The 57,671-nt window shown below is 45.3% G+C and carries 43 protein-coding genes and 5 pseudogenes (1 of these 48 running past the window's edge); 26 read left to right on the plus strand and 22 right to left on the minus strand.

Features of this window, described 5'->3' with window-relative positions; translation table 11 throughout:
- Positions 1-72: 72 nt before the first annotated feature.
- Positions 73-781, plus strand: a pseudogene (locus tag ACLGGO_RS11890) (transposase); the annotation flags it as partial.
- Positions 782-1,011: 230 nt separating this feature from the next.
- A pseudogene (locus ACLGGO_RS11895) lies at positions 1,012-1,281 on the plus strand (hypothetical protein); the annotation flags it as partial.
- A 506-nt stretch (positions 1,282-1,787) separates the two neighbouring features.
- Here ACLGGO_RS11895 and ACLGGO_RS11900 read toward each other — a convergent pair.
- Together ACLGGO_RS11900 and ACLGGO_RS11905 are read right to left on the minus strand one after the other, a co-directional pair.
- Positions 1,788-2,549 carry a hypothetical protein gene (locus ACLGGO_RS11900; protein ID WP_446419467.1) on the minus strand — a complete coding sequence of 254 codons (762 nt, stop codon included), beginning with the start codon at positions 2,547-2,549 and terminating at the stop codon, positions 1,788-1,790.
- Positions 2,512-3,285 (minus strand): hypothetical protein, encoded by a 774-nt coding sequence (locus ACLGGO_RS11905; protein ID WP_446419468.1) that lies wholly within the window; start codon positions 3,283-3,285, stop codon positions 2,512-2,514. Before ACLGGO_RS11905 ends, ACLGGO_RS11900 begins: the two co-directional genes overlap by 38 nt.
- Before the next feature lie 532 nt (positions 3,286-3,817).
- Between ACLGGO_RS11905 and ACLGGO_RS11910 the strand changes: the two genes are divergently transcribed.
- Positions 3,818-5,536, plus strand: coding sequence for a CHASE2 domain-containing protein (locus ACLGGO_RS11910; RefSeq protein ID WP_446419469.1), 1,719 nt, complete (start codon positions 3,818-3,820; stop codon positions 5,534-5,536).
- A gap of 238 nt (positions 5,537-5,774) precedes the next feature.
- On the opposite strand, the gene ACLGGO_RS11915 is transcribed toward ACLGGO_RS11910, so the two are convergent.
- The 8 genes from ACLGGO_RS11915 to ACLGGO_RS11950 all read right to left on the minus strand — a co-directional run bounded on the left by ACLGGO_RS11915 (position 5,775) and on the right by ACLGGO_RS11950 (position 15,123).
- Positions 5,775-8,405 (minus strand): CHAT domain-containing protein, encoded by a 2,631-nt coding sequence (locus tag ACLGGO_RS11915; protein WP_446419470.1) that lies wholly within the window; start codon positions 8,403-8,405, stop codon positions 5,775-5,777.
- Between the two features lie 90 nt (positions 8,406-8,495).
- A complete protein-coding gene (locus ACLGGO_RS11920) occupies positions 8,496-10,388 on the minus strand; it encodes a ShlB/FhaC/HecB family hemolysin secretion/activation protein (protein ID WP_446419471.1) in 1,893 nt (630 codons plus the stop codon).
- 195 nt (positions 10,389-10,583) lie between these two features.
- Positions 10,584-13,100, minus strand: a complete 2,517-nt coding sequence (locus ACLGGO_RS11925; RefSeq protein ID WP_446419472.1) for a two-partner secretion domain-containing protein — start codon at positions 13,098-13,100, stop codon at positions 10,584-10,586.
- 15 nt (positions 13,101-13,115) lie between these two features.
- Positions 13,116-13,526, minus strand: a complete 411-nt coding sequence (locus ACLGGO_RS11930) for a Nif11-like leader peptide family RiPP precursor (RefSeq protein ID WP_446419473.1) — start codon at positions 13,524-13,526, stop codon at positions 13,116-13,118.
- Positions 13,527-13,554: 28 nt separating this feature from the next.
- On the minus strand, positions 13,555-13,752 hold the full coding sequence (locus tag ACLGGO_RS11935; RefSeq protein WP_446419474.1) for a hypothetical protein: 198 nt from the start codon (positions 13,750-13,752) through the stop codon (positions 13,555-13,557).
- Positions 13,753-13,804: 52 nt separating this feature from the next.
- Entirely contained in the window at positions 13,805-14,200 is a 396-nt protein-coding gene (locus ACLGGO_RS11940; RefSeq protein ID WP_446419475.1) for a Nif11-like leader peptide family RiPP precursor, read from the minus strand.
- Positions 14,201-14,468: 268 nt separating this feature from the next.
- Positions 14,469-14,657 carry a hypothetical protein gene (locus tag ACLGGO_RS11945; RefSeq protein WP_446419476.1) on the minus strand — a complete coding sequence of 63 codons (189 nt, stop codon included), beginning with the start codon at positions 14,655-14,657 and terminating at the stop codon, positions 14,469-14,471.
- 52 nt (positions 14,658-14,709) lie between these two features.
- On the minus strand, positions 14,710-15,123 hold the full coding sequence (locus ACLGGO_RS11950) for a Nif11-like leader peptide family natural product precursor (protein WP_446419477.1): 414 nt from the start codon (positions 15,121-15,123) through the stop codon (positions 14,710-14,712).
- 453 nt (positions 15,124-15,576) lie between these two features.
- On the opposite strand from ACLGGO_RS11950, the pseudogene ACLGGO_RS11955 reads away from it, so the two are divergent.
- Positions 15,577-16,005, plus strand: a pseudogene (locus ACLGGO_RS11955) (helix-turn-helix domain-containing protein); the annotation flags it as partial.
- 58 nt (positions 16,006-16,063) lie between these two features.
- Here ACLGGO_RS11955 and ACLGGO_RS11960 read toward each other — a convergent pair.
- Positions 16,064-16,915, minus strand: coding sequence for a DUF928 domain-containing protein (locus tag ACLGGO_RS11960; protein ID WP_446419478.1), 852 nt, complete (start codon positions 16,913-16,915; stop codon positions 16,064-16,066).
- Positions 16,916-17,308: 393 nt separating this feature from the next.
- Between ACLGGO_RS11960 and ACLGGO_RS11965 the strand changes: the two genes are divergently transcribed.
- From ACLGGO_RS11965 to ACLGGO_RS12005, 9 genes and pseudogenes are all read left to right on the plus strand, one after another.
- Complete coding sequence (locus ACLGGO_RS11965) at positions 17,309-18,106, plus strand: MinD/ParA family ATP-binding protein (protein WP_446419479.1); 798 nt, start codon at positions 17,309-17,311, stop codon at positions 18,104-18,106.
- 156 nt (positions 18,107-18,262) lie between these two features.
- Positions 18,263-21,580 carry a type 2 lanthipeptide synthetase LanM family protein gene (locus tag ACLGGO_RS11970; RefSeq protein ID WP_446419480.1) on the plus strand — a complete coding sequence of 1,106 codons (3,318 nt, stop codon included), beginning with the start codon at positions 18,263-18,265 and terminating at the stop codon, positions 21,578-21,580.
- Between the two features lie 504 nt (positions 21,581-22,084).
- Entirely contained in the window at positions 22,085-22,621 is a 537-nt protein-coding gene (locus ACLGGO_RS11975) for an NHLP leader peptide family RiPP precursor (protein ID WP_446419481.1), read from the plus strand.
- 150 nt (positions 22,622-22,771) lie between these two features.
- On the plus strand, positions 22,772-26,053 hold the full coding sequence (locus ACLGGO_RS11980) for a type 2 lanthipeptide synthetase LanM family protein (protein ID WP_446419482.1): 3,282 nt from the start codon (positions 22,772-22,774) through the stop codon (positions 26,051-26,053).
- 67 nt (positions 26,054-26,120) lie between these two features.
- Positions 26,121-27,392: a tryptophan 7-halogenase gene (locus ACLGGO_RS11985; RefSeq protein WP_446419483.1), complete on the plus strand. Its 1,272-nt coding sequence runs from the start codon at positions 26,121-26,123 to the stop codon at positions 27,390-27,392.
- Positions 27,393-27,748: 356 nt separating this feature from the next.
- Positions 27,749-28,882, plus strand: a complete 1,134-nt coding sequence (locus ACLGGO_RS11990) for an MBL fold metallo-hydrolase (protein WP_446419484.1) — start codon at positions 27,749-27,751, stop codon at positions 28,880-28,882.
- Between the two features lie 461 nt (positions 28,883-29,343).
- Positions 29,344-29,883 (plus strand): annotated as a pseudogene (locus ACLGGO_RS11995) (ISL3 family transposase).
- A gap of 435 nt (positions 29,884-30,318) precedes the next feature.
- On the plus strand, positions 30,319-30,537 hold the full coding sequence (locus ACLGGO_RS12000) for a DUF433 domain-containing protein (RefSeq protein WP_446348401.1): 219 nt from the start codon (positions 30,319-30,321) through the stop codon (positions 30,535-30,537).
- A 1-nt stretch (position 30,538) separates the two neighbouring features.
- Positions 30,539-30,859, plus strand: coding sequence for a DUF5615 family PIN-like protein (locus tag ACLGGO_RS12005; protein WP_446419485.1), 321 nt, complete (start codon positions 30,539-30,541; stop codon positions 30,857-30,859).
- 134 nt (positions 30,860-30,993) lie between these two features.
- On the opposite strand, the gene ACLGGO_RS12010 is transcribed toward ACLGGO_RS12005, so the two are convergent.
- Positions 30,994-31,134 carry a hypothetical protein gene (locus tag ACLGGO_RS12010; protein ID WP_446419486.1) on the minus strand — a complete coding sequence of 47 codons (141 nt, stop codon included), beginning with the start codon at positions 31,132-31,134 and terminating at the stop codon, positions 30,994-30,996.
- A 169-nt stretch (positions 31,135-31,303) separates the two neighbouring features.
- Between ACLGGO_RS12010 and ACLGGO_RS12015 the strand changes: the two genes are divergently transcribed.
- From ACLGGO_RS12015 to ACLGGO_RS12050, 8 genes are all read left to right on the plus strand, one after another.
- Positions 31,304-32,590, plus strand: coding sequence for a PAS domain-containing protein (locus ACLGGO_RS12015; RefSeq protein ID WP_446419487.1), 1,287 nt, complete (start codon positions 31,304-31,306; stop codon positions 32,588-32,590).
- 32 nt (positions 32,591-32,622) lie between these two features.
- A complete protein-coding gene (locus ACLGGO_RS12020; RefSeq protein ID WP_446419488.1) occupies positions 32,623-32,946 on the plus strand; it encodes an NHLP leader peptide family RiPP precursor in 324 nt (107 codons plus the stop codon).
- Between the two features lie 14 nt (positions 32,947-32,960).
- A complete protein-coding gene (locus ACLGGO_RS12025) occupies positions 32,961-33,182 on the plus strand; it encodes an NHLP leader peptide family RiPP precursor (protein ID WP_446419489.1) in 222 nt (73 codons plus the stop codon).
- 22 nt (positions 33,183-33,204) lie between these two features.
- On the plus strand, positions 33,205-34,380 hold the full coding sequence (locus tag ACLGGO_RS12030; protein WP_446419490.1) for a DUF7005 family protein: 1,176 nt from the start codon (positions 33,205-33,207) through the stop codon (positions 34,378-34,380).
- 601 nt (positions 34,381-34,981) lie between these two features.
- Positions 34,982-36,082, plus strand: coding sequence for a cyclic nucleotide-binding domain-containing protein (locus ACLGGO_RS12035; protein ID WP_446419491.1), 1,101 nt, complete (start codon positions 34,982-34,984; stop codon positions 36,080-36,082).
- A gap of 85 nt (positions 36,083-36,167) precedes the next feature.
- Positions 36,168-37,865 carry an NHLP bacteriocin system secretion protein gene (locus ACLGGO_RS12040; RefSeq protein WP_446419492.1) on the plus strand — a complete coding sequence of 566 codons (1,698 nt, stop codon included), beginning with the start codon at positions 36,168-36,170 and terminating at the stop codon, positions 37,863-37,865.
- 53 nt (positions 37,866-37,918) lie between these two features.
- Positions 37,919-40,171, plus strand: a complete 2,253-nt coding sequence (locus ACLGGO_RS12045; protein WP_446419493.1) for an NHLP family bacteriocin export ABC transporter peptidase/permease/ATPase subunit — start codon at positions 37,919-37,921, stop codon at positions 40,169-40,171.
- 139 nt (positions 40,172-40,310) lie between these two features.
- Positions 40,311-43,238 carry an NHLP bacteriocin export ABC transporter permease/ATPase subunit gene (locus ACLGGO_RS12050; protein ID WP_446419494.1) on the plus strand — a complete coding sequence of 976 codons (2,928 nt, stop codon included), beginning with the start codon at positions 40,311-40,313 and terminating at the stop codon, positions 43,236-43,238.
- On the opposite strand, the gene ACLGGO_RS12055 is transcribed toward ACLGGO_RS12050, so the two are convergent.
- Both ACLGGO_RS12055 and ACLGGO_RS12060 read right to left on the minus strand, forming a co-directional pair.
- A complete protein-coding gene (locus ACLGGO_RS12055; RefSeq protein ID WP_446419495.1) occupies positions 43,235-43,501 on the minus strand; it encodes a hypothetical protein in 267 nt (88 codons plus the stop codon). The two genes, ACLGGO_RS12050 and ACLGGO_RS12055, sit on opposite strands and share 4 nt — an antisense overlap.
- A gap of 5 nt (positions 43,502-43,506) precedes the next feature.
- A complete protein-coding gene (locus tag ACLGGO_RS12060) occupies positions 43,507-44,472 on the minus strand; it encodes a tyrosine-type recombinase/integrase (protein ID WP_446353978.1) in 966 nt (321 codons plus the stop codon).
- Positions 44,473-44,694: 222 nt separating this feature from the next.
- Here ACLGGO_RS12060 and ACLGGO_RS12065 point away from each other — a divergent pair.
- Positions 44,695-45,043, plus strand: a pseudogene (locus ACLGGO_RS12065) (zinc ribbon domain-containing protein); the annotation flags it as partial.
- A 57-nt stretch (positions 45,044-45,100) separates the two neighbouring features.
- Entirely contained in the window at positions 45,101-45,748 is a 648-nt protein-coding gene (locus ACLGGO_RS12070) for a type I restriction endonuclease subunit R (protein ID WP_446419496.1), read from the plus strand.
- A gap of 332 nt (positions 45,749-46,080) precedes the next feature.
- On the opposite strand, the gene ACLGGO_RS12075 is transcribed toward ACLGGO_RS12070, so the two are convergent.
- Positions 46,081-47,298 (minus strand): RNA-guided endonuclease InsQ/TnpB family protein, encoded by a 1,218-nt coding sequence (locus tag ACLGGO_RS12075; protein ID WP_446368586.1) that lies wholly within the window; start codon positions 47,296-47,298, stop codon positions 46,081-46,083.
- An 89-nt stretch (positions 47,299-47,387) separates the two neighbouring features.
- Positions 47,388-50,732, minus strand: a complete 3,345-nt coding sequence (locus tag ACLGGO_RS12080; protein ID WP_446419497.1) for a DUF3987 domain-containing protein — start codon at positions 50,730-50,732, stop codon at positions 47,388-47,390.
- A gap of 590 nt (positions 50,733-51,322) precedes the next feature.
- Here ACLGGO_RS12080 and ACLGGO_RS12085 point away from each other — a divergent pair.
- The 3 genes from ACLGGO_RS12085 (at position 51,323) to ACLGGO_RS12095 (ending at position 52,340) form a co-directional block, all read left to right on the plus strand.
- A complete protein-coding gene (locus ACLGGO_RS12085) occupies positions 51,323-51,646 on the plus strand; it encodes a helix-turn-helix domain-containing protein (RefSeq protein ID WP_446359820.1) in 324 nt (107 codons plus the stop codon).
- Between the two features lie 26 nt (positions 51,647-51,672).
- Positions 51,673-52,071, plus strand: a complete 399-nt coding sequence (locus ACLGGO_RS12090) for a hypothetical protein (RefSeq protein WP_446419498.1) — start codon at positions 51,673-51,675, stop codon at positions 52,069-52,071.
- 95 nt (positions 52,072-52,166) lie between these two features.
- Positions 52,167-52,340, plus strand: a complete 174-nt coding sequence (locus tag ACLGGO_RS12095) for a hypothetical protein (RefSeq protein ID WP_446419499.1) — start codon at positions 52,167-52,169, stop codon at positions 52,338-52,340.
- A 14-nt stretch (positions 52,341-52,354) separates the two neighbouring features.
- Here ACLGGO_RS12095 and ACLGGO_RS12100 read toward each other — a convergent pair whose 3' ends face one another.
- The 6 genes from ACLGGO_RS12100 to ACLGGO_RS12125 form a co-directional block, all read right to left on the minus strand.
- Positions 52,355-53,176, minus strand: coding sequence for a hypothetical protein (locus ACLGGO_RS12100; protein WP_446419500.1), 822 nt, complete (start codon positions 53,174-53,176; stop codon positions 52,355-52,357).
- Positions 53,177-53,199: 23 nt separating this feature from the next.
- Positions 53,200-54,639, minus strand: a complete 1,440-nt coding sequence (locus ACLGGO_RS12105; RefSeq protein ID WP_446419501.1) for a hypothetical protein — start codon at positions 54,637-54,639, stop codon at positions 53,200-53,202.
- The gene (locus ACLGGO_RS12110; RefSeq protein ID WP_446419502.1) at positions 54,563-55,390 is read right to left on the minus strand and encodes a hypothetical protein; all 828 of its coding nucleotides are present in this window, start codon (positions 55,388-55,390) and stop codon (positions 54,563-54,565) included. The genes ACLGGO_RS12105 and ACLGGO_RS12110 overlap by 77 nt, the downstream gene beginning before the upstream one ends.
- Position 55,391: 1 nt before the next feature.
- On the minus strand, positions 55,392-56,522 hold the full coding sequence (locus tag ACLGGO_RS12115) for a hypothetical protein (RefSeq protein WP_446419503.1): 1,131 nt from the start codon (positions 56,520-56,522) through the stop codon (positions 55,392-55,394).
- 100 nt (positions 56,523-56,622) lie between these two features.
- A complete protein-coding gene (locus ACLGGO_RS12120) occupies positions 56,623-57,528 on the minus strand; it encodes a hypothetical protein (protein WP_446419504.1) in 906 nt (301 codons plus the stop codon).
- Positions 57,529-57,533: 5 nt separating this feature from the next.
- Positions 57,534-57,671: the 3' end of a hypothetical protein gene (locus tag ACLGGO_RS12125; RefSeq protein WP_446419505.1), read on the minus strand. It continues 3,090 nt past the right edge of the window; 138 of the gene's 3,228 nt are visible here — the last part of the coding sequence; its start codon lies off the right edge, out of view — the gene reads right to left on this strand; the stop codon is at positions 57,534-57,536.

Raw genomic sequence — 57,671 nt, forward strand, 5'->3', positions numbered from 1 at the left:
TCTTGGGTAAGACTCTGGCTCCACCCCTAATAATCAAGGCAACCTTTTCACTCACAAGGGTGAACCTGAATCCTTACGTCTTATCAAACCCCTCCTCAACAAATCATTTTAGACATGGACGTCACCGATGACCAAGTTCATGGTGGTCAGGAAAGAGCATTTTTTAATACTTATTATAAAGGAGTTTGCTATGCTCCCTTGTATATTTATTGAATTAATGGATAGCGTTTTTTCTAAAGATGAAGACTTAGAAGATGTGAGAAAGTTAGTCCCCAACGCAACTTGGTTTCGCTCTATTTATTATCAAACTGAAAGGTCATGGAGTCGTCAAAGAAGAGTGGTTACTAAGGTTTCTTATGGCAGTAAAGGGTTAGAGCTTCGTCATGTGGTTACATCTTTACCTACTTCTCAAATTACACCTTCTCAACTTTATACTAAAAAATATTGTCCGAGAGGGGAGATGGAGAATCGGATTAAAGAACAGCAATTGGACTTATTTGCTGACCGAACTTCTACCCAAACCTTTCAAAGTAATCAACTCCGCCTGTGGCTATCTTCAATGGCGTATGTGTTAATGCAAGCATTTCGTTATCACGGTTTGAGAAAAACTTCTTTGTCCAAAGCAACTGTCGGAACAATTCGCCTCAATCTCCTTAAGTTAGGAGCGAGAATTATTGTTAGTGTGAGAAAAATTGTTATTGCCATATCCAGTTCTTGTCCCTATCAAGAGATTTTAGCGATCGCGCACTCAAGAATTCAAGCCATTCCCAATACGAGTTAAGTTTTTAGCTCTCGAAGATAACAATCATAGTTGTGAAAATGACTGAAGCTTTTTTCAGTCTATTTTGTCCTATAAATTTGCCAAGACTAACGCTCATTTTATCGAATGCGTCGGGTAAGGGTTAGCAATTTCAGGTTAATCTTGTTGGAGAATATGGAATTTTTCTATTCTGTGCATGAAAACTTCTACTTTTCCCCTTCAAATTAGCTTCTCAAATTAGTTTGTGAGAAATGCGGGTGGAGAACTTCGCCCTCCAGTGTGGGATTACCTTGCCCCAAGCGCAATTGGTGTATCAAACCTACGGCGAACTCAAACGCGATCGCGCCAAGCGCACTGCCGAAGGCAATCGCAGTAACGTTATTCTCTACCCCACATCCTACGGCGCACAGCATACAGACATCGACTGGCTAATTCGCCCTGACGGTATCCTCGACCCCACTCGCTGGTTTATTATCATTCCCAATATGTTCGGGAATGGACTGTCGAGTTCACCAAGCAACAGTAAGGCTAATTTTATTGGGTAATTTTAATCAAAGACATAGCCTTACCCCCCAATCAATAAGGGATAGAAAACGCCTATATCATACACGATCTTATACCTACGGATATGGATACGCCAGCTTTCTGAAGGGGAAATTGTTCGCGAATGTTTAACGCGAACATTATCCTCAACCCCCTCAACTTTTTTCCTAATCTTGTCCAGCCTTAGGCTGGTAGCCGTCAGACTTATATTCAGAAACTAAGTAGTCTTCATAAACCAAAAAAGACCAACAGCAACACTTATCGTAAGCATTTAGGTAGCCCATTGGTGAGACGGGCGTATTTGTTCGCGTCAACATGTAGCTAACATTATCCGCAACTCCCCTCCGCTTTTTTCCTAATCTTGTCCCGCCTTAGGTTGGTAGCCATTCTGGTTATGTTTGAGGAAACTATTAACAATGAGAAGTTATTACTAATTGAGGCAAAAATAGCTATATAACTTATCTGTGCTGTTTCCTCGACTTATTCAGCAAGCCCTAACTAATCCTGGTGGATCAATAGCTTCCAGATCCAGATTGGTGAAGGCTCTGTAGGCAGTGCCACAATCATCAACTATAACTCGGAAATGATGAGTAAATCGAGTCCAGTGAGTCTTGCTTTTATTTATCCCACGCCAAGTATGCTCGAATCCTGTACTCCCTTGCTGTTTAATTTTTTGATGTAAGTCGTATAGATCTTCAGGATACCAAAAGTCGGTCATCTTGCGCTGAACAATTTCTTCTGGGGTAGCATCCCATACTGTTGCTGCCATAGCTGGGGTAACTAAGAGTTGACGTTCGTCTCTTAGCCGAACTAACCCACCTTTGATGTTTGGTGTTTCGATAAACCGTGAGATTACATCAACGAGTGGGCGGGATAACTGGCATGTACCTATCCAGATTGATGGTGTCGCAATTAGGGGTTTATTCATGTTTTTTACGTTGTCTTTTTGGCTAATACTTATTAAATCTTTTTCGGCTAAAGATCTGGGAATGGAAAAGTGTTGGCAGCCACTTTTGTACCAAAAGATTTTGAGTTCATTATAGTCCCAAAGTTCCAATAAAGACGCAAGATTTTGGTAAAAGCTTCGGAGGATAACAGCCTTTTCTTTACTAGATATCCAAACATTGACCACATCCTCCTGAAAGTAAACTTGGCAGTCTTGGTCACAGACAGGCAATTCTTTTTTAAAGAGTTCGCTTGCACGAGACTCAACTATCACCTTCGCATCCCTGAGCAACTGACTCATCTAACTGTTCCTCTGTGTAATTATCTCCAAATGTTTGATTTTTAATTGCTATTAGCTCTATCGTTTTCCACAAAGTTCCATCAGGTTTATGGAGTACAGAACCCAGAGCAATTAATTCTTCCTCGTTAGCTTCCTCTCCAGCAAGGATTGCCTGTAAGCGTGTTGTCGATATAGCAGCAGCCGACGCTAACTGTTGGACATTGCAGTTTCGTCTAGTCAGTTCCTTTTGGACGAGAACACCAATTGTTACCGTCTCCGCCATATCCATAGTTCGTTCAGGTTGTTTGGACTCCTGAAAAATTTTTTCCTCCATCAGTCTTCCAGCTTTTGAGACAATTCTGACTAAGTCGGATAGCTCTAAGCTGTTCATCCACATCAACACTTGATCGACTGTTGTGACTGTTTCATCTGTAGATTTTGATAGACTGACTTGACTAACTGTTAGAGGTAATCGCAAGTATTCTTCTAGGCTTATTCCTCCATTTAGATAGATTTGTAGCTGCTCTGCTGTTGTACCTACATAAGCCGCTAATTTCTGTGTACTCTCTAGTCCTAAATTTCCTGATTCTCTTTCCCAAGCCCCCCAAGCTGAATAGGAGACGCCAACCTTGGGCGCAAACTGGCGTAAAGGTTCATCATCTCTTAGCTTTAAGCACAGCCTGGATAGGCGGTCTTTTCCTTCTACTGTGAGCAAAATTTTGACAAGTGTATAAATGTTATATTCAAACAGTACCATGCCTGATCCTGTGCGGTCAGACCCAGTTATGTGGTTGATTTATACACTTGTGTGTAATTTCTGCACAAAAATTATAGCATCAAGTCATGGAAGAGCGAAAAGAAATTTCCCAAAAACTCCTAAGCTGTGGTGCCTGAAAACAGAGCATCCCGCATTTCTCTCCAGTTTTGCCATCTGAGTCGTCGAAACCTTGACCTGGAGTAGGTTTCGAGCCCCCTTGACCGACTCGTAATTTTGACAGAGTGTTGAAAGCCTTATTCTACGGTCAATCTAGGTTGTATGGGACTTTGGGTAATTGTGGTGAGGAATCCGGGTAAGAAAAATCCAGGTAAAAAATGCAACTTGTAGGCGCGACAGCTTATCACTAACCTTATTGACTAATTTTTGATGGGTAGAAGAATACTCTTAAAATTGCTATTAAACAATTTTAAAAACAACTTGCCCCTCAAAATTAATACAACTAATCATTCGTTAATATAGACCATAATTCTATATGCTTTAATCGAGTTAATTGCGTTAACTTACCACGACCATGATTTCTAAATTCTCTCAAACGGTTGGCTCGCTACTAAGGACATTAAACTATCGACAATCAGCCGTATTGGACTTTGGTCGATCCGTTGTTCTTACCAGCGCAGTTATTGCCACACTGGTTATTGGGATTCGACAGATAGGAATCCTAGAGGCAGTGGAGCTAGGAGCGTTCGACCAGATGATGCGGTGGCGTCCAGATGAGCGCCCAGACGAGCGCTTACTAGTCGTCGCCATCACCGAAAAAGATATACAGGAAATTCAGCAAGCGACGCTGTCTGACCAAACCTTGAATCGACTCTTAGGGAAACTTCAAGAGTATCAACCCTTAGCCATAGGTTTGGATATTTTTAGAGATGTTCCTGTCGAAACAGGTCGCGCCGACTTAATCAAACGTTTTCAGCACAGCGATAACATCATTGCGGTATGCAAATCGGGGAGTGCTGAAAATCCTGGAGTTCCACCCCCACCCGGAATTCCAAAAGACCGAGTAGGATTTTCCGATCAAGTCATAGACACCGATGGAATTATCCGCCGCAGTCTGTTGTTCATCAGCTCTGCTCCCTCCAACACACCAGCCGATTCATCTGACGCTAACACAGATAGTCGATGTGATGATTCATCGGGTCACCTGTTATCCTTAGGTTTTCAGCTAGCACTTCGTTACTTACAAACGCTCTTAATCCAGCCAGAATTCACAACCGCCGATGAACTAAAGTTGGGTTCAACGGTATTTAGTCCCATCAAAGAGAATGATGGCGGCTACCAAAAGGCGGATGTAGGGGGGTATCAAATCCTGCTCAACTACCGCTCTTCTGAAACCGTTGCTAAGCAAGTGACGCTGACACAGGTACTTGAAGGTAAACTTGACCCCAATTGGATAAATGATCGCATTGTCTTAGTCGGTTATACTGCCCCAAGTAAAAAGGATGATTTTGCCACACCCTACAGTGCTGGTCAACAGGAAACATTTAAAATGCCAGGGGTTATTGTTCATGCCCAAATCGTGAGTCAAATTCTCAGCGCCGTTCTGGATGATCGACCCCTGTTTAGGTTTTGGACTGAGTGGGGTGAAATGTTTTGGATCGCCGGATGGTCTCTAGTCGGAGGAACGTTGGCTTGGCGCATTCGTCATCCAGTAGGCTTTTGCTTCGCTGGAATAGTAGCAATTGGGGGATTATTTGGGATTAGCGTTGTACTTTTCACCCAAGCTGTGTGGATACCGATCGCCGCGCCGACAATAGGTTTGATCGCTACAGCCGGGTGTGTAATCGTAGTCGATAGATTTGAGAAGGGAGGATACGCCAATAAAATTTACCAGGGTGTTCAGAAACTTTTTAAGATTGAAATTGATCAGGAAGAAAAAGCTCGTCAGTTAGCTGAATACGAGCGAATGATTAACCGAGTTCAACAATGGCAGGAGCAAGCGCAGGAGCTGGAGGTTCAGGAATCCTTACCGACTTCAGACCAGGGTTTGCAGCCGTTTAGTGACGTTGATGATGGGGAGGCATTTAACCAATCACCGGATAGTTTAGAGAACGACTACTTTGAGCAGTTGCAACAAAAAGCAAAAGCGCTGGAGAATCAGGAGAGTACCCAGCAGCTAATCCTAGAAATTACAGAGCAAGACGTGACGATACTTGAACGATACTGCCAGAAAACAGAGCGCAATAGAAATGATGTTTTGCGGGAGTTAATTCACTCACTTCAAGACGAGTAATCCTTTGGGGCGGGTTTAGTCATATCTCCCACCAAACAAGGGTTTTGGCTGAATTCCGGACAGTTATGCGATCGCACTTTTTCTGGTTTCAGTGCGTAATAGTTTTTCCCACGTCTAGTTTTGGCTGAATCCCGGACAGTCATGCGATCGCACTCTTTATGGTTTCAGTGCGTAATAGTTTTTCCCACGTCTAGTTTTGGCTGAATCCCTTGTCAGGTAAGCTTTTGTGTCCACCTACTTATAGCCAATTACCCACGAGCACAAATGGCGCCCAGTAATAGGGATGAGCGAACTTCTGATCCTGCAAAATCCTGAGTTGAGCAAGGCGCAGGGATTCAGCTTTTGTGGCTTGATGTTTGGCTAATTCCTCGTAAAATGTAGTCATTAGCAAGGCTGTGGCTTCGTCACTGACCACCCAAAGCGAGGCTAAGGTGCTGCGTGTCCCGGCTCGAACCGCAACTCCTGCTAACCCTAGAGCCGCCCTTTCATCCCCTTTGGCAGTTGTGCAAGCACTAAGGACGAGTAATTCAATCGGCTTAGTCCGAGTTCCCTGTTGAGTTCGCAGCAGATCATCTAAATCCTTTATGCTAATCTGGCTATCCCAGGACAGGATAAAGGTGTCATCAGCACTAGAACTAAACTGACCATGAGTGGCTAAGTGAACAATGGGGAAAGAAAAAGTCTCGATCGCCTGCTGAAAGTTTACCTTGGTGAATGAATCATTCAGTACGACTTGGCTCTCCATCTCAGTCTCGATCTGCTCTAATTCAAACAGAACGTTTGGTAGAGGTTGGAACCCTAAACGAGCTTCACTTAATCCAAAGGCGAGAACTTTTAGCGTTTCCTGGGTTAAAGGTTGAGGGTCTACTAATTGCAGACTCGGCGCGATCGCGACGCTATACGTCTCAATCAGGTAGCGCTCGCCATCATGTAGGGCTGAAAGTGGCAGGTTCCGGATCGCTCCGTCGGGAACAAAAACTAAGGTTTTCACGCCACTGGCGGCTAGTTCGGCTTCAACGGGGCGGATTAACCAGTTGTACAGTTTTTGTGCAGGGCTTAATATGTTTTTTGAAGACAACTGGAGACGGCGGATCGTCGCCGCATTCAGCAAACTCTGTATAGTCTGCTCGATTTGCTCTTTTGGCAAGAACGTGGTGTATTGACGCAGGGGTTTCCCCGGTAGTGTGACAATGACTTCCAAGCGATCGCTTAAAATAATCGGATAAAAAACGGCGGCTGTCTGGTCAAGTTGGTCGATTTGAATCGGTTTTGCATTTAGGCAAGCATCCCGAAAGAAGTTGTCTAACTCTGCCAATTGTAAGGATTCAATAACTTCCCGTGCTTTAATCAAGTTGGCTTGCTCTGGTGCTGCGCCCGGTTGCAACAGTAGTCCGACTAGCTCCCGGTACACCGGTTCTACACTCTCTCGAAACGAAAATTGAACGTCTGAGCTAACGGCGACTAAATCACTGCGTAAAGACTGGAGGGTGTTAACCGCTTGAGAGTAAGCGGCGATCGCGCCTTCTCGATTTCCGGTGGCTTGGAGCAGCCTTCCCAGTTGCCATTGCCAGCGATAGGCAATATCAGATGCATTAATCCCTTGTGCCAAAAGCAGAGCGTTCTCAGTCAATTCTTGGGCATAGTTCCACTGTTTATTCTGCTCGTACAGCCCACCCAAATTTCCCAACGCATAAGCCAATGTTCGTTTATCGTTTAAACGCTGAGCCTGTTGAACGGCGGTGGCTAAAAGTTGAGCAATTTCCCCATGACTTGCAGCGAAAACTTCTCCCTCTCGCTGTTGAGCCATCTTCATCAGACTCTGAGCCAGATTAATTCGAGCATTAACGGCTGTCCGAGACAGGGGTAACTGAGTCAGATTGGCACGAATTTGAGGTACTAATTCCAGAGCCTTTGACTCCTGTTTCTGATCAACTAAAAGACTCAGTTGATTAACTTGTGCTTGAATCTGAAGAGCAGGTGAGGGAGATGCGGCGGCGGCGCGTTGATAGAAATCCAAAGCCGCTTTGAATTGTTGCTGTAATCGAGCGGTATTCCCTAAACTTAGGAGTGTCGAAGCCGCAGACTCAGGTGCTGGTATTTTTTGGGCAATAGATAAACTTTGTTTCAAGACGTTATCGGCTTGCTCTAAATCACCGACTGCTTGCAACGCATTACCTAAACTCTGAAGTCCTTGAGCTTTGAGCCGAGTATCTGGCTGTTGTTGGAAGCTCGCATTAACCTGCTCTAAGGTACGAAGGGCTTCACGATAGAGCCCCAGGCGTCGTTGAGCTTGGGTTTGATTAATCTGGCTTCGGGTTGCGCCACTGATATCCCCGATTTGGTTATAGATATCGGCAGCATTTTGCCAGGTTGCTAGGGCTTGTTCTGGATCACCACGGGAGAGTTGCAATTTTCCCTGTACTTCTAATGTTTCGGCTAAGAGTTTTGTTTGGTCTCCACTCTTTGATCGCCCTTTAAGGTGATCAAGACTGTCTGTAATTGCCTCAGTAGCGGCGTCCCATTCTCCGGTTTGCTGGTAAATCAAGGAGAGATTCCTTAAAATCCTGGCTTGACCGAGTTGATCGCCTTGGGCGGTATAATCGGCATTAAGTTGTTTCAATAGGGCGATGGCTTGGGAGAATTGTCCTGTTTTATAGAGTTGCTCCGCTTGTTGTTCTAAAGCATTTTTGTTTAATTCGGCGATTGGATGCCCTTGGGATACGGAACTAGAGGCGATAATTTCTGCACTTGGAGTCTGTGGGGCGGTGTGGAAATACGACAGCGACATGGCTGGCGCCCTTCCCAGCCAGATAACGCCAATAAACGATAATAGTCCTAAGGTAAGGATTGACAAATTTTTAAGTTTCATAACAGTTATCAGTTATCAGTTATCAGTTATCAGTTATCAGTTATCAGTTATCAGTGACGATTTCCAGCTTTTAGGTTAATGTCCACCGACTTAAAATACTTTGTATTCCAACCGGAAAGATAAGCCATTTTCTTGCCAGGTATCTTTACTTCCAGGTAGGTCAATTAAAGGGATACCCCAATCGAATCGGGCGGTCAATTTATCTCCGGTTCTCCATAACAAACCCAATCCCGCAGCCGCCAGGGTGTTGGGGTTTGGATTGGCTCTACCGGAACTATTCCAAGTCGTGCCAATTTCCACAAAGGGAGTCACTTGGAGAATACTGTTCCACTCAGGGATACGAGCGATGGGGATGCGGACTTCGGCGGAGGTGAATAAACCATTATCTGAGAGTAAAGCGTCCTGACGATAACCTCGAACACTATCTATTCCGCCCAAGCCAAATTGTTCGATGGGAACTAAGGCGTCATTGGATAGTTGTATATCTGACCTGAATAAAAGGATAGTGTCGGGTGCTAAAAGGCGCAAATACTGTGCCTGACCCCGCCAACTGAAAAATTGACTATCCGGCGATTTTTCATTTATAGTGGCATTTAAAGCACCAATCCCCAGGCTGAATTGCGATCGCAAGGCGAAGACTTCTGTACTTCCCCGATTGATCCATTCCTGAAAAAACTCAATGGCTGAAATTCTGGTTTCACCTTGCTCGTTTGCTCCCGGAGATAAGCGGAACCCTTCGCCCAGCAGTGAGGTGTCGCTCTCACGTCTAACCGCCGACAGCCCTAAGGCAAATTCTTGGGTAGGAGTGTCAATTAGGGGCTGACGGTAGGTAATCTGATAGTCGCGGGCGTTTGACTCGATATCGACTTGGTTGAAGGGTGCTTCGATGACGTGGCTGCTTGAGCGACGGTAGGAGAGTTTGAACGTACTGTTTCTGGCGTTAATTGGGATGGTGTAGCTAGCTTCATCGAGGGAGTTGCTGCCGTCGGTGTTGGTATAGCCAAGGATGAGGGAGTCGCCGAATCCGAAAAGATTGCCTTGCTCAAGTGTAACGTGACGCCGCACTGTGCCAACGCTGGGAGAGCGTCCGTTATCGACCCTGAGAATGGCTGAAAAGGAGGGAGCTTCTTCAACGGCAACTCTTAATACACTAGTACCCGTCTTTGACCCAGCGGCTAACTCAGCCGACACATTTTCAACTAGGGGGTTGAGTTGAAGCAGTTGCAGGGTTTCTACCAACTGATTGACTTGTAAGGGGGTTGGGGTAGCTCTGGCAAGACGCGATCGCACATAATTAGAGTTGAGTCGTCTTGTTCCGGTCACCTCAATCCTCTCCACTTCCCCTTCAATCACTTCGATGGTGACAACGCCATTGTTTAGCGCTTGCGGGGGAATAAAGGCGCCACTGGTAATATAGCCCCGTTGAATGTAAAGCTCGGCGATCGCATCTTGAACTTGCATCAGTTGAGCAAACGCGATCGGGCGTTGGCTAAACGGGGCAGTCACCGCCGCGAGTTCCTCTGGACTGAAGACAGTACTGCCAATGACTTCAAATCTCTCAACCGTAATTGTACCGGGAATATTATCTGGCAAAAGTGGGGGGGCGATCGTTGGAGGAGAAGCTGGCGGTTGCAGCAACTCGTCTGGGGAGGGTAGCAGTTCAGGTTCCGGTAACGCCGGGGGCTGGGGTTCTACGGGGTTAATCCCAGGAGTCGGTGAGCCCTGGGAACGAAACTCAACACCCTTGGTTGGTTTGAAGGTTTTGTGCCAACCTGACAGGCTGTCACTAAGGTTCTGGTGCTGCACCCTTACCAGAGCATCCCCTACCTGATTGGCAGTCAGTGATATCTCGGGTTGTAACGTCGTATCCGCGACTTCTCCCATGTTGGCGCTAACGGGTGACGCCACTGGGCTTAAAGCAAGAATGATAGCTATAGAAGAATAACGCATCTGGAAAACCCATTTATCCTGCTTACTTCTCACGGCATTTGGCTGATTAAAGTTTTACCCTTCACGCAAGCTAACGCGGACATGGCGAATGAATTAACTCTCTATCTTTCCCAAATGGGGCGCGACTATAGGGGCGGGTTTTACTCATCCGTGTCAACTTAAGCCACCATCCTAATTTTCAGCTAGGGTGTACCAGCTCCCCCAGCTCCCCCAGCTCCCCCAGCTTCCTCAGCTCCCTCTAGATGGAACACAACCGGGGTGAGTCAAGGCAGGCTTCTGCGGTGTAACAGTAGGCGCGGCGTCAGTCAGGATAACTGTTCCATCAGCCGTAACAAACCAGCCTTGTATTTGCCGAATCACCCGATTTTTAGGTTGTCCACTGTCGATTGATGGCGGATGACTCACCCCTCCAGACGACACCTCAGTACTCGGTCGAGACCACTCCACCACCACAACTTCATCAGTCAGCGGGTCATTAGGACTGGTGGGTAAACCCCCGCGTCCACTGATGACAAAGGAACTGCCGGCAAGTTTCGGTGTACAGAGATTTTGTGCAACTAAGCCTTCGACATCAACGACGGTTGTTGATAATTCGACTAATCCAGAACTAGGATCAACATCAGGTGTGTTAATTTCCACGATGCCGCTGAATTCGGCGCCCAAGTTTGAACTGGCAGTGATGTCGCTTTCTCTTGTAAGTTGGGGACGGAACTGAGTGCCGAAGATGCCTTGTGCATTGACGATGACGCGCCCACCTTGACTATTAGTGGCATTAGCCGTAATGTCGCTATTGTCGAGGGCGACTAAGGTATCGGTGTTCAGGGTGATATTACCACCTGCGCTAAGTCCGGTGGCGTTAGTGGTGATTGCACTCCGTCGGCGCATCTGGATGTCTTGGGAATCCAGGGTAACATTTCCCTTGTCTCCTCCGGCGGCATCGGCTGTAATCACCCCTTGATTTTCGAGTCGGATTGTGGCAGCCTCTATCTCAAGGTTGCCCGCAGGACCCGTTCCCGGCGGCGCCAGGTTGCGGCTTTGGAAGTTACTGACACTGAGTAATGCCCCATCCCGGACAATTAACCTAGGAGTAGTAATCCTCAAATCGCCCCCTGCTCCATCACCGACAATCGCCGAGGCAAACAAGCCGCTGACAGAATTGGCTGACGTACCTATTATTTCCACCGACTCCTCGGCGTTCACACTCAAGTTTCCCCCAGAACCTTGACTAATCGTCGCACTGGCGGCTTGGGCGCCATCCCGGATAATCAACCGTCCTGTATTAATCGTCAAGTTACCCGCATTTCCACTCCCTCGAGTCGCCGTCGATAAACTCGTGGGAAAGCCATTTGGGTTTGTGCCAGTTAGCTCCACAGAGCGCGAAGCGTTTATAGTCAAATTTCCCCCACGACCCGCACCAGAGGTTTCACTATTGACTGTTGCCCCATCCCGGATAATGAATTGCTCGGTGTTAATGGTTAAATTCCCCGCATCTCCAGTGGCGGCAAAACTACTGCTGCTAAATAAACCACTGGAAAACAGGTCAGGAATTGAGACTCCAATCAGTTCTACGGACTGCGAAGCATTCACGCTGAGAATACCCGCACTGCCGGAACCAGCCGTACCGGATGAGACTTGCGCCCCATCCCGCAGCCGCAACCGCTCTGTGGTCAGGGTCACGCCACCGCCCTTTCCAGCCGTTGTTGTACCAGAAAACAAGAAGCTAGGAAGACCATTGAGAGGATTTGTCCCACTCAACTCGATTAACTCTGAGGCAGTAATGGTTACGTTCTCGCCGTTTCCGATTCCCAGGTTGGTTGCCACGAGTCCTGAACCGTCGGTGAGGGTGACGCGCCGTCCTTGTACCTGAATCCTTCCAGGTGTCGGACCACTGGTATTAATGGCAGCCCCCTGGGACAGCAGGATATCTTGGAAATTTGCCACGCCTTGATAGTTCAATGCCCAGCCCGGGTTTGTTGGGGTAAGGGTTACTAGCCCCTCCTGTACACTTCCCAACTCCAGACTTCCGCCTTGTGCAGTTAGATTTCCGCCAGAAAGGGCTATCTCACCGCCCACTAATGCTAAGGTTTGATTCGCCTGTACTTCAAGACCTTTTCCATCTACCCCAATGAAGACAAAGGTTTGGGGATCAATGATGACTTGGTTGCCCAACCCCTGCACTTGAATCCTTCCCGGATTGGCTCCATATTGTAACCCCAAGGGAACATTAATCGTTAGTAAGGGTAGGGTCTGGGGGTTGGTGGTACTAAATTCTAGACCATCGCCAAATTGGATGCTATTCGCCGTACTGCCAATAAATGAACCTCTGAGGTCGAGTTGAGAGCCTGCACCAAAGATAATCCCATTGGGGTTAATTAAAAACAGGTCAGCGTTGCCTAAAACTCCCAAGGTTCCCAGGATATTAGAAGCATTTGCCCCAGTGACTCGCGTGAGAATCCGCTCAATTCCTGTGGGATTGGAGAAATAAACTCCCCTGCCTTCCCCGACATTAAATTGTCCAAAACTGTGGAACAGGTTAGCATCTCTGGTTGCTCCGCCATCAATTTGGTCACTCGTTACACCATTGATATCGACATTAGGAGTAACGACTGAGCTTTCGTTGCCGAGAGTGGAATCGGGGATGAGCTGTGCTGAGGTAGTATCTGTGATTAGCAGCGCTCCACCAAGGATGAAAAAACTGCTCCACAATAAAGGAGAACAATTCCAAAAAAAGCTATCGGTTTTCATGACTAACCGCTTTATTTATATGAACACGGGCGACGGTTTCTCAAAAGGTTTCTTCTCCGGCGGCGCCTTCCACTCCCAGGGGGGTCCTGGTGGTTTGGGTGGCTTAAAGCCACATCCACCAGCGACTAGCTCTAGCTCTTGTTCGCTGAGTTCATCGTCATCCAATTCATCCGAGTTACGTTGTGCTTGCTCTTGGTCATAATGATGTAGCCTTTCTAAATCCGCTACTGTCAATTCGTACCCTTGACGGACAGCGATTTCGACGAAGCTTTCTGGGCTAATCGCCGCTTTGAGTTGCTTAAAAAGCCTCTGATCCGAGTTGGCAGCCATAAACAGTTCATCTATGACTTGCTGCGCTTTTTGTAGTTGTAATTCTTCCGCTGATACGTCTAATGCTTTAAATGACTGGATATTTAATTTTGACATAAAAACCTCCTAGGTATCGAGTAACTGCTTAGTTAGGATTCATCCAAAAAGCTCTGTCATTAGGGCAATTAGGATCATCTAGCCAGCTGGGTCCTGATTTTGGTGGCTTAAAGCCATTACCACCAGCGACTAGCTCTAACTCTTGTTCACTGAGTTCATCATCCTCATCACTGTTAAAGGTTAATAAGTATTCGGCTTTGAGTGCTTGGATCTCTGGCTGTAACATAAGTCTTTTCTGGTTATGGGGGTAAATTCCTCAAGCTATGCCACTGTTAAGCTCACCAAGGCCCTTTAGCAGGGCGATTAAAACCACTCGGAACCGGAACAGGAGGCGGAGTAGGAACTGTTAACCCTAAAGCACGACCACCAGCGACTAGCTCTAGCTCTTGTTCGCTGAGTTCATCATCATCCAACTCATCCGAGTTACTTTGTTCCGCCTTTTGGTCATAATGATGTAGCCTTTCTAAGTCCGCTACTGTCAATTCGTACCCTTGACGGACAGCGATTTCGACCAAGTTTTCTGGGCTAATCGCCGCTTCAAGTTGCTTTTGGAGCTTCTCATCCGAGTTGGCAGTCATAAACAGTTCATCTATGACTTGCTGCGCTTTTTGTAGTTGTAATTCTTCCGCTGATACGTCTTCAGCTTTAAATGACTGAATATTTAATTGTGACATAAAAACCTCCGGTAGCATGTCAGTTTTGCACAACATATTCTCGTAGGTTGGGTAGAGCGTAAGCGTTACCAAACTCCAGGGAGAGCATGTTGGGTTACTCTACCCTTCGGGAACGCCAAAGCCGAACGAGAAGGCTGACGCTCCTTACGTCGCTATCGCTTTGCGTCACGCCTACGTTCCAAGAGCCCAACCTACAAAGGTGACATGCTCTGGATATTTAAATGTGACATAAAAACCTCCTAGGTATCGGGCAACTGCTTAGTTATGATTAATCCATGCCAGCTCTGTCATTAGAGCGATTAGGATCATCTAGCCAGCTGGGTCCTGATTTTGGTGGATCAAAGCCATTACCACCAGCGATTAGCTCTAACTCTTGTTCACTGAGTTCATCATCCTCATCACTGTTAAAGGTTGATAAGTTTTCAGCTTTGAGTGCTGGGATCTCTGGCTGTAACATAAGTATCTTCTGGTTATGGGGGTAAATTCCTCAAGCTATGCCACTGTAAAGCTTACCAAGGCGACCAAGGAACAGGAGACCCTTGAGGTTTAGGATGGGGATTAAAACCATTCGGAACCGGAACAGGAGGCGGAGCTGCGAACCCTGAAGCACCACCACCAGCGACTAGCTCTAGCTCTTGTTCGCTGAGTTCATCGTCATCCAACTCATCCGAGTTACTTTGTTCCGCCTTTTGGTCATAATCATGTAGCATTTCTAAGTCCGCTACTGTCAATTCGTACCCTTGACTGGCAGCAATTTCGACCAAGCTTTCTGGGCTAATCGCCGCTTCAAGTTGCTTTTTGAGCTTCTCATCCGAGTTAGCAGCCATAAACAGTTCATCTATGACTTGCTGCGCTTTTTGTAACCGTAATTCCTCGGCTGATACGTCTAATGCTTTAAATGACTGAATATTTAACTGTGACATAAAAACATCCTAGGTATCGAGGGTGAATCTGGCTGTGAGAGTTAACCAACTTGCATTTATACCGCTTTACTCCTGTCGCCTTTGCCACAATAAGCGTCGCCTTTAAGCGAACCCTCGTCTGGCGGGAATAGCGAAACCACTAGAAGACAACTCCATTCGCTGATTTTCGGGTAAGGCTGTCTAAATACATTACATAACTATCTACTATACAGTTGTCTTGTAAGATTATACACATTTGTGTTTAAAATATATACAAATACAATTGTGCAAATTAGTTTTGATGACTAATTGCAGTCATTAGTGTTTTCAAGTCAGGAATAAAAGAGTAATTTTCAAAATTGATTTTGATGGCTGAATAGAAAGATAAGCCAGCGCTGTAGTCTTCGACTGCACCATCAAACTTCAATCCTCAAACCGCCGTTTTATCTATAGAGTAGGTGTCAATTAGCCGTGATGAATCAAAAGCACCGAGTCCAATTAAGCCAAACGGAAAAGCAAGAGCTAATCAAACTGACAAAAAAAGGCAAAATATCAGCCCGAAAGCTACGCCGCGCCCAAATCTTACTCCTAACGGATGCTGGACATAAAGACGAAGAAATCGCCACTATGCTGCACTTGGGGGTAGCAACAGTAGAGCGCACCCGTAGGAAATTTGTGGAGGGGGGTTTAGACTTTGCTTTAAACGAACGCCCTCGTCCAGGGGCAGTTAAGAAATTAGACAGAAAAGCCGAAGAGTTCTTAATCGCTACCGCTTCCAGTAACCCGCCACCTGGAAATGACTGTTGGACAACGCAATTGCTCGCTGAAAAGTTAGTACAACTTCAGTTGGTGGAGAGCATCAGCGCTGAAACGGTGCGCCTCCTGCTAAAAAAGAGAGCGTTAAACGGTGACTCTAAGAACAAGGACTAATGGCAAAAATAAGCCGAGTTGGCCATCAAAATTAATTGGGTGTAACACTAGAAGAAATCAGAGGTTTTTGGGAAATTGTATCCAGTCCAACAGACTCTAACAGTTCTGCCCAATCCGACGCGATCGCAGTATCATTGGGAGCAGAACGACGTAGCTGAGCGAGGCTATTGAGGCAGTCATACCAAATCCCAGCTTCCGCATAAATGGCGGCGCGATCGCGGGGTGACGCATTTTCCAACTCAGCCACCAAGTTTGGGCTAGGTTCAACCCGTTCTATCTGTCCCTCAACATAAGGCTCATTGGTCATATCTTGACAAATCACAAAGAAATGCCAAGTATACATCTTTCCCACCTCTAACGCTGGCAAAGTTCCGTTATCTGGGAGTGGGACGCTAACAATTCCGGAATGACCCGGAAGCGTAACAGTTGTTTCATAGATTATCTCATCCTTGTCAGCCTCTTTCAGGTAAAACTCGGCTTGCTTGGCAGTATTTTCAGGGAGATACACCAAAATCGTGGGATGCTCTGCCACAGTTCGCACTGGCTCTGTTGGAGGCAGCAAAGCGACCATCTGTTCATCGCTAGAGTTGCCACAGCTATTTGGTACTACCGCTGCTTCTGTGCCTCCTCGCACTGCCGCTGATTCGCGGCGACGAGGTTTTCCTGTAGTGGGAAACCGTATTGATTGAGCGTGGAGAGTCGGAGACTTCTCTACCTGATTCTCAGGAAAGTGGGTTGGAGGAGTGCTGATTTTCCAGGGAGCAAGCTCCTCTTGATTGAGCGATCGCCCCTGAGCCAGCATGGGGAAACTACTCGTGGTCAATAGCTCTACAAATAACGCCACGAGTGCCATGCGATGTAAAGAAAACTTATTACTTAGCATTTTTCTGTCAGACCTCTTACACGGTTAATTTTTGTTGCATCGCTGTAGTGTTTGTGACCCTTTTAGTTGCTTTTTGGGCAAAAGGTCTTGTTGTGGGCGTGCAACATTCAACTCAGGGTCGGTAGCCACTGGCTATAGTCCAACCGCCCTGAAAATTTATTCTTGTCACATACTGAAAAAACTTGCTCATCTTTATTATATTATTAACACATATACGCCTAAGTGTGCGATGATTATTAGAGGAATACCAGAGTAAAAAAATCCAATAATTTTCCATATTGATTCTGATGGGTTAGTTAGTTTGATCAGGCTTTAATAGCAATAAGATTATAGTTTCGCCACCCATCAAAACTTCAGCAATAGACCCCAAAAGCAGAGGGTTAAAGGAGCGTTATGTCGAAAATTGTCTCTGTTCATTCATTTCGAGGTGGAACTGGGAAGTCGAACACCACTGCCAATGTCGCGGTTACCATAGCCAGCCAGGGACTACGGGTGGGGATTATCGATACGGATATCCAGTCGCCAGGGATTCACGTTCTTTTTGGCATAGACCAAACCAAGCTAAACCGAACTCTGAATGATTACCTGTGGAATCGCTGCGGAGTTGAAGAGGCGGCTTATGATGTCAGTCCTCCTGAGGTGAGCAAGAATCAGGGCAAGTTATTTCTGATTCCATCCAGCATGAATGTCGGTGAAATTAGCCGTATCCTGCGGGAGGGATACAACGTAGCCTTGCTCAATAATGGGTTTAAAAAGCTAGTTAGCTCTTTAGAGTTAGACTACTTATTTATTGATACTCATCCTGGAATTAACGAAGAAACCCTACTGTCCCTGACGATCTCCAACATCCTGCTGATCATTTTGCGTCCAGATCGTCAAGACTTTCAAGGGACGGCTGTAACTGTCGATGTGGCTCGTAAGTTGAACGTCGCTAAGCTACTTCTAGTAGTTAACAGAGTACCGCAGAAGTTCGAGCTCAACTCAGTCCGGCAACAAGTAGAAACAACCTATAAGGCAACAGTAGCAGGAGTCTTGCCTAACTGTGAAGAAATGATGGAGTTGCAGAGCAGTGACTTGTTCTGCCTGCGTTACCCAGACCATTATATTTCTAAAGAAATACGCGGAATTGTGGATCATATTTATGAGAAACCTAAGAGTGTGGGGGGACTCAAAAAATTGTTTGGTCGATGAGACGCGATCGCCTTTCCAAACACAGAAGCAAAAATCTATCAATCAAAAGTGAAAAATTCATCAATTCATTCTCGCCTAGCTCGGTTATTATTAGTTGGTACGATGAATTTGGTTCAACAAAATATTTCCCCAGGATGGACGAATGAACAATAACCAATGACCAATTTACAACCCGAACTGGTCAAAATTGTCGAGCAGGCTTGCAGCCTTACAGAGCGTTTAGTCACTGGTGAAATATCCAGTAATCCTTCTGATTCGGATACTTGTGTTAATTCCAGACTTGAAAAGTGGTGTCAAACTGCTGCACAAGGAGACCTAGAAAAATTTCAGAAGCGGCTTGCTTGGGATAACATAAATCTCAGCACGGTTAGCCGTCTTCTGGGTCATGTTTCCCTCAGCGGTACTCAGAATTTACCGGACTGGGTAGAAACCTTCCAAGTCGGCATTGAAGCAGCCGCATCAATTTCAATAGAAACTCTAGAAACGGGAGAAATCTATAGTTTTCTAAACTCCCAGAATCCGATTCCCTTTGAAGAAACTTTTCTACCCTTTATTAAAGTTGCCAGAGATAAATTAATTGCCCTAACTGGCGATAGTTACCCTAACTTGACAGCAGCAGCTTGTGCCAACCTTGAGCGGAGTCTTTTAGTCTCACTATCCAGTCTGTGTTCATCCTCAATGGAATTGAAATTCTCAGCATTTCGGGCGAAGCGACAATCCGCTCTATCTCGATTACTGGGACAATTACAAAATAGTTATACCAACACTCATTATCGAGCATTTATCCAACAGATGCTCAAAAATGGGGGACTACTGGCATTTTTTCAAGACTACCCTGTCTTGGCTCGATTAGTGGCAACGGTAACAGACTTTTGGGTGGATGCCACAGGGGAATTTATCCAGCGATTAACAGCAGACTGGTCAGACATTCAGCAAACGTTCCAGCCAGACATTGAATTAGGTCAGGTCGATAGCATCAACCCCTGTAAAAGTGATCCTCACAATCAGGGAAGATCTGTGATCGAGGTGGGCTTTGCATCGGGTTTGAAGCTGATATACAAACCTAAAGACTTAGGCTTGGATGTGGCTTATTTTAACGTCCTGAACTGGTGTAATCAGCATTTTATCGAGTCGCCAGGTTTCGCGTCTCTACAACCGTTTAAATTACTCAAAGTCCTAAATCGCGCCACTTATGGTTGGGTGGAGTTTGTCGAGTATTTGCCTTGTCAAAACCAAGCAGAAATCAAATGCTATTACCAGCGGGCTGGTCAATTGCTATGTTTGCTGTATGTTTTGGGGGCAAATGACTGCCACCAGGAAAACTTAATTGCCTGCGGTGAACACCCCGTTTTGGTGGATTTGGAAACGTTGATGCACCACCCATTCCGGGAAATTGCAGGTCAAGCCAGGAAAGAGGGAGCAGAGGCTTTATCCCTGGCGCAGCGGCGATTGATGGATTCCGTGATGCGGACGGGTTTATTGCCCCATTGGCATCTGGGGTCAGATCGACGAACAGCTTATGACCTAAGTGGCTTGGGAGGATTTGGCAATCAGGAAACATCCTATCAGATGCCGAAGTGGGAGAACATTAACACCGATGGCATGGTTTTGATTCATGAAACTGCCAAAATGTCAAGTCAAACCAATGCACCCTCGCTGGAAGGGGTTATACAAGCCCCAAACGAGTATGTTAACGAACTCGTGGATGGCTTTGAGCATAATTATCGGTTTTTGGTCGTACACCGGGAGGAACTCCTGGCAACGGATAGCCCCCTGGCAGCTTTATCCCATCAGCGAGTGCGTTGTCTATTTCGTCCTACCCAGGTTTATGCGTCTGTACTGCAAAAATCGCTGCATCCTCAATATCTGCGGGATGGTGTAGATCACAGCATTGAACTGGAGGTTCTGTGCAGACCTTTTCTGGGGACCGATTTAAAGCATCCTTGGTGGAGGATTCTCAAGGCAGAACTACAGACGCTGGAACAGTTAGACATCCCTTATTTTGCCGCTGATTCAGATAGCGATGCCTTGCCAGTTGTGAAGAGTGAAATGATTGTGCAATGCTTCGCACAACCCAGTTATACCCAGATGATTGCTAATATCCAGCGCCTCAATCAGGAGGATTTAGCTCAACAAGTTGCCATCATCCGGAGTTCTTTATATTTATTGGTCGTTGGTGAACCAGGTGCCGCCTCTGATATAAAAGTGCCTGCAACCTCTGTTCTGGATGATGACATTTCCCCCATTTCTCAGGAAGAATCGGTGCAGCAGGCAATACACATCGCCCAAGATTTGCAGCGACGAGCCATTCAAGCTGATGATGGTAGTGCTACCTGGATTGGACTCGGTTTCTTACCCCAGGTAAATCGTTTTCAACTCCAGCCAATCGGGAATAGTTTATATGACGGTTGCTCTGGAATAGCCTTATTCTTAGGCGCATTGACGAAAATAACTGGCGACAATGAGTGGCGTGATTTGTGTCTGGGAGCTTTACAACCCCTCCGCAGGATTTTGCCGGATTCTGACCCTGAGTCGCGGCAAAAACTTACCCGACTGGGTATTGGGGGTGCCGCCGGATTAGGGTCTATTGTTTACTCACTGGTGCGAATCAGTCAGTTTCTAGAGGATAGAACTCTGTTGGCAGATGCCAAACAAGCCGCTTGTTTAATCACACGCGATCGCATTGCGGCTGATCAGCAATTTGACCTTGTGGCTGGAGCGGCGGGAGCGATTCTCGGCTTACTCACGTTGTATCAGGTAACGGCTGATTCGGGTATTCTAGGTCAAGCCACCCGCTGTGGTGAGCATCTGCTCAATCATCGGGTGATCAGCGAAACGGGTTGCAAAACTTGGGCAACTGGAGCTGAAAAGCCATTAACAGGATTTTCCCACGGCGCTGCGGGTATTGCCTATGCCTTACTGCGCTTGTACGAAGTGACTCAAGAGGTCGTTTTTCGGGAAGCCGCTGAGGATGCGATCGCTTACGAACGCCATCTCTTTTCTCCCACTGAGGGAAATTGGCTCGACTTGCGGTCTTATGCCCTGATTGATGGCAAGCCAACCTATATGACTAGCTGGTGTCATGGCGCTCCTGGCATTGGTTTAGCGCGTTTGGGGAGTTTGGCTAGTTTGGATACAGCAGACATCCGAGCAGAGATTGCGATCGCCTTAGATACTACCCTACAGTTTAGCTGGCAAACTATAGACCACCCCTGCTGTGGAAATTGTGGTCGGATGGAGGTGCTGCTAGTCGCGGCACAAAAATTATTGCGCCCCGATTTAGTAGAAACCGTTAAAAAGCAAGCTAACTGGATGGCGAGACGGGCAAAACAAGGGGGAGGGTTTCATCTATTTCCCCAGTTTCCTCAAGACGTTTACAATCCTGGCTTCTTTCAAGGCACTGCTGGAATTGGTTACGAATTATTACGGTTAGCGTATCCAGATTTACTTCCTTCAGTGTTGCTGTGGGAGTAGTAATACTTAGTGGGACTTAGACATTTCCTAGCCCCTAAAGGGACTGAAAACCCTTCTGGGTAAGGAAAAGAGGTCAATGCCCTAAAAACGTCTGAAACCCTTATAACTACTAGATTTGTACCCATTTGAGCTAAAAGTCTTTCCCTATCTAGGTTTAAGTCCATTTTTGACTCAGTTTTTGTCTAAGTCCCGTTAGTAGTAGGTGAAGATAGCACCCAGATGACTCTCAAATCATATCCTATTCTTTAGGATATTTATATTGAACTCCTTAGTTTCCTATACTCAACTAACCAAAGCAAAAAAATAGTCAATAATCAGCAAAAAAATAGTCAATCTTAGCCTATTTACATCGTTTAAACTTTACAAAGATAGCCAGAAGATGGGCATATAAATCAGCAGATAGACAATACATCGTCTTAATCGTAGATTGACGATTCTACTATTGATAACCCCCATAAATGGCGACTTGTACCTAGGTTGTAACAAAAGAAAGGAGTTACTACTATGACCGACGAAGATAATAAAATCGAACAGGTTATCATCCAGGCATTGGATGATGAGGGGTTTAAACAAGAGCTAATAAGCAACCCCAATACTGTGATTGAGCAAGAAACAGGGGAAAAGCTTCCAGAAGGGGTTGAAATTCGGGTTGTGCAAGAAACCTCCAACACCCGCTACTTACTGTTGCCCTCACATAGTGACATAACGCCAGAAAAATTAGAACAACTGCGACAAGGAGCGGCTGGTGATTTTTCCTCATTGATAGTCCGAGCCATCGAGGATGAGGCGTTCAAGCAGGAGCTGATTAGCGACCCTAATGGTGTGATTGAGCGAGAATTAGGAATACAACTTCCCTCAGGCGCTCAGCTCCGGGTGCTGGCTCAAGATGCTAACGTTGAATACTTGGTGCTGCCCCCGCAGCCTGCTCCTGACAGTGAACTGTCCGAGGAAGAATTAGAGGCTGTTGCCGGTGGTGGCTGGTGCGGTAGAACCTTCAAGGTTACTACTTTGTCAATCGCCATCTGTATTGGTAAGTGTTAGTGCCGTTTGTTTGAGTTAACCTTAGCAAAGGCATAGTTGGTACACACAAGACAACTATGCTTTTGCCTATGCCCAATTATCCAATTCCAACTGTTAGAACAAAAGACTAGGCAATTGGGCATTTTGAGCATCATTTATATGAAGTAAAAGATGGAATTTCCCAGAGAAGCTCTGATTGAGATTGCCTGTAAAGCCAGTACTATTACTGAACGTTTTGGAACTCAGTTTCTTTCCAATGAGGCACATACAGATGATGCAATTGTCAATTCTAGGATTGAGAAGTGGTGTCAGGGTGTGGCTCAGGGGAAGTGGGAACATTTTGAGAAGCGTCTAGAATGGGACGGGCTAGATTTAAGTATGGTACGCCGCGTACTAGGCTCCGTAGGCATAGCGGATGAAGGCTACCTACCAGCATGGGTAAAAACTTTAAAGGAAGCTATGCAGACCAGCGCTTCTATTTGGGAAAGTTGTGAAAAGGATGAGCTAGGGAAATATCGTTTCTTAGACCCCCAAGAGCCAGTTCCCTTTGAAGAAATATTTTTGCAATTCGTTGAGTTAGCAAGGCGAAGATTAATCGTCCAAGCAGGAGCCAGTTACCATCTGCTTTCGGAATCAGCCCACGCTGCTCTGGAGCGCAGCCTTTTAAGGCATTTATCTAGCCTTGGTTCGCAGACAATAGGATTGAAGTTCTCAATTTTTCGTACCTTTCAACAGCCATCCTTAGCTCACCTACTGAAGCCACTTCAAGGTGACTCTAGTAAGGAGCAGTATAGGCTGTTTATTAGGGGGATGCTCAATGGAAAGCTACTATCATTTCTGCAAGAATACAGTGTACTGGCTCGGTTATTATCGGTAACCACTGACTTGTGGGTGGATGCTACTGAGGAATTTCTTCAGCGATTAGCATCCAATTGGGGCAACATTCAACAAACCTTTCAGGGTGAAACAGAATTAGGTCAGGTTGTTAATGTTCAATCAGATATCTCCGATCCTCATAATAACGGACGATCGGCGATTTCAGTTACATTTGATTCTGGTCTGAAACTAATATACAAACCCAAAGACTTAGGTTTAGAGCAGGTTTATTTCAAGTTACTGGCTTGGTTCAATGACCACGGCACACCTTTGCCGTTCAAGTTACTTAAAGTCCTCAATTACTCAACTCATGGGTGGGTTGAGTTTGTAGAACATTTACCCTGTCAAGACGAAGGAGAAGTGAAGCGATATTACCATCGGGCTGGTATGCTGCTGTTTGTCGTATATGCCCTTAAGGGAAGCGACTGCCATGCTGAAAATATTATCGCTTGTGGCGAACACCCAGTGCTGGTGGATATGGAGACACTGGTGAATCCTCAAGTTCGGGAAGTGGAAAACCTGATGGATAGGGCAGAAGCGCAAGTCAGTGCCAATCAGCAGCTTGGGGATTCGGTTCTTGGGACTGGCTTCTTGCCGCGATGGGAGTTTGGGCAAGACAAACAAGTAGCTTATGATGTCAGTGGGTTGGGGGGATTTGGTGAACAAAATACCCCTTTTCGCTCACCGAAGTGGAAGAATGTCAACACGGACAACATGGTGCTAGAACGTGAGGATGGGAAACTGCAACTGTTTGCTAATGTACCCTCACTAAATGGCATCAATATATCACCAAGCAATTATGTTGACGAACTGGTGGATGGTTTTCAGCAAATGTATCAGTTCCTGCTGAAACACCGAGAAGCACTCCTGGCTCCAGGTGGGTCAGTGACAGCGCTAGCACATCAGCGAGTGCGATTTATTTTTCGTAATACAAATGTCTACAGTTTTTTTCTTTATAAAACACTTCATCCAAAATTTCTCCGGGATGGTGCTGATCGAAGTATTGAACTTGATGTTCTCAGCAGAGCGCTATTAAGAGCCGATTCAAAACCATTTTTATGGTCAATTTTGCAGTTAGAACAGCAAGCCCTTGCTCAACTAGATATTCCCTATTTCACTGCTTGCTCAGATAGTGACGCTTTGACAGTCGCTCCCAATCAAACGATTGAAAATTGTTTTACAAAACCAAGTTACGATCAGGTCATTTCTCATATAAACAAGCTTAGTGATGAAGATTTAAAGCAACAGGTAAGCTTCATTCGGGCTTCATTGTACTCGCGTGTTATTGGTGAACCTCGCAGTTCATTCCTGCTTAAGAACGTCGAGCTGAATCTCACTGCGATCACTGCCTTAACACAGGAAGCAATAGTGCAGCACGCAGTTGTGATCGCCACCGAACTTCAGCAACGAGCGATTTGCTCGGCTGACGGCAGTGCGACTTGGATTACACTCGCATATGTTCCTCAAGCAGAGAAATTCCAACTCCAGCCAATGGATTATGGCTTGTACGAAGGTAATTGCGGAGTTGCCTTGTTCTTAGCCGCCCTGGAAAGATCCACTGGTGGCTGTGGATTTCGCTCACTTGCCTTAGGAGCCTTGCAACCCCTCCGCAAGCATTTACAGAACCCTGAGAACTGTCAAAAATTGATCAAAGAAATTGGTATTGGCGGAGCTATGGGTTTAGGCTCAATCATTTATTCTCTGGTTCGGAGCAGTCAGTTTCTAGACGAACCAAAACTGTTGAAGGATGCTAGAAAAGTAGCATCCCTGATTACCCCTAAACACATTGCTACAGATCAAAAATTTGATATTTCATCTGGAGCAGCCGGTGCGATTCTGGGATTGTTAACTTTGTACAATAGCTCGGCTGATTCAACTGTTCTAGAACGGGCGATCGCCTGTGGTCAGCATTTACTCGCTCATCGGGTTGCTAGCGACTCAGGCAACAGAGCTTGGACAACCCTTGATAAAAGATTATTGACCGGATTTTCCCACGGTGCCGCAGGAATTGCCTACGCTTTACTACGGCTGTATGAAATTACTCACGAGCCAGTTTTTCGGGAGGCAGCGGAGGAAGCGATCGCCTACGAGCGCAGTGTCTTTTCTCCCCAAGCCGGAAACTGGCCAGACTTTAGACCAATTGGAATGCGTGATGGCAAGCCTACCTTTATGACCAGTTGGTGTCATGGCGCTCCTGGTATTGGTCTTGCTCGTTTGGGTAGTTTGGCAATTCTCGATACTGATGAAATTCGACAAGAGATTGAAATAGCTTTAAAAACCACGCAACAGTATGAGCTGAAAGGGATAGACCACCTTTGTTGCGGTACCTTTGGCAGAATCGAAGTTTTACTAACAGCAGTCCACCAGTTATCAAAGATAGAGTTGCTGAAAATTGCCCAAAAGCAGGCATCATGGGTTGTCACCAGGTCAAAACAAGCTGGTTCTTTTTATCTCCTGCCTGGTTTTCCCAAAAATATTTACATTCCCAATTTCTTTCAGGGAACCGCTGGGATTGGCTATGAGCTGTTGAGGTTGGCTTATCCAGACTTACTTCCCTCGATCCTGCTATGGCAGTAGCACGATTGGTAATCGGCTAGAGCAACGAAGTCTTCACTCTTTTAACAAGCTAGAAGTTTTTATCAAGATGATGATACGAGATAGAAAAAAAGTAAAAGTTGCAGTAATAGGTGGAGGGACAGCAGGCTGCATGGCTGCTGCACACATTACAAAATATTTTCCTAATTTTGAATTGTATCACATATATGCTTCTAGCATTCCTACTATTGGGGTAGGTGAAGGAACTCAATCCAACTTCCCAGAATGGCTAGAGAAAATTACTGAATTTAACTTTTCTAAATTACAGCAAAGATGCAATGTAACGCGCAAATTTGGCATACAGTTTGAAAACTGGGGAATAAATCATAAACAATTTATGCATAATTTTTATCCTCCTAAAGAAGCATACGGCTATCATATTTCAGCAGCTAAACTTGCTGATTTACTGAAAGAGTATATAGCGGCTAATTATATTGATAAGAAAATAATTGCTCTAAAAAGCAATGGAGATTCAGTTAATATCACTTTCCAAGACAATACTCATTTAGAAGTTGATTTAGCCTTTGATGCAAGTGGTTTTCCAAGAACATTGGATGAGAACGTCCATATAAGTCTATCATTAATTCCGACCAATGCAGCACTGATACGTCAAGGACCAGTTGTTGAATTTAATTCAGCAACTAGAAGCATTGCTAGACCTCATGGTTGGATTTTTGTTATTCCACTCACTACCCATACCTCTTATGGGTACATTTACAACAGTTCAATTAGCTCAAAAAGTGAAATTGATAATGACTTATATAAATTTTTAACAGAAGAAAAAGTAGCCACTAATGGTAAAGAAAGACAGCTAACCTTTCCTAATTTTGCCTCTCGCACTTTTTTCGATGGCTCTCTATTTAAGATTAGTAATGCTGCCTCCTTCTTAGAACCCTTAGAAGCAACAGCAATAAATATTGCGATGGCACAAATTCACTATGCTTCGCGTTATCCCCTTAAGCATTTATCGGAAATAGGTAGTAAGAGAAGATTTAATAAAGATCAACTTAAAGCATTTAATGATAATTTGTTTAATTTAATCTTAAAAATAGCATTATTTATAGGTTGGCATTATGCAAATGGTTCTTGTTTTGATACGGATTTTTGGCAGTTTTCAAAATCTAATTTTTATCGTGAGATTGAAAAACGAGAAAACAAAGACCTCAAATGCAAATTTGAAAAGTATTTGCAGGCTGGAGCCGAGTTTAACGATTGGCAGGTTTTCACTGACAGCAGCTCCCTAATAAGTAGTTTTGGAGGGTTTCCTGTAGCTAGTTTTTATGAAGTTGGGCATGGTATCGGCTATTTTTGTAAACATTAATTATCGAAAAAAAACAATTAAAGAGGTGAACAATGGAAATTCATATGATTGGTCATGCTTCCATATTTATCAAAACAAAAGATTGTCGAATTCTTATAAACCCTGTCCTTTGAAACCCATTTTATGAAGGAACGAATGCAGTATATCCGAACCGCGAAGTCATTCATGAAAAGCTACCAGAGTTTGATTTTCTGGTCATATCTCATAAACATACTGATCACTTTGATATCAGGTCTCTTGCCTATCTTCCCAAGACAGTCGATGTACTGATTCCCAAAGATAAATTAATAGAAACTTCTCTGCGTAAACTGGGATATTCTCAAATTTATCCTCTAAAAGATTTTAGTGAAGTAAAAATGGGTTCTACGAGTTTGTATACAACTCGTTCAGAGAACCGCGTTCCTGAGTATGGCATGGTGTTTGCTGATGACTCAGGCGTCTTTTGGAACCAAGTAGATACAGTAGTTAATTCAAATACAATTAGCTCGATCTTATCGCGCTATTCAAAGATTGACTTTTTATTGGCAACATGGCAACCTATGATTGAGGCAAACTATCAGGTTAATCAAAGTTTATCCTTCCCATATTTATTTTACAATCAGTTGCTTTACAATATCAGCCTGATTCAACCAAAAGCAATTGCCCCTGGCGCGAATGGGTTCAAATACGTCAATGGGTCATCTTGGCTAAATCAAATTGTTTTTCCAGTAACACGCGAACAATTCTGTCAGGACGTTAGATATGTCTGTCCAGAGTTAGGGCAAAATATCTTTGCTCTCGATCCAGCAGATATTCTGACATTTAGTGACAGTGAATTTCGCCATCTGCCTGGAATGTGCAACTATGTCAAGAAGATTGGAGATGACAGTACGAGCTTAGAATTTTCGCCTGTGAAGATAGGAAATGATTTAAAAGACAATAATCATGAAAATGAAAATCAGGATATAGAGTTGATGAAGCAGGTAATTGAAGAAGATATATTATGTAAATGGACTGATTCTGTTCTAGAAAGTTACGAAATTAAGTTTCGAGAACATCGAAAATGGAAGGTTATCTATCAATTGGAAATAAGTTTTCCTGATGGCTGTCAAAAATGGGTATTTGATTTTTCAGAGGAGAAAATTAAACCTAAAAGAGGATACAATCCATTAGCTAATTACTTTAGTTATATTACAGCTTCCAGTTTTTATGGTCTTATCAAGGGAACTGTAGGTATGGACTATACTATGGCTGGTGGTTATTATCGAACTTATCAAAAAGTTTACTCAGCGACTCCTCTTGGTATTATTTACCCCGAATTTGTAGGGCAAGTCATTGCAGATCCACTTCAATTGAGGTTTTCTGAACTCGATCAGAACCCAGAGTCAAACCGTGTTCTGGAACTAGAAATAGAAAAATGGGGTGGCTCTAACATAGACAGCTCTAAATCAAGTAAGAGCAAGAAGCCCATGATCAAAATGGGAGATGTTCTCTTAAAGCCTACGAAGTAGCTTAAGTAAGTTTGTCTCACCCCAATCGATCAGTGTTTGTAGTAGCTGCCCGCCAATCGACAGAGCAAGATGCGATCGCAGCTAAAGCGTTCAAGAGTCAAATAGAGAGCAACCCAAAGCAGCGATCGCAAAAATTTAATTAAGAACTGCAACAACTGTTATGAGCATATCGCATTAATTCTGATGTAAAATTAACTTTTAATATTCTTTCATATCAAGCCTTTTTAAATCTTTTTACCCATCAAAACTTAGGCGATATATACTAGGCATTTCCATTAGGAAAGACATTTACAAAGTAGAGTTTGGGGAGTAGTCTCAATATCAACGTTTCGCCATAATCGCAATGGTAAACAAGCATCTGGCTCTCCAGTAATCAAGGTGATAAGTTTTCTTAATAAAAGAGTTTAGATCCTTGAGGGTATACTCAACGATATGAAACTTATATTTATCAGCGGGTTTTAATGAGCAATATTACACAAGTAAGTCGGGAAGAAGATTTAACTGCCGATGAGGTTGAAGGCATCTTTAACTGGGTTAGTAATAGATTTCATGTGATGAAACTCGTCAATGATACCTTAAACAAAATTCGTCGCGGCGTGGGAGTGACAGCTAAAGGCAGTAAATATTTATTGCTCAAAAACAATCAATACTTAACAGGAACTGACCAAGAGCAGATCGAAAAAATTTTAAGTCAGTCAGCCTGCTTAAGATTCGCCTATGAAATGAAACAAGAGTTTTGAGAGATTTATGAAACGTCTAAAACTGTCCAATCAGGAATGAAGAGAATGAAGAAGTGGCTGGTTCAGGCTCAGATATTTTACGGGAAAACGGCTCAGACTATTCAAAAACACTTGCCCGGAATATGCAACTACTTTATTAGTGGCACGACGAGTGGAGTCATGGAAGGAATTAACAATAAAATCAGACTAGTTATGCGCTTTGGTTATGGCTTAACCAACTTTAATAACTTGCGTTCTCGTTTACTAGGCTGCTGCTCTTAGAAGAATTCTACAGGCTTGTCAAAAAACCTTTTGCTTGCCTTGAAAAGAGTAGTCTTGACTCTCCACTATCGTTCCGGGGAGCATGTCAGTTTTGTACATAACCTTCAAGCTAACCTGCTCTCGTTGGGTTACTCTACCCTTCGGGAACTCCAAAGGAGTACGAGAAGGCTTCGCCTACGTTCCAAGGGCTCAACCTACTCTCGTTGACATGCTCCCAGTTCTCAATATGCCGTGGCAGATGAAAAGTACGGTAAGGATGTGTGGATGAAATTTATACTCCCGACACAGCACGTTCAAAATTGTAAGGGATGTGGTAGTACAAGCGTCGGATAATCACGGTCTGTGCTACCTACCTAGCTTGGCACTACTTCAGGAAGTTTTATCTCACCAGAATTGTTAAACTATATAAGAATGACATTTAGAGGGCAAGACTCTATGCTTAAGGACTCCCAGATTATTAGCATATCTCCTGAAGTTATGGGGGGGACTCCAGTTTTTGCCGGAACCAGGGTTCCTGTACAGACATTTCTCGACTATCTCAAGGCAGGCGAATCCATTAACGATTTTTTGGATGGATTTCCAACCGTGACAAAAGCACAGGTTATTTCCTTTCTTGAAGAGGCGGGAAAGCAGCTTGTTGGCGCGGTGGCATAATATGAAACTTTTGCTAGATGAATGTATTGATCGCAAATTCGCCAGAGAGCTTGCTGACTATGAGGTAAAAACCGTTCCACAAATGGGATGGGCAGGAGTAAAAAATGGTCAGCTTCTGGCCTTCGCCGAAGCTGAATTTGACGTTTTCATTACAGTTGATCGAAATTTGTCGTTTCAACAGAATCTGTCCCAGTTTGATATTGCGATAATTGTGCTGAAAGCAACATCCAATCGCTTAGCTGATCTACAGCCTCTAGCACCAGAGGTTTTGGCTAGTTTAGCTACCATAGCAAAAGGGCAAGCTACGGTTGTCGGTGCGTAAAAATAGCGGCGGGTTTTGAGTTGGAGTGGAGTCTGTCGGTTATGTTGGCTAACTTATTTTATGAGTGCGATCGCTAACGAAACTGGCTTTTGCTATAAAATAAAAGCTCTTAGGTGGCTATAGAGGGCAAAATATTAGTGCGATCGCGATCGCCATCTCGTAGGATGCGTTAGCGATAGCGTAACGCATCCTACTCGTGAAAAGTTGACGAGCCACCCCAAAGCCGCGATCGCATAAATTTCGTTAAGAACTATAACAACTTTTTTTTGAATCACATTAATTCTGATGACCTAGGACTTTATCAGGTTATTTTAAATCTAGCTTTTTCGGATTTTATTACCCATCAAAAATTGATCAAGCCCCAATACTTATGTATTTCATCAAGATATTTACAGAATAGAATAAGCGTAGTAGGCTCAATATTAACGTTTCGCCATAATCGTAGTGGTAAACAAGTATCTGCCCCCAGAACTACTCCGTCAGCCTGACCTCCTAGACGTGAAGCGGTCAACACCTTCAGTTGCTGTATCAAAAACAATTCATACCCAGTTATTTTGTCAGAATATAAAACAGCCGAATCACCCCCTAATTGAAATTGGTGATGGATTGTGGGACTGGAATTTGCAAACCAACACCATTTACTTTTCTCCTTCTTGGAAAGCCATGCTGGGCTACCAAGACTCTGAAATCGGCGACAGTCCTATCGAGTGGTTACACCGCATACATCCTGATGACGTTGAAAAAGTAAGAGCAGAACTCACAGCGCATTTAGCCGAACGTACCCCTCAGTTCAAGAACGAACACCGGATTTTGCACAGAGATGGAAACTATCGCTGGATTCGCTCTCAGGGGCGTGTGGTTCGGGACTCTCAGGGCGAACTCTACCAGATGGTGGGATTCCAGACTAATATCACCGCCTACAAAGAAGCCATAGCCGCTTTACGCAACAGTGAAGGAAAGTTTCGCGCTGTTGCCGAAGCTCTCCCCTTGCCTGTCATCATTGCTAGTGCGCCACAGGGACTTATCCTTTACGTGAACCAGAGCTATGCCAAAACACCGTCCAATTCCCTTTTAGCGTTGTCTGCTGACGAATTGATTGGTCGTAACGCTGCCGATTTCCTCTACAATCTAGCCGACCAACAAGTCTTACAGAATCTTTTCGCCCAAAATGGCTACGTCCATCACTACGAACTGCTAGTCAAACGAGCAGACGGGAGATCCATTTGGATAGACTTGTCCATCCAACCCCTATCAGATAAAGACCAAAATCTTTTTCTTGCCTGCTTCTTTGACATCACCAAGCGCAAGCAGGTAGAGGCAGAACTCAATCAGGCGCTGAATCTGTCAAATTTCGCCCAGGAGTTCACGACTGAGGACGAACATAACGAAGACTTACCCACTAAATCCCGACCTTCTCTGACTAAAGTCTTCAGTTTCATCGAAGCCAACCATCGAAATCCGATTAGTTTGCGAGACGTGGCTCAAGCGGTTGGTTACTCCGGTGCCTATTTGACCAATTTAGTACAGCAAGAAACAGGACGAACTGTTCTGCAGTGGATTACCGAATACCGAATGGCAGAGGCACGCCTGTTGCTACTTAAAACCAAAAAATCAGTCAATCAGATTGCTATAGAAGTGGGTTATCAGAGTACAGAGCATTTCATCCGTCAATTTAAAAAACTTCACAACACAACTCCCAACGCCTGGAGAAATGAGCATAAAATCAAGTAGGCGTGGATAATGATATAAGCGATGGTCTAACTATGATAGAGAATGATTTTGACAATCTCAAAGACTTAGAAGCCCAATTAATTGAAAGGGCGTGGCAGGATGAGGCGTTTCGACAAGCGCTGTTGTCCAATCCAAAGGCAGTTATTGAGGCAGAATTAGGAAATAAACTTCCTGAGGAGCTACAAATTACCGTACTTGAAGAAACCCCTAATCTAATTTATATAGTGTTACCCATTAATCCCGATGAATTGACCGAGCCAGAGTTATCGGCTGAGGAGCTAGACTTAGTAGCTGGAGGGAGTATGTTCACCGTTATGGGACCGAATCGTTTGAGTTTGTGCATCATTTGTCGTTGAGCCAAGAAACCGATATGACAGAACCAACACCCAAAACTCGCAAAGATTTAGCCGCCGTACTCATTGCAAAAGCTTGGGAAAATGAGTCTTTCCGGCAAGAGCTACTCAGTCACCCCAAAGACGCGATCGCGAAAATCATAGGAACTAAGCTAGCCGAAAACTTAAAAATCAGAGTTGTGCAAGAAACGCCCAAAAACCTGTACCTCGTTTTGCCAGTGAAGCCGGGTAATACTTAATTCTTAAAAGCAAGTAAATTTAATGGAAAAACAGGAATTGAGAACTAGAATACTCAAAGCTTATGGTGCCAATAACTCGGACACTGAAGAATTACTTGCGTATAACGAAAATGCTTTTAATACAGCCAATTTAGAGCCGCCTATAACCTTTCCCCTTGCACCTGAACCTCATGTTGCTACCTGGGAAAACTATCGAGCCGAAGCTACAGAAAGGGGAACCTTTGAAACCCTAAAAAAAAGACTGATCCAGTTGCAGTTTCCGATCCAAGCAGGAATTAGCCAAACCGAGGCATATCGAGGGGCTACTCGCCGAGGTGTTCCGGTTGATAGTATGGCTGAAGCGACAGGTTTAGTCTTAACCCAACCGGAACGATTACAATTAATCATACATCAAAGTCTAGCTGGAACTATACCCGTTCTGATTGCCGGAAATCGGGAAGATTTCGTACTTTTGGTGCAAGCACTGACAACACGAAATGAACCGAAACCCGTTCCTGCTTCTATGGGAGCTTGCATGGTGGCTGGTTTTAATAACTGGGACAGAATTCGCCAATATCGGCAAGAATGGGAAGCTAACCATCCTGATCACACCTCCGAAGCCAGTTGGATGGCTGAGTTTAAACAGCTCATTCCCAAAAAAGAATTGTATCAGGATCGGTTTATGATTTTAAGCCAAGGACCTTACAGCGATGTATCAGCTCAGGATATAGGAGTAAACGTAGCTGAGTGGCTAAGACTCTCCCTCGTCATTCGGCTGGAACATGAATGCACCCACTACTTCACGCGCCGCCTGTTTAACTCGATGCGAAACAACCCGCTCGACGAATTAATTGCTGATTATAGAGGAATTGTCGACGCTATAGGTTACTATCGCGCTGATTGGTTTTTGCGCTTTATGGGGTTGGAGTCATTTCCCAATTATCGACAGGGGGGTAGGCTGCAAAACTATCGAGGTAGCCTCTCACCGGGAAGCTTCAAAATTTTGCAATCCTTAGTCGTTTCCGCCGCTAGAAACCTGGAAGCTTTCGAGCGTCAGCTTCTCAAACCTATCAATCCCGCCGCGATGCTAACTACTCTGTGTTGCCTAACGTTGGAAGAATTGGCTTGTGATGCAGTAGATACCTATCTTTCTGAAGCTTTCCAATTAGAAAAAACGAAAAATAGTCAATTACGATCAAAAAATACGTCAATTAGGTAATCCCTGATCTGTTTTATGATTAAAGACACTTTAAGGCTGAATTACTATGTGGCTGGATTGATTGCACTTAAATTCTTATAAGACATTATGCTCACCTTTGGCTATCATTCGATTATAGTAGTTCCCAGTTGCGTGCAGTACATCAGAAAAACCTAACCCCCAACCCCTTCCCTCCCCTCGCAGGGAGGGGAGGGAAAAGGAAAATTTTTTTTGGAAGGGGAGTAATAATCAAAGCCTCTTTCCTTGTAGGAGAGAGGGAAAGGAGAGAGGTTAAAGTGTACCGCATCCAATCGAGAAGGGCTAGAAAACGTCGGCAACCCAGTTGTTCAAAAGTTAATTTTGATGAGTTACTTTTTCTGTGTCTGCCTAGTTTTGCGTCTTTGAGTTGTCCTGCACTCGTCAAATTTAATTGGAGAACCCACAATTAGAAACATTGGCTTTCTGAATCCTTTTTATGTACTCCTTTTATGGCACAGTTCACTCAGTTCACTCAGCACTTGGCAATCCCCTTCTGTGGGGAGAATGTTCCAGACGTAGCCTGCTACCTCTGGAACTCCCCCCATAACGCGCTATCTGTCCATCTTTTGCAAAATACAGGAAAATGGAACAATTATTACTAAGGGAACTGAGTAGTAGCGACATCGATTGGATGATTGCTACAGGCAACCAACAAGAAGTTACACCTGGTAGTGTAATTATTGAACCTGGGAAAACAATTGATCAATTGTACATCCTACTGGATGGCAGTTTAACAATGACGGTCTCCCCATCTCCAGGAGAGGGCAACCCCCTTGCCAGCGCCTTTGCTCTCTTGGAAGGGAATGAGGTTTCCGGAAGAGAGGTTGCCAAATTATCTAGTGGCGAAATAGCTGGAGAGGAATTCTTACTGGAAACTCGCCCACCGATTACGACAATTAGGGCGATTGAAAAATCTCTATTGTTGTCAATTTCTCACCAGCAACTATCGACAAAAATTAAAGAAGATATAGAGTTTGCCGCCCATTTTTATCGAATTGTGGCGATTATGCTTTCCGACAGACTCCAGGATGTCTCTAATCAGTTAGGTCATGGCAAGATTAGTCAAAGTCAGTCACTGAAAGAAGTTTTATTTGTGTTTGGGGAATTTAGCGATAGCGACCTAGATTGGATAATTGCCATGGGTCGCACCGAAGAAATTCCGGCTGGCATGACACTCATCCAAGAAGGGAAACCTGTAGATGCGCTGTATATTATCCTAAACGGAACCATGAAGGTTTTGGTTGCTGAAGGAGACAGCAATCCTCTTACCCTTGCCTTTGCCACTTTGGGGTTAAGTGAAACGACGCAAAGAGAGGTAGCCAGAGTATCGAAGGGAGAAATTGTGGGAGAAACAGCCGTTGTTGGCGCCCGAACAGCTCCCAATACGGTCAAAGCCCTAGACAATTCCCTAGTGTTGTCAATTAAGCGACAGCAATTGAAGGTCAAACTAGAGCAGGATGTGAGGTTTGCGGCGCGATTTTATCGAGCGATCGCAGCCCTATTATCCGATAGATTGCGATCGCTGATTACTCGCATCGGTTATGGCAGACGCACCTACAGCACCGGTCAATTGCTTGATGAAGATATTGAATATGAAGATGAATTAGACATCAGTGTCATGGATCAGATGTCACTGGCGGGAAGCAGATTTAAATGGATGCTGAGTCGCCTCAGAACTAGTTAAATACTCATGGAAAGTTTCCCTTTTCTGTTACCAATAATAAACGATTGACAACCGTTTAATTACCACAAAATATAGGCTTGAGTCAATGGTAGACCAAAAAAGTTTATTTAGGCAAGAATCATTAGAACGTTTATCGTCCCCGGAACGTCTAGACCAACTCATGAAAGTCGTCAGTCCCAAAGACTGGCTGCCTTTAGCAACACTTGGTTCTTTGGTCGGTATAGCCTTCATTTGGAGTATTGTGGGACGAATTCCGATCACAGCTCGCGGTCAGGGAGTACTCATCTACCCTCGCCAAGTTGTGGATGTGCAGTCCACTAGCTCTGGACAGATTAAAGAGTTGAAGGTAAAAGTTGGAGATCGGGTCAATGCCGACGATGTAATTGCAACAGTTGAGCTACCTGAAATTCAAAAACAGTTGCAGCAACAAAAAGAAAAACTCAAAGAGTTACAACAGCAGAATCAGGGAGTTAACCAGCTTCAAAGTGAACGAACAAAACTGGAACTCAGAACCATTGAACAGCAGCGCAAAAGCATCCAAGAACGCATTCAAAACATTGAGGCGCTAACTCCGATTCTCCAACAGAGAATTACCTCATCTATCCAGCAGCAACGCCAGAGTATCCTGGAACGCATCTATAACACTGAAGCGCTGACTCCTACCCTGCGGGATCAAGGTCGAGAAGCACTCAAAGCTGAAGGGGAAGCTATTGAAAGTCAATTGGAAAATGCGGAAAAATCCCGTGCTGTGCTGAAGAGACGGTGGGACGTCCGTGAAGGTTTATTTAACAGACTGGCAACTGATACAAATGGAAATCCAATTTTAGATAAAAATGGAAATCCAATCAAGGGTTCAATCATTACAGAGGATGTGGTTCGGGAAGCGGAACAAGATTACCTGAACAACGAAGCCAACATCGGTAACTTAAAAGCTCGATTGAGAGAACTGGAAGCCAGACAAACTCAAGCGGAAAAGAACTTTCGAGATAACCTCAATAGTATCTCTGAACTTAAAGCCCAGCTAAAAGAACTCGACGGGCGGGAGGCTGAGGCACAAAAGAACTACCGAGACAACCTGAATAGCCTATCAGAACTCAGAGCCCAGCTAAGAGATTTGGACAGCAAAATACCCAATCTGAAACAGCAGAACCTGGAATCTTTAACGTCCAGGGAAAATCAAATTCAGGAAGTGAAGCGGGAAATCGCTAAGCTAGAACTGCAATTAGAAGAAAACAGCGAGATTAGAAGTTCCTACGCCGGACTTGTCTTAGAACTCACAGCCACAAATGGACAGGTTCTCAGTGCAGGTTCTCGTCTGGGATCTATAGAAGCACAGAGGCAATCTAAAGAGTTAGTGGCTGTCACGTTCTTTGCCGTTCAGGATGGCAAGAAAATTGAACAGAGAATGAAAGATCTTAAAGCCAAGGGTAAAACGGTTGAAGTTCAAGTTACACCGACTACAGTCAAGCGAGAACGTTTTGGCGGCATTAAGGGGACTGTAACCGATGTATCAGCGTTCCCGATTACCAAAGAGGGTGTAGCTGTGAGTGTGGGAAATGCACAAGTGGTGGAGAGTCTGGTGACCCAAGTCCCACAGCTAGAAGTGGTTGCCCAACTCAAGCCGGATTCCTCAACGTTTAGCGGCTATGCCTGGTCTTCTTCCAAAGGTCCGCCAATAAAAATGACGTCGGGAATCACAACCACCGTTAGAGCCACCGTGGAAGAAGTACCTCCGATCACGTTTGTCTTGCCTTTCTTGAGGTCGTTTTTTGGGCTGAGCTAATCTATTTAGATTTTGGTCTTTCGTCCAAACCAATGACCACTAACCAATGACCAATGACCAAATTAAAGCTACCACCATTATTTAAACGTAAAGCATCTAGCCGAGTCAAAACCCCAACCCTCCTGCAGATGGAGGCAGTGGAGTGTGGGGCAGCGGCTTTAGGGATTATGTTAGGTTACTATGGCAAGATTGTACCCTTAGCAGAACTGCGACGGGAGTGTGGCGTCTCTCGCGATGGTAGTAAGGCATCCAATATGTTGAAGGCTGCCAGAAATTACGGACTCAAAGCCAAAGGGTTTAAAAAGCAGCTAGATAGCGTTCTGGAGCTAATCCCCCCCTATATTGTGTTTTGGAACTTCAACCACTTTCTAGTGGTTGAGGGATTTGTCAAGGGGCGTGTTTACCTGAATGACCCTGGCACTGGACCGAGAAGCGTATCGTTTCAGGAGTTTGACGAAGCCTACACCGGAGTCGTGCTGGTGATGGAACCAGACGAGGGCTTTCAAAAAGGAGGTCGTAAACCGAGTATTGTCAATGCCCTGCGCGATCGCTTAGTTGGCTCTATTCCAGTATTGACCTACTGTGTCATCGCTGGATTCCTACTGGTGCTGCCTCAGCTCGCCATTCCTATATTCAGCAAAATATTCGTGGATCAAATCTTAGTGGAAGGGATGTCAGATTGGCTACGACCCCTACTACTGGGAATGGCACTCACCGCCTTACTGCGAGGACTCTTGAAGTGGCTGCAGCTGCAATTTTTGCGACGGATGAAAATCAAACTGGGCGTGGAAATGTCCGGCAAATTCCTGTGGCATATTCTCCACTTACCCGTAAGTTTTTACGCTCAACGATTTGCTGGGGAAATTAGCGATCGCGTCAGTCTCAATGACGAAGTTGCCGATGTCATTTCTGGACGGCTGACTGCCACAATCATTGATCTGGTTATGGCGGTCATTTATGTCTTAGTCATGTTCTTCTATAACATCCCACTCACCCTGATTGGGGTTATGTTTGCTGCGATCAACATCTTCACATTGCAGTTAGTATCCCGCCAACGCAAAGATGCCAATATGCAACTCACCCAAGCCCATGGCAAAGTCGCCGGGGTTTCTATTTCTGGACTCCAGAGCATGGAAACGCTCAAAGCCTCGGGTTTAGAGTCAGATTTCTTTTCCAAGTGGGCGGGTTATTACGCCCAAGCGATTAACGTGCAAAAAGATTTGGGTGTTACTAACCAAACCCTAGGAGTACTGCCGTCATTTCTCTCTGCCTTAGCAGACGTCATGATTTTGCTAGTCGGCGGTTTGCAAGTTATCGGGGGAAATCTGAGCATCGGCGATTTAGTCGCGTTCCAGAGCTTATTGCAAAGTTTCTTAGATCCCGTTAACAATCTCGTCAACTTTGGCAGCACCCTTCAAGAACTCGAAGGTGACTTGAACCGTTTGGATGATGTCTTGCAAAACCCGACGGAAGAGAGGGGGAGATGGGGAGACGAGGGACAAGCCGGTCAAGACAGCGATTGTGATGTTCATCCTGACCCTGCCTCCCCTACTTCTCTACTCGCTTCGCCTCGTTTGGAAGGGTATGTCGAGTTAAAAAATATTACCTTTGGATACAGTCGTGTTGCTGAACCCTTAATTCAAAACTTTAATCTCTCACTTCAACCGGGGCAGCGAGTCGCCCTAGTCGGTGGCAGCGGTTCTGGTAAATCGACCCTTGCAAAATTAGTATGTGGACTCTACGAACCTTGGCAGGGTGAAATCTGCTTTGATGGTCAACCCAGAACCCAAATTCCCCGCCATATCCTGACTAATTCAGTCGCCATGGTTGAGCAGGATATCTTTCTGTTTGCCGGCACGATTCGGGACAATTTAACCTTATGGGATAGTACAATTCCGACCAGCAAAATTATCCAAGCTTGCGAAGATGCGGCAATTGACGATGTTATTTTTTCCATCTCCGGAGGCTTAGAGTCACATTTGGCAGAAGGGGCGACAAACTTAAGTGGAGGGCAGCGGCAACGTCTGGAAATTGCCAGAGCCTTAGTGAACAACCCCTCAATCTTAGTGATGGATGAAGCCACCAGTGCTCTAGATACAGAGTCCGAAGAAATTATCGATCAAAACCTGCGTCGTCGGGGATGTAGCTGTATTATCGTCGCGCACCGACTGAGCACTATCCGAGATTGTGATGAAATCGTCGTCTTCGAGCAGGGAAAGGTGGTGCAGCGGGGAAATCACGAAACCCTGTCGCAGCAACCCGGGGTGTACGCCCGCTTACTAAAAAGTGAGGGGGTGAGGGGGTGAGCATGCGTGTCAACTTAAGGTGATGGGGAGATTGGCGTAACCGATAAGTTGACTCGCGCCCGCCCTTGGGGAAGCCAGGAGACAAGAAATTAAATTTTCCAGCTCGCTCTATGCAGTATTGGAAGGAGAATTAGTTATCATGCAAGCGACAGAAAACACGAAGAGTGCGCCGGAGCAGCTGCACCGATTGAAGAGCAACCAAACCTTGCTATTGGATGATCCACAGACCGTTTGGATCATTGAGTCGGGAGCGATCGCACTTTTTGCCGTTACTCTTAAACAGAACCATAGTCTCACGTCACGTCGCTATCTGTTCACGGCTAAACCCACAGAAGCCGTTTTTGGTGTCCGTGTAGATTTGGATCGGACAGGGGGAGCCTCAGATCAGCAACGCTGCATCCTCGCTGTAGCGGTGGAAGAGACGGTATTACGCCACGTTTCTCCAGCTCACCTTGAGCAACAATTCGCTGATTGCCCGTCTGAAATCGGACGGCTAGTCGAGGGGTGGATTCATCGATTAGGTCGCTGGTTATCCAGTGGCTCCCCCCCAGTGATTTCCTTGGAAACGGAGGGAATTCAACACTTAACCCTGAGTAAGGGACAAAAGCTAAAGCCAAAGCGGGATGCTTTTATTTGGGTTCGAGTGATCGCCGGAGAAGTGAGTTTGATCGGAAATCCACAACTAGATCTCTCTAGCCATTCTCAATCGTTATGGTTACCGTTGGGTGACTGTATGTGGCTACAGGCAACAGACACCGTTGAACTAGATACGGTGAACCTTGACTATATCCGAGATTTAGATACTCTGCTCTTAAGTCTGAATCATCTTCATTACTATTTTTTCCGCTACATTCAACTAGCCCTTGAGCAGGAAATGCGGGAAGAATTACAACGGTTTCGGATTAGGGAACGCCTCAATCGACAGATGTTACAGGATGCTAATCGGGAATTAGCCTCTGTACTCATACCCCAGGATGTAAGTTCTATTCCGGGAGGAACAGAGTTGCTTGTGGCAGTCGGTGCCGTTGGTCGTGCGTTGGGCGTTACCATTAATCCTCCGCGTCCGTCGGAAGATTTGCAACGAGTTAACGAGCTAGAAGCCATCGCTCGTGCGTCTCAAATCCGGCTGCGGCAGGTGCTGCTCGTAGACCATTGGTGGACAAATGATTGTGGTCCGGTGCTTGCCTACACCCTTGGAGATAAGCACCCCGTCGCCTTGCTCAGAGTCAATAATGGCTACGAATTGTTTAACCCGCAAGACATGGTGCGGACTGCCATCGATGCCGAGGTGGCGGCAACGCTAGACCCCGTTGCCTATATGTTTTATCGACCCCTCCCCGCCAAACCGCTGAAAAGCCTAGACATTGCCAAATTCGGATTTAAAGGGACGACTAAAGATTTACTGATAATTTTGTTGGTTGGGATTGCCTCTACCCTGCTGGGGATGATTACGCCTTGGGCGACTGGAATCATTATCGAAGAGGCTATCCCCAATGCTCAGATTGGTTTATTGGGGCAAATCTGCTTGGCACCTTTAGCCGCTGCGTTTGGTTCAGCCGCGTTTGAGTTAGCTAGAGGCTTTGCCATGATGAGAATGGAAACGATTGCAGATGCTTCCACCCAATCAGCCGTATGGGATCGTCTTCTCAAACTCAGCGTGCCTTTCTTTCGCCAATATTCAACCGGCGATCTAGAATCCCGTGTCTCTGCCATCGGTGAAATCCGCCGCAAGCTTAGCGGCAGCACCCTGCGGACTATTTTTACCAGTTTCTTTTCCTTATTCAACTTGGGGCTGTTGTTTTACTATAGTGCCAAATTGGCTTTGCTGGCTGTTGGTGTGGCTATTGTCGCTATTGCCTTCACGAGTATTTTCGGTATCTTAACCCTGCGTCAATCACGTCCCCTGCAAGAACTGAAAGCAAATATATTTGGCATCATGGTGCAGCTCATTGGCGGGGTGGCTAAACTCAAAGTCGCTGGTGCTCAAGAACGGGCTTTCGCTTACTGGAGTAAACAGTACAGCCAACAACAAAAACTCGTACTAATTAACCAGCAACTTGAAGATATCGTGCAACTGTTCAATACATTGCTGCCGACTATCAGTTCGGCTGTATTGTTCTGGCTAGTTGTCACCTTGAATAGCAAAGCTCAGGCTTCTGGAGGAACGGTGCTATCGATAGGTAGTTTCCTGGCATTCAATTTAGCCTTTGGCACTTTTATTAACGGGGCTGGTGATTTGAGTAATACCCTGATTGATGTTTTGGATGTGGTGACGCTGTGGAAGCGTGCTGAGCCAATTCTGAAAGCGATGCCTGAACTTAATCCCAATGCAGCCGATCCGGGCAGACTTTCGGGCAAACTGACACTGGAGCGTGTTACGTTCCGCTACCGAGATGATGGACCCCTGATTTTGCAGGATGTTAGTCTCTACGCCAACCCAGGAGAATTTATTGCTTTTGTTGGACCTTCTGGAAGTGGAAAATCGACGGTGTTGAGGATGCTGCTGGGGTTTGAAACTCCTGTGTCGGGAACGGTTTATTATGATGGTCAGGATTTGGCAGGGCTGGATATCTATGCCGTGCGCCGCCAGCTTGGGGTGGTGATGCAAAATGGTCGGATTATGTCAGCCTCCATGTTTGAGAATATCTCCGCAGGTGCCTTGATTACGATGGATGAGGCTTGGGAAGCCGCTCGGATGGCTGGGTTAGCAGACGATGTTAAATCTATGCCGATGGGAATGCACACGGTGATTAGTGAGGGGGGTACTAATCTTTCCGGGGGACAACGACAGCGGCTTTTGATTGCGCGATCGCTGGTGTTAAAGCCTTCAATTTTACTCTTTGATGAGGCGACTAGCGCTTTGGATAATCGCACTCAAGCGATCGTGAGTGAAAGTTTGGATAAGTTGCAGGTGACACGAGTGGTGATTGCTCACCGACTGAGTACAATTCGCAATGCTAACCGAATTTATGTAATTGAGTCTGGGCAGGTTGTGCAGGTGGGAAATTATGAGGACTTGGCTAATCAGGAGGGGCTGTTTGCCCGATTAATTGCGCGGCAGGTCTAAGCTGAAGTTCCCCCGCACAGATGTACTACATGGGACTTAACCCTTACTATTTCTTCCACCGTGTGAATAATGCCCACTGCGATCGCCACACTCAGCGTCAATCCTCCATAACCAAAACTGAACAGAGCGATCGCACGGGAACGCATAGCTTCATCGCTAACAGCCACTTGGAGCGCACTTACCAACCGCTCCACCGATAGTTCCTTGTATAGAATTGGTGATGAGCCAACACCTAGGCTGACAAAGTTTGCGCTCTCGTCCAACCTCTTCACACCATCTCAGCTAGCAGGTCTGTAATCTCCAACTGCCACTTCTGGCGGTTATCATCGTAAATCATTAACGTATCCAATTGGGTGTGACGACTCAGCTTTTGCACCTTTCGCACGTTCCCATCAGTGGCATCCAGTGCCGCTGTAATGCTGGAGTGCCTAATCCGGTGCGGACTCATCGGTTTGGTTATCCCCGCCGCACTACAAGTCTCTTTTACAATCCACGCGATCGCAGAACCGGTTAAACGATGCCCTTCATTGGCACGGTCGAGGGCAACAAATAGCGGTGCATCGGGGTTCGTTTCCCCACGCTCCACAAGCCAGTCGAGTAAGGCAGCCGTTGCCGGTCGGCTTAAGTCCACAACTTCTACTTGCGTCCCCTTTCCCTTGCCGTAGATTTTCAAGGTTCTGGCTTCTGAGTCAAAATGTTTTATATCAGCACAAGATATCTCACCCCGGCGCAAGGCATTGTCCCATAACAATCGTAGCAGGGCAAAATCCCTTTTTCCCTTGAGCGTTTCCCGATTGGGAACCAGCAGCACTTTCCGATAAGCCTCGCGACTGATTCCTGTCGTGTCTCGGTAGGGTTTGACTTTTTCATTCCGGACACTAAGCGTCCAATCGCACTGCCCCGCTTCATAGGCATAGCGTACCAGCGCCCGGAGCGCCGATAAGCGGCGATTCACCGTTGCTTCAGACAAACCCCGTTCGATCAACTTAGCCTTATAGTCCAAAACAACGCTTTTTGCCTCAGCCCGTTCCAAGCCCAAGAAAGCGGTAACCATCTGCGCTGTCGGTTCCCGTCCGGTTGTCGTCCGAAAGAAATCCTTTAGGTCTTTGGCATAGGCTTTTTTAGTGTGTTCGCTGCGCTTATCCGCCAGTAGCCGTTCGACGAGCGTCGCAGCGGAAGGCTTTTCAAAGTAGCCTTTAGAAGCGTCATCTTTTACCGGAACGAGCCGATTCATTTATACGTTTGTGATAATAAGAGTTTCCTCAAACTACAATTTACCACGACAGGAGGTGCTATACCAAGAATTTGATGGCTCTCATACCGTTTGTTGAGCGATCGCTCAACAAGCTCTCTTCGTGGTTTACGGCAGCATAGCTTTCGGCATTGAATCCACCATACCCTTCTGTTGAACGGCTTCAAAGGCAGCTTCACCCAAAATTCGGTGCGCTGCTGTCGTGGGATGAATGCGTTTGTTAATTTCTTATCTTACAAGCTTGAAAAATAAGGTAAGGTATTGGTAGAGATTGATAGATGGTTTCCTCGTTCAAAACTTTGCTCAAGCTGTAATTATCAAGTTGATGAGATGCCACTAGATCTCAGGTCTTGGACTTGTCCTAGTTGCAATACTCATCATGATAGAGATGGCAATGCTTCAGCAAATATCAGAGCAGAAGGTATCAGAATTTTATCGGTCTCAGGGACTGGGACTGCTGAGTCGAGGAGGGGATGTAAGACCAAAGCTAGGGCGCAAGTCCAAGCTGCGGCAATCCCCTGCGAAATCAGAAGCTCAGGCTTCTACGAAGTAAGCCTGAGTAGTTCACTCTAGGAGGTATACTTGGGGGGTAGAGGCGGTGAGTTAAAAAGTGGTACAACAAAGAGCAGTTACCGATGCTATTAAAACGTTTGCAGATGTAGAAAATCGCTTTAATCTCCGGCGCACTGAAGATGAGCAATTTTTTACGGAATGGTATGAGGATTTGCCGGAGATTAGCGATGTGGAAAAAGAATCTCTGGATTTAATTAGACGCCGATACCTTTATCATCTAACAGATGGGAACCTCACGGAAGGAACGGTAACTCTGTTGATGGGTTCGCCTTTATTGGAAAAGGCGGGTTTTTACGACCCTCCTTTTAAAATGCGGGGGGAGGCATCGGTTGAGATTGTTTTAGATGAAGATGATGAAGATGCTGAAACTTTGCGGGGTCGGATTGATGTTTTAGTAGTGCAAAATCGGTTTTGGGTAGCGCTGTTGGAATCGAAACGGACGACTATCTCGGTGATGTCAGCACTTCCACAAACGCTGGCGTATATGATGGCAAATCCCAACCCGGAGCAAGCCGTGTTTGGCATGGTAACAAACGGGAATGGGATTATTTTTGTGAAGTTATCTAGGCAAGGTACGCCTCAGTATGATGTTTCAGATACTTTTTCCCCTGCACCTTTACGCAATCGTCTTTACGATGTTCTGAGAATTTTGAAGCACATTGGTCAAGTGGTTACAGAAGGATGAAGAGAGCTAATCAACACTGGCATTCAAGGGATTTGCACCATTTAAGTTGGGTCACGCCACTACGAGAGAGCGATCGCTCCCCCAACTACCATCCTCGATTCGTGAGCGCAACGCGCCTGAGTGCTAACATTCCACCCAAAATCAAGGTAGGAGTCAGCTTTTGATATTGAAGAAGAGTTCCAATGGAAAATTTTCCATTGTGATCGCGTTTTCACCCGCTGCCTTTCGTTCGTCCATCCGCACGAGAGTCGATTGGTTTTGAAGTTCTTGGCGCAATCTTAAGCACTATTGAATTGACACTCCCCCGGTTGAAAACACGGGGGATTCTTCGTTCATCCAATCACCTTAGAGTATTGACTTTCATCAATACACCAGAGGGCGAGTTGTCCCGAAGCGTTTATCCAGTATTCCTGGAGAGTTCCTGTATGCCCTACAGTACGAAGTGCTTCCTTGAGTATGTTGATAGCGGCATTCCAGTCGCGGTCTAAAATATACCCGCACTTACACCTATGTGTTCGTGTTGAAAGGGATTTTTTAACAACGCAACCGCAATTTGAGCAATTTTGAGAAGTGTAGTGAGGCTTAACGGCAACCGTCGCTACACCAAACACTTTGCCAAAATACTCAAGCCAGCATCTAAATTCTGACCAAGCTGCATCACTAATCGATTTAGCTAGGTGATGATTTTTGACCATATTTCGCACTTGCAAGTCTTCATAAGCTACCAAGTCGTTAGACCGGACTACGCACAATGCAGTCTTTACCGCAAAGTCTTTACGCTGCCTACTAACTTTTAAGTGTTTTTTAGCTAACTTTTGTTTAGCTTTCTTGTAGTTGTTAGATTGGGGTTGACCCTTTTTAAACTTCTTAGATACTCTCTTTTGAAGCCGTTTCAGTTGTTTTTCTGACTTCCTTAGAAATCTTGGATTTTCAACTGTTGAGCCATTTGAGTCGGTATAGAAATGATTCAACCCGACATCTAATCCTACAGTATTACCCGTTGGTCTCTTGTCCTCAGTTCGGTCATGGTCTATACAGAACTGAGCATAATAACCATCGGCTCGACGAACTACCCTAACCCTCTTGATTTGAGTGAGTTGGTAGTAGTTCAGGTCACGAGTTCCATAAAGTTTGAACGTTCCCGCTTTGAACCCGTCAGTGAATGTGATGGCGTCACGATTCTCTGAAAGCTTCCAACCTGATGTTTTGTACTCTACAGAACCATGGTTAGGACGATTCTTTTTGTACTTGGGGTAGCCCTTCTTGCCGGAAATTTTCTTTTTACAGTTATCAAAAAACCGACTAATGCTAGCCCAGGTACGCTCAGACATGGCTTGTCGAGCTTGAGAGTTTAATTTCCCCGCCCAGGGGAACTCTTTACTTTTACCAAGAATCGTACAATACTTAGAAAAATCGTTGCGGGTCTTAGCATGACCATCTTCCCAATAGCGAAGACAAGCATTACGAATAAACAGACCAGTACGAATGGCTTCATCAAGCCTTCTATACTGATACTCTTTACCTTTTAGCTTACCTTCTAAGACAATCATTTTACCACGTCAAACTTATGGTACAATTATAGCGAAAGCTGATTAGCACGCTTCAACTAAAGTTGCTAGGCTAGACGCATCGCTCGGCTTCATCCCCCGCTTAAAAGACGGGGGCTTTCACCATCGCTATCTTGTAATTGTTCAGTTTCAGTAGCTCTATTGTTAGGTCGAGCCTCAGCTATTGCCTCAGTGCTTAACAATTCATTACCTCCGTCCCCCTGTGGGGGTGTGTCCGGTTTCCCTACGTTACCACCTCCAGATGGGTCATCGTCAGGGTCTGGGTCATCATCTGACTCGTTCTCTAGTTTAACGTCGGAATCCTCATCAAAAAACGTGTCGGAATTTCCGACACCGTTCCGACAATTTTCCGACAGGTCTTCATCGTCTAAAATCTGCTCTGCATCTAAGTTTGAGGCTATAGAATCGTCAGAATTCCGACAATTCCGACAATTGTGAGCATTGTGCGAATTGCCCTCTGAATCGAGTTCACCTGTAAAGGGCGCGGTAATAATCGGAGTAGCCAAAAACTCGTCGGAATTGTCGGAATTTGGAGTGATGGGGGGCTGAGTGTCTTCCAAAGTCAGCATTCTAGTCCTTTTGGGATTGTCGGAATTAGGGTCGGAATTTGTCGGAATTCCGACGCGAACTTTCTGTACCGGAATGGCTTTGATGCGGAGGTCTTTCCCTTTCCCCGATAAAATTGCGTATCCGTTTTCTGTCAGCGTGGCAAAGTCTTGACGGATTTCTGCGAGTGAAGGCTTGGGCTTACACCGTTTGAAGACGCTATTCTGGACTTGCACTGCTGATACTTCCGTCCCTTTTCGTAGTGCATAAGCGTGAATTAGGGAGAGGCGACCAGAGATTGATTCACCGGTGTGGTTGTTGGTTTGGAGAATGCGGAACTGTCCGATACTGAATTTAGCCGCCCGGATTGCTCGTTCTAAGGTATCAATGCCAACATGGAATGGGTCTTTTTTCTGCTCATATTTTAATTCCATGCAGTGCAGCAGCAGGGCTAATCTCAGGGTTTGACTGAGCATTTTGCCTAAATAGGCATAGAACGCCGGATTATCAAATTCCACGGCTTGTTGATTTCGCCTTATTTCTTCCCACCAGTTTTGCCACCGTTGTTGTGCTTCCCTAGAAAAGGACAAAAAAATAGTGGGTAATTCTTTATCCTCATCTGTTGGTTCTATGCCGGCTATTTCTCGCAGTTGCCTGTGTAGCGAGTGTAGGTGGTCGTATAATTCTTGTAATTCCTCATCAATAGCGACTTTTAAGTCAGACCAAACAGCGAAGTTATCGGGTGTTGTTGGCACGGCGATTAAGAAGCGACTAATGAGTCCGTCTCCATCATCCGGGTCGCTAAACAACTGTTTTACCTTAGATAATTGAGTTGCACCTGTTAAATTCAAGCACAAATCTTTGAGTTCAAAAGAGTCTTTGTCGTCAGACCGTTCAAACTCGATATCTGATGGAGCATTCCAGGTTTGCAGTAAAATTTGTCGGGTATCTCCTCCTTTATCTTTATATTGATCCAATTTCAGCAATCGCACCAATTCATCAAAGACCAAAGTACAACCACTCTTAAATGCTAGTTCGCTCATCCGACGCAATGCACCTTCGGGACTTCCAGCTTCGATTAATTGCTTGAGGGGAGGAGAGGGCATTGTGGTTTTGAATAGCTGGGGATTGTCTGGGCTATTTTTTAGTTTTTCTTTCTCTTTAGAGGACTTTTCCTGCCAGGATTCTTCCAGTTTTTTTAGTCGTTTTTTGAGTTTGTTATACTCATTTTTTACTTTTTTATAGCGACGTTTAATAGGGCTAAATACAGAGCGCATTGTCTGACTTTTGCCAGCCGATGCTAAGGCAACAACCATTGTCCAAAAGATGGGATACTCTACCCAACTATCGGCTACAGTTACACCTTCTTTGCCAAGAATCCCAATATGTCCTCCCATTTCGCTGCCGCAAGCGGCTAGGAGATACTGGTAAAGATAGACGGGGTCAATGCGGTCGGAATTGGCTTTAGTTAAAAGTGCTGAAGCTAAGGGAGCGGGCAGAATTTGAGCGATGTCTAGTAGTTGTTGGCGATAATTGAGGAGTTCGTGGAGTTCTAGAGCATCTTCTGTTTGGGTTTCTTGACGGCTAATATAAGTCTCGATTTCACCAGCTAAATCTTTGACTCCCTTTAAGGGATAGCCATCCCAGGTGGCTAATTCAATAAGAGCCGCTGTCTGCTGGGGTGGGTTAATGTTGCTAGTAACGATTGTTGTTACTTGCTCGTATAAGAAATGGTTAGTGTTAGTGGAACTGTTCTCATTGGTTGAGGGTGAATAATTGCCATTAGAGTCACAGAGCGAGTTATTGTTATTAGGAGCGTGGCTATTAGTACTGGAGCGAGCGCCGGAATTACCTATACCCTGACTCTTGAATGGTGAAGTCCATCCATCTTGTTTTGCCCAGTGCGCGAGTGTACCAATGCCAACTCCATTTCCTTTAAAGGATTTCCATTTCTTATCGCATTCTCCTGGCTTGTATTTTGACGATTGACGGCTCCAATTTTCCCATTCATAGAGGAGAGAATCGTCGATGGATTTGAGAATCATCCCTACGGTATACCATTCATTGTAGTCATCGGCACGGCTGGGGGATAAGGTGGCAAGATAGGATAATGCCCAATCTACATCAGTCCATTGCCGTTCTTGGTGGTAGGTACGAGGAGTGGGTTGGAGGTAAGCTAAAGGAGTGGTGGAATCAGTCGCAACGTCTTGTCCGGAGTTTTTGGATTCGGAGGGTTCATTAAGCATGGCTTCTAAGATCCACAGTGGCGCGATCGCAACATGGATTTCATCAGGAGCGCAACCGGGAACCCAGATATAGAAGCCAGTAGTGGGGTGGATGCTCGGAGGTAGGCAAGATTGTAGCCCCGTCCAGCGCAGTTCAAGCTGCTCGCTCTTCCCATCATCTCCAGTTACGCCAGTGGGGAATTTTTTAGTGCGGAGCGCTCCGGCGTATTGTTCTGGCACTAGGAACAGGTATTGACAGCGCCCAGGACGCCCGGAGGTAAAGGCAACTGTTTTAGGTAATTCTTCCCCACCTGAGAGTTCGAGAATTTTTTCTCTGGCAGAAGCTCCGTCCTGGTCTAGTGCCATTAGGTAATAGGTGTCACCGTTAATTGAGACTGGTGTACCAACGATCAGTCCGTAGCCTTTTGGGTAGCAGTGGTATTGAGTGCCATCGGCTTTGTCCACTAAAGAGCCGTTCATTACGGCTTCTTTCATTTGGGTGGGAGTAAGCGATTTTTTCTGCCAGCCCATGCCTTGGGGGACTTTTCTGCCATTAAGCAGGCAGAGTTGCCAGTCAGACGGAATACAGGATAAGCCTTGATAAAGACGAATCTTTAGGTCGCTAGGGGATGAGTTATTAGGCATTGAAAGCTCCTACACCAAAGGGTTTTGGGAGCCGGAGTTTCAGGCGAAACCATCCAAGGGGTTAGACTTAATCAGTCTAACCTCTTGATTCAGAGCTGCCGATTCTATATCATGGAAGCACTGATGAGTGCCGAAAACTCCGGCATAGCAGTTAAGAAGCGACAGTTAGAAAAAAAACTCAGAATGGGGATTCTAAGGTTGTTTTTCGGGTTAGCTGTTCGCTTCAAGTTGGGATAATCGCCTCACTTGGGACTCTGCGAAAAGTTTGAGTGAGGCAAAATTCCCTAAAAAAGCAGACTGTTTGATCATCTCATTTTTGCTTGCATCAGAGTTACTCATTAGAAAATTCATCATTGAGTTATTCTATAATCGATAAAAAGTTTTATCAAGTAAAGAATTGTTACAGTTAGGATCAAGGCATCTACTTCAGTCGCCATAGTTTTTTGTAAGTGTAGGTGGGGTATTATAGAGAGTAGGCAAGCATAATTGGTTAAAATACCATATAATCCGATAATCCGTCTAAAGTATTGAAATTAATGGATGCTGGTTAACTGTGTCTGCTGTCAACTTTTGGCTACTTGAGAAATGAAATGTCAGCAAAAGTAGAAGAAAATGTCACGCTAGATAGTCGAATTCACAAACGCATTGGTGAGTTAATCGAGGTGTTGGTGAAAGATGAGCGCGTTGGTAGCTGTCGGGAATTAGGTAGGCAAACTGGTGTTTCATTCAACACGCTAGTTAACTGGTGGGAAGGGAAATCTGATCCAAGGTTACAAAAGTTAATGAAGTTTGCCTATGCAATAGGCTGGTCGATGACAGAGTTGATGGAATATGCCGAAGGCGATGAAGATCCCCGTGAGGTGATCGCTCGTAAAAAAAAAGTGCAACAGCAGCAGTACCCCAAAGCGTCGTAACGGGGGAAAATCTATTTCTTGACTATTTGAATTCAACATTAACCCCAGAACAAATTGAGAAGCGCGAATTATTTTTGCCGCGCAGTAAACCCGATTTATTACCAGACATTTTATCCCGGAAAAGGCTATATGTCTTATTAGTAGACAGCATGGCAGTTAAGGGAATTTCAGAATTAGATATCTTTGAGAAAACCTCTATTTCAGAGAACTTACTGTCGAAGATTCGGGATATCGACATGGAATTTAAGTTCGGTCGTTCCTGCCTAGAGCGGTTGGCTCCCTATCTTTTAAAAGTGGAGGATTGGGAAGAATTAAGACCTGTTTTTAAATTGCCTTATATTTATTATCAGGGATGGGTAGACTATTTGATTGAAGACTTACAATTCAATCAATTGATACCTAGATTCGTAGGTTTAAAAAGATAAGTTATTACCCAATCAGCTACCATTTTTCGCGGTAACAGTAGGGATTAAGATAAAATTTAGAGTAAAGTGATGGGGTGAAATTGTCAGGTATTTCAATGACAGAGGACAACAAACTTCTGAAAAACATATGTACGTTCAAAGACTATCTCATCTCATCAGACCGTGTGCCTTTGTTTTTACTGGGTGACACCCATACGCTTTTAAAGCTGTTTCCTGCCGATTGTATCTTACCAGTTTCTACACATGATGATATTGCCGATGACAGCTAAATATTTTAGTTTACCTAATGAGGGTCAGCTATTCTTTGGAGTGGGTATGAAATTGGAGTGTTTGGTTGAGTAAGCGGGTCTAAGTTGGAGGGAATAGAAGGAGATGTTGTTTGTGGTGTTCTCAACAGGAATTCACGACTAATTCCTAGCTGTCCTAGCGAAATAACAACAGACATTGAAAGGTTAGTTCTTTCAGCCGCTCTAGTAATAGGCGTGCCATTTCGTGTTAGAGCAAGAAACTCTCGAACTTTGAATACCACAGGGTCATCTGGAGTCGTGTAGCCTTTTAGAATTGCGACGGCTAAACCCCGTTCGATGTCGCTAAGTGTGGCGGTTTGATTGTCGGCTACGAGTAGGCTTTGTTCGTGTCCCGGCGTAACTGTAGAGATAGCAATGCCGTTATTTGTAGGTTGCCCAGAACTGTGGACAATGTTGAATGTATAGAGCCGCTCAACTCCTTCAGGGGAGCGGGTTTTTATGAATAAATTTGTGATTGGGGTTGTTGTAGCACCGGGGAATTGCAGTGGTTGAATGGGTTGGACAAATATCATTCGAGCTTGGTTCGTTTTTAGTTCTGCATCAGTGTTAAAAATGGCTTGGGATGGGTCTGCTAATCGAATGTAGGTAATGAATTCGCTGGTTTGGGTAAAGTCAATAACACTGGCTCTACCGGACCAGACTTGGAGGTTAGTAGTCGTGTTTGTGGCTGCATCTCTTTCTACTATTCTTAGTGCTGGTGTTTGAGCTTGCCCAATCGTTACAGTACCTAAAACGGTAAAAGTTGCTAGGGCGGGGGAGAGTAAAGCCAGACAAATTTTTTGAGGGAGTTTTTTCATTTTTGTGTAGTGAGATTGGTTGTTTATCGGCGTACTGAGACAAAGGAATTGACCAATACTGATACTTCAGTTCCTTCTGGTAAAATGGCTACGTTGTCTTGTTTCAGGAGTTCTTCATCGGTGCGGTCTGAATGCTCTCGCAAGCGTTCGGCAATGGGTGTAAAGAATCCCTCTAAAGCGGCTGCTAGTATGTCGGGTCGAGACTTGGTGCTTGTTTGTACAGTGGTACTTCCAAAAACTCCATTTTGCTGACTGAACGTTTCTTGGGTGGGTTGGTTAATTATTTCTCCGACTCGTCCTAAACTACTGAGAACTCCCACTAAAATATCTGTCTTTGCTATTTCAGACCCTCTGTCAAATAAACCTTCAGCAATGAGAGGTTGGTTATCTGCGCCGCGAATTAGGAAGTTTCCGGGAGGTATCGGCACCTGGTGGATGCGTCCGCTGGAGTCGGGATAGACAATTGCCACTACGGTTTGAGATACCAGTCGGTTTGGGCGAGTTACGTTTTCTACTTCAGCGATTAAGATAGTGCCAGATGGTAAGGCGATCGCGCCATCGGTAGCCTTCATATCCTCAGTTAATTGGACGGCGAATCTTCCGGCTGTTGGGCTTTGGTCGGCTTCGTCCCAAATCATTGGCACGATTACCCTACCTCTGGCAGATGACCCGATGGCTATCTCTTTTGTTGCTATGCCATAATTGCTATTCGGGTTAACTGGTGTGCGGGAGAGAATGCCAGCTTCTCCTGCACTCATTCCGTTTGGGTTTGTACTTGAGTTGGAACTGGCAACTTCCGTATCTCCAATAGCGATCGCGGCTATCCCGGGTTCGGCTTCTGGTGTCGCTGATATCTGTGTAGGTTGTTGGTCTTGAGGGAGTGGTGTTGGTGTTGTCCCTACTGTGATTGGTGCCCAATTGCTGGCGATCGCACTTTCGGTATTTGAATCCTCGGTAACTTCTCCTCTGCTTTGCCCCAGAGAGGCTAATTGTGCCCAGCGTTCGTAGGGGTCTACTTTTTCGGCTGGAGGCGGAGGCGGTGATGGTATGGAACGCGGTGGGGATGGTGTAGGACGCGGCGGTGGTGTAGGTGGCTGTGGAGGAGAAACAGTCTGTACTACTCTGGGCGGTGGATTAGAGTTTTGAACGGGTCTTGGAGGCTGAGGGGTTCTAGCAACTGGTACAGCTTTTGGTTCAGGTTTTGATGTAGGTGTAGGCGTCGGAGTAGGGGAGGGTGTTGGGTGTTCTTTGGATACAGGGGGTTGGGCTTCTAAGGTTCGTTGCTGGTCTTGAAAAGCTAGACGACTTTTGAGTTCTCCCGATTCATCATTAGGAGGAGACGGAGTAACTTCAGGAGTAGATGTTTTTGCCTGTTGGCTGACGGGTTTAGGAGCAAAAAAGGTAAACCAGATAAATCCCAAAATGCCGATAACTACTCCAGTACCAGTTAGCACTGAAACCATACGGACTGATGCTTTTTCTGAAACTGGACGGATTTCTGCTGGGGTTGAATTCAGCAATCCTAGTGATTTCCAATCCGGCAGAGCGAAGTTCATAGACTTTTTGTTCAAACGCGGAGGCTTGGCTTCCCAAAGGGGGTGTTTGGATTTCTACAGCCTTTAACCTAAAAGTCCGATTGAAAGGAATTCTTTCATCTCTTCCTGATGAGCGGTCTACAAGCAGTCGTGTCGCTATCATGTCAATTTCCCATTCTCCTGGACGAATTTCTCTGGGTTCGGATACGAAAGAGATGATAACTGTAGAGCGTAATTGACCGGAGAAAACTGTATTGGGGACGAGTTCCGCTATTTTAGACAGGGAGGCTTTGCCGAACTCTGGCTCCATTAATAATGAGGCAAAATAGCTGCTGGTCGGAACTCGTTTTGAATTGACCTTAATGCCTGGATCTATTTCGTTAGTACCGGGTATTTTGTTGTCCCAGTTAAAGGTTAACTCAGTCCAATTTTTTACGACGTTTTGGATAACGGATGGATACCTGAAGAATCGATCTTGTTCAGAAACGTAGTAAGTCTGTCCATTGATTAACTGGACTTGGGTTGTTTTCATAGCCGCTACCGAATTGATTCGGAATGCTACAAACAGGTGTAAGATGAGGGTGAGGATATTGATTCCTGTGAGAATTAGGAAGCATAAAGCGAGTAAGTTTTTTGCTTCTGGCAGCAGTGCGGGTTGCGTGAATCGTTGAAGTTTCATGTTACCTAAATCCTTTGTGAATTGCCAGGGTTGTTGCTGCTCCTATGGCGTTACTCAATAAATCGACTAGTTGTTTGGCATTACCAGCAATGCCGTTGTACAAGGCAATTCCACCTCCACCGGCGATGAGAAGGGCTAATCCGGGTGCGAAGATGCTGATAAAGAATAGGAAGGCGACATCGCTAGCTAATTCGGCTCCAGAGTTGACCAGGACAACGGCTGCTAGTCCGACGATGATGTTGTAGCCAAGTTGCACGCCAAATAAACTCAAGAAACCTGTTGCCCAAGCCCAAATTGGTCTGCCTTGTAAAGGGAGTAGGGATAAACCCATGGCAATGGGTGAGAATAATGCTGTCAGCAGCAGCGCGGCTTCGAGGATGTTTACGAACGCCCACTGTAGGCTGTAGAGGATGAATCGAATTATGGGTATTGCCTTTTCTCTAAATACTGAGCCGGGGTCAGTTATGAAGGTGACGGCATCTTGGGCTGCACCGGGTAAACTGTTATTCCAAAGTGTTTCAGCAAAGGCTCGTAAGGCTTGCAGAGAGGCGGAGCCAGCGGCTTGTCTTTCAGCTTCATCGACAATTTTTTGAGCAGCTTCTCGCTTGGAATTCCAGCAAGTTACCAGTTCTTCGCCGACTTTATTTCGACACTCGCTGTAGAGGTTTTCTAGTTGTTGTTTACCAATGTTGCTGATGGTAACGTTTGCAATGGCGTCTCTGAATGTGAGTTCTCCCAGTTGGGCTTCGAGAACGCTTTGTACTTGTTTGTAGGCAAAATTTCTGGTAAAAATGACGGTATTTGCCAGCAATTTACCGTTAGCACCCAGGAACAGCATGATCACAAGCGGCCAGATGAATAGTGCGGCTAGCTCTGACCAAGACTGTTTTTCGATGATATCTTTTCCACTGGTGAGAGTTAAGAAGAGGATGCTAACGGCAGCTAGGGTGATACCGAGGGATACTAAACCCACCCACAGTCCAGAAGCAATTGGGTCGATTGTGTCGATCCAAAGTCTGTTCCAAGATTCTGATGTTGCCCTAGCCAGGTTAATTGATTCGCTAACAATGTCTAAGGCTGACCCTTCCCCCCCAGTTGTTGGTGGTGTAATTTGTGCTATAAATTCCATCATTGGTTTTAAGGGAAAATATCAAGGGGCTGTTGGCGGTGGAGTTGATTCCACGCGCCTGTGTTGATTTGGGTAGAGAGGTAACTCTGGTTAAGCTTGGTTACTAATTAGAAGTAGCAAACCTGTTATTGGAGGTAGGTGTTAGGCTGTCGCTATCGGTTTGTTCTCCCAAGTAACCGCCACCAGGAAGCATTAGCATTCCCGCCTGCAAGCTAGCTTGGTTTCCAGAGGCTATGCTGCCTCGGCGATCGCTTGTGTTGATGGCGGATATTTCTTGGGCAGCTTGTGACAGCAAAACGTTGTTAATGGCTCGGTCGGTACGACCTTGTTGAGCCTCTTGGAGAATCCTTTCATTCACTTGTGCGTTTAGTGCTGTTTGCTGTGATAGGTTCTGTAGAATTTGTTGGGTAACATCGAGGCTTTGGGACTCTTCGCCCAATTGGATGTTTTGTTGGGTGTCTTGTTTAGTTGCTTCTAGAACTTGGCGGCTATTCACTTGTGCTTCTTGGCTGAGAGTGGAACCATTAGCAATGCCAACAGCCGCGTTTCGTTGAGCTTGTCCGTCAAATTCAGACATGATGGAGTAGGAGCCTTTGCCGTCTAATTGGCTGGATTTGGCTTCAAGTAAATCTGATAGCTGTGTTCCTTCAATGTTAGATGTGGGAACCTTGATAATTTGGCGGCTAACTTGGCTCAAATCGGGAATGTTTATGGCTCCTAGAGAGGAAGAAAGTATCTCATTCAATAAACCGAATAGTTCGTTCTCTACGAAGCCGCCAATGTCATCCATAAACTGATTGACCTGTTTCAGGGTACTTTCGATAGGAGTAGAGAGGCTACCAGAAGAAGTTGGAGTGTTAACTCCCGGTGTTTGCGTTTCAGGGACAAAGGGAGAAGTCGTTTGTGCTTGGCTTGGCTTGATTTGGGCAATTAGCCCCAGATTGAGCAAGAGAGCGATTACAGTTAATTTTGTAATCGGACGTGGTATTAATTGAATTCGAGATTTCATGATGCTCATTTTTTACTTGTTACAAGTTGTTTAGAGTTGTTGGTTGGTTGAGTGGATGCCGATGAGGGCATTTTTGAGTTTCGACCGATGTGGTCAAAGCCTTTTCCTTCTTTTACCGCTGGGATATAGTCTTGGGTAAAATG

This window comes from Coleofasciculus sp., from assembly GCF_046565525.1.
Taxonomy (GTDB): Bacteria; Cyanobacteriota; Cyanobacteriia; order Cyanobacteriales; family Coleofasciculaceae; genus Coleofasciculus.

What these genes read in the sequence shown, in the direction of transcription:
- ACLGGO_RS11900 (WP_446419467.1), bottom strand. Translation starts at nt 2,549, where the DNA reads ATGAGTCAGTTGCTCAGGGATGCGAAGGTGATAGTTGAGTCTCGTGCA.
- ACLGGO_RS11905 (WP_446419468.1), bottom strand. Translation starts at nt 3,285, where the DNA reads ATGGTACTGTTTGAATATAACATTTATACACTTGTCAAAATTTTGCTC.
- ACLGGO_RS11910 (WP_446419469.1), top strand. Translation starts at nt 3,818, where the DNA reads ATGATTTCTAAATTCTCTCAAACGGTTGGCTCGCTACTAAGGACATTA.
- ACLGGO_RS11915 (WP_446419470.1), bottom strand. Translation starts at nt 8,405, where the DNA reads ATGAAACTTAAAAATTTGTCAATCCTTACCTTAGGACTATTATCGTTT.
- ACLGGO_RS11925 (WP_446419472.1), bottom strand. Translation starts at nt 13,100, where the DNA reads ATGAAAACCGATAGCTTTTTTTGGAATTGTTCTCCTTTATTGTGGAGC.
- ACLGGO_RS11930 (WP_446419473.1), bottom strand. Translation starts at nt 13,526, where the DNA reads ATGTCAAAATTAAATATCCAGTCATTTAAAGCATTAGACGTATCAGCG.
- ACLGGO_RS11935 (WP_446419474.1), bottom strand. Translation starts at nt 13,752, where the DNA reads ATGTTACAGCCAGAGATCCAAGCACTCAAAGCCGAATACTTATTAACC.
- ACLGGO_RS11940 (WP_446419475.1), bottom strand. Translation starts at nt 14,200, where the DNA reads ATGTCACAATTAAATATTCAGTCATTTAAAGCTGAAGACGTATCAGCG.
- ACLGGO_RS11945 (WP_446419476.1), bottom strand. Translation starts at nt 14,657, where the DNA reads ATGTTACAGCCAGAGATCCCAGCACTCAAAGCTGAAAACTTATCAACC.
- ACLGGO_RS11950 (WP_446419477.1), bottom strand. Translation starts at nt 15,123, where the DNA reads ATGTCACAGTTAAATATTCAGTCATTTAAAGCATTAGACGTATCAGCC.
- ACLGGO_RS11960 (WP_446419478.1), bottom strand. Translation starts at nt 16,915, where the DNA reads ATGCTAAGTAATAAGTTTTCTTTACATCGCATGGCACTCGTGGCGTTA.
- ACLGGO_RS11965 (WP_446419479.1), top strand. Translation starts at nt 17,309, where the DNA reads ATGTCGAAAATTGTCTCTGTTCATTCATTTCGAGGTGGAACTGGGAAG.
- ACLGGO_RS11970 (WP_446419480.1), top strand. Translation starts at nt 18,263, where the DNA reads ATGACCAATTTACAACCCGAACTGGTCAAAATTGTCGAGCAGGCTTGC.
- ACLGGO_RS11975 (WP_446419481.1), top strand. Translation starts at nt 22,085, where the DNA reads ATGACCGACGAAGATAATAAAATCGAACAGGTTATCATCCAGGCATTG.
- ACLGGO_RS11980 (WP_446419482.1), top strand. Translation starts at nt 22,772, where the DNA reads ATGGAATTTCCCAGAGAAGCTCTGATTGAGATTGCCTGTAAAGCCAGT.
- ACLGGO_RS11985 (WP_446419483.1), top strand. Translation starts at nt 26,121, where the DNA reads ATGATGATACGAGATAGAAAAAAAGTAAAAGTTGCAGTAATAGGTGGA.
- ACLGGO_RS11990 (WP_446419484.1), top strand. Translation starts at nt 27,749, where the DNA reads ATGGGTTCTACGAGTTTGTATACAACTCGTTCAGAGAACCGCGTTCCT.
- ACLGGO_RS12000 (WP_446348401.1), top strand. Translation starts at nt 30,319, where the DNA reads ATGCTTAAGGACTCCCAGATTATTAGCATATCTCCTGAAGTTATGGGG.
- ACLGGO_RS12005 (WP_446419485.1), top strand. Translation starts at nt 30,539, where the DNA reads ATGAAACTTTTGCTAGATGAATGTATTGATCGCAAATTCGCCAGAGAG.
- ACLGGO_RS12020 (WP_446419488.1), top strand. Translation starts at nt 32,623, where the DNA reads ATGATAGAGAATGATTTTGACAATCTCAAAGACTTAGAAGCCCAATTA.
- ACLGGO_RS12025 (WP_446419489.1), top strand. Translation starts at nt 32,961, where the DNA reads ATGACAGAACCAACACCCAAAACTCGCAAAGATTTAGCCGCCGTACTC.
- ACLGGO_RS12030 (WP_446419490.1), top strand. Translation starts at nt 33,205, where the DNA reads ATGGAAAAACAGGAATTGAGAACTAGAATACTCAAAGCTTATGGTGCC.
- ACLGGO_RS12035 (WP_446419491.1), top strand. Translation starts at nt 34,982, where the DNA reads ATGGAACAATTATTACTAAGGGAACTGAGTAGTAGCGACATCGATTGG.
- ACLGGO_RS12040 (WP_446419492.1), top strand. Translation starts at nt 36,168, where the DNA reads ATGGTAGACCAAAAAAGTTTATTTAGGCAAGAATCATTAGAACGTTTA.
- ACLGGO_RS12045 (WP_446419493.1), top strand. Translation starts at nt 37,919, where the DNA reads ATGACCAAATTAAAGCTACCACCATTATTTAAACGTAAAGCATCTAGC.
- ACLGGO_RS12050 (WP_446419494.1), top strand. Translation starts at nt 40,311, where the DNA reads ATGCAAGCGACAGAAAACACGAAGAGTGCGCCGGAGCAGCTGCACCGA.
- ACLGGO_RS12060 (WP_446353978.1), bottom strand. Translation starts at nt 44,472, where the DNA reads ATGAATCGGCTCGTTCCGGTAAAAGATGACGCTTCTAAAGGCTACTTT.
- ACLGGO_RS12075 (WP_446368586.1), bottom strand. Translation starts at nt 47,298, where the DNA reads ATGATTGTCTTAGAAGGTAAGCTAAAAGGTAAAGAGTATCAGTATAGA.
- ACLGGO_RS12080 (WP_446419497.1), bottom strand. Translation starts at nt 50,732, where the DNA reads ATGCCTAATAACTCATCCCCTAGCGACCTAAAGATTCGTCTTTATCAA.
- ACLGGO_RS12085 (WP_446359820.1), top strand. Translation starts at nt 51,323, where the DNA reads ATGTCAGCAAAAGTAGAAGAAAATGTCACGCTAGATAGTCGAATTCAC.
- ACLGGO_RS12095 (WP_446419499.1), top strand. Translation starts at nt 52,167, where the DNA reads ATGACAGAGGACAACAAACTTCTGAAAAACATATGTACGTTCAAAGAC.
- ACLGGO_RS12100 (WP_446419500.1), bottom strand. Translation starts at nt 53,176, where the DNA reads ATGAAAAAACTCCCTCAAAAAATTTGTCTGGCTTTACTCTCCCCCGCC.
- ACLGGO_RS12105 (WP_446419501.1), bottom strand. Translation starts at nt 54,639, where the DNA reads ATGGTTTCAGTGCTAACTGGTACTGGAGTAGTTATCGGCATTTTGGGA.
- ACLGGO_RS12110 (WP_446419502.1), bottom strand. Translation starts at nt 55,390, where the DNA reads ATGAAACTTCAACGATTCACGCAACCCGCACTGCTGCCAGAAGCAAAA.
- ACLGGO_RS12115 (WP_446419503.1), bottom strand. Translation starts at nt 56,522, where the DNA reads ATGATGGAATTTATAGCACAAATTACACCACCAACAACTGGGGGGGAA.
- ACLGGO_RS12120 (WP_446419504.1), bottom strand. Translation starts at nt 57,528, where the DNA reads ATGAAATCTCGAATTCAATTAATACCACGTCCGATTACAAAATTAACT.